Raw genomic sequence first — 57,671 nt, 5'->3', positions numbered from 1 at the left:
CTAATTTCTGATTAAACTGTCTATTAAACATAACTGTTATGAAAATGCATCTCAAAATCTGCATCTTACTCATTACGTTTTTTGCAGGTATGTCAGGATATGCGCAGGTATGGCAAGCAATCGAACCTGACAATTTACCTGACAAACGGCATGAAAATGCTATGGCGACAGTCAATGGCAAAATATATCTTCTGGGTGGAAGAGGTATTAAACCTGTTAACGAATATGATACCAAAAAAGATACCTGGACTGCGCTGAATGCCTCACCTATTGAAATGAGTCATTTTCAGGCGGTGACTTACAAAAACGAAATTTATGTCCTGGGAGCACTTACAGGAAGTTATCCTCATGAAGCCCCAATACCCGATATCTACATTTTCAATCCGGTTAAAAATGAATGGAGAAAAGGTGATCCTATTCCCAAAGAAAGATTGCGGGGAGCAGCCGGCGCATTTGTGCTGAACAACAAAATTTATCTCGTTTGCGGCATTCAGGATGGACATTGGGACGGGCAGGTAGCCTGGTTTGATGAGTATGATCCGGATACAGGAAAATGGAAAATATTGCCTGATGCCCCTCGTGCGAGAGATCATGTGCAAGTGGCCGTTGCCGACAATCATTTACTCATAGCAGGCGGACGCCTTTCCAGCGCCAAAACCAATCAGGTATTAAATACGACCATCAAAGAAACTGACTTGTACGATTTCACAACAGGCAAATGGACCACCCTTGATCCCGAAAATAACATTCCAACTATGCGGGCAGGACATACTGCAATAGCTCTTGGCAACAAAGTATTACTCATCGGTGGTGAAAGCGGAGCACAGGAAGCTGCTCATGCAGAAGTGGAGGCTTTCAATATGCAAACCAGGAAATGGGAACGTTTCCCATCGTTACATCAGGGCAGACACGGAACACAAGCTGTGATGCTGAATAAGAAAATCTATGTAGCTGCAGGCTCCGCCAATCGTGGTGGAGGTCCGGAGCTTAATGATATGGAAGTATTGGTGAAATAATACTTTTATAAATAGATATGAATCCAACTGAAATCAATTATACATGTTAAAAAAGTCTTTCGTTTTTTGTTTATCCCTCATCTCATTCGGTAGCCTGGCCCAGCGTTCGGAATTTACCCATGCTGATACACTACGAGGATCCATTACACCTGAAAGATCCTGGTGGGATCTTACTTACTATCATCTTGATGTAAAGCCCAATGCTGCTGACAGCACATTATCCGGCAATACGCAGATCAACTACAAAGTACTGAAACCGCACAATGTGCTGCAAGTCGACCTACAAGAGCCTCTGCAAATTGAAAAAGTGGAACAGGACGGTCAGTCACTGGACTTCAAAAGAGATGGCAATGCTTTTTTTATAACATTGAAAAAGGAACAAAAAACTGGTAGTAAGGAATCTGTACAAGTTTTTTATTCGGGAAAGCCCCGGCTTGCTAAACGGCCGCCCTGGGACGGTGGTGTACAATGGGTGCCAGATGGCAAAGGGAATACTATCATCTCAACTTCTTGTCAGGGATTGGGATCGAGTGTGTGGTGGCCATGTAAAGATCATATGTATGACGAACCTGACAGTATGCTGATCAGCGTAACGGTGCCTGCCAATCTGAAAAATATCTCCAACGGTGTACTCCGAAATGTGGTGGATAATGGAAATAATACCAAAACCTTCAACTGGTTTGTAGGCAACCCGATCAACAATTACGGTGTTAATATGAATGTTGCCAACTATGAAAGTTGGGATGAAATATTCAAAGGGGAAAAAGGTGATTTGAAGCTGAGCTACTATGTATTGCCTGAAAACCTGGAAAAGGCAAAAGTTCAGTTTAAGCAGGTACCCATGATGCTGAAAGCTTTTGAGCATTGGTTTGGCCCCTACCCATTTTATGAAGATGGTTATAAGCTGGTAGAAGTCCCATACCTGGGTATGGAACATCAGAGTTCTGTAACCTATGGCAATGGATATAAAAATGGCTACCTGGGGCGCGACTTGTCAGGAACGGGATGGGGATTAAAATGGGACTTTATTATCATTCACGAAAGCGGTCACGAGTGGTTCGCAAATAACATCACCTATAAGGATGTAGCAGATATGTGGGTGCATGAAAGCTTTACCAACTATTCGGAAAATCTTTTCACAGAATTTTACTTCGGTAAGGAAGCTGGTGCAGATTATGTAATTGGTACAAGAAAAGTGATTGCAAATGACAGCCCCATTGTTGGTCCTTATGGTGTGAATCAGGAAGGGTCTAAAGATATGTATTACAAAGGTGGAAATATGCTGCACACCATTCGCCAGGTTGTTAATAATGACGAGAAATGGCGGCAGATATTAAGAGGTTTAAACAAAACTTTTTATCACCAGACAGTGGATGGTTCACAGATCGAAGCATATGTAAGCAGTAATGCAGGTCGTGACATTTCAAAGATTTTTGATCAATACCTACGTGATACACGCATCCCCGTGTTAGAATATCAGATTAAAAACAATGCAGTACAATACCGCTGGAGCAATGTAGTAGAAGGGTTTGATATGCCGGTAAAAGTACAGGTCGGAAATGCAAAACCGCAATTCCTATATCCCTCCGGAGAATGGAAGAGTTTAAAAACAAAAGGAGAAACCAAACTGACAGTGGATCGCAACTTCTATATAGAATCCAAAGAAGTTAAATCATAAGTCCCAGCATTCCATAATTAACAAATCACCTTCCGAGGCAGAAATACGGACCATTCCGTCACTTTCTGCCTCATTGCTACTACCCGTACGGTAGCCCATAACAAGGGTTTCATCGTCTAGGTTATACTTGAGACCACTGGTTTTAATACCATTCACTTTTCCGACCGGAATCAGCGAAACGGGCGTACCAGCAACATACCATTTCTCGAATGTTCCCGTTAGAGGGAAAATTTTAGAGTAGTCATCCAGCATCACTAGTTTAATGTCATTCTTGTATTTGACCAGATTGGTAATATTTGTAATAGCATGATCAGCCCTGCGACCAGTTGCCCAAACAATATTAGCTGCCGGGAAGCCCCTTTCTATTAAAAAAATGATTGCCTTTTCCAAATCATGATGCTCCTGATCGGGTGTATTTACTATTTCCAAGGGCTCCTGAATAGCACGAATTGCATCAAAGTTGTGGTCAATATCAAAATCTCCCAGCCAGGCATCAATTTTAATACCCAGATCCAGAACTCTGTAAATGGCATGATCTAAAACTACAATATATGGACTCCACTCTAACAACTGCCCCAGTAATTCCGGGCTGCATGCTTCTCCGTTGGCAATAATTAACGCTGGCTCCTGTTTTTCTTTTACTATATGATGTGAAGACATTAAAGCTTATTTACTTTATTAAAAATTACTTCTCCAACTCCTTCGCTTTATTCCAGTAGGCATCCATCTCCTCCAAAGTCATATCAACCAGCACTTTACCATCCGCCTTTGACGCCTCTTCCATAAACTGAAATCTGCTGATGAACTTTTTATTCGTACGCTCTAATGCTGTCTCTGGATTGATATCAACAAATCTGCTGTAATTCACAAGTGAGAAAAGTAAATCGCCGAATTCTCCTTCCGCAGCATTCGCATCAATTGCGTCACCTGTTTCAATATCAAAATTTGCCTTAAACTCCTCCAGTTCTTCCTGTACTTTCTCCCACACCTGCTGTTTTTCATCCCAGTCAAAACCTGCTCCACGAGCCTTTTCCTGAATGCGCATCGATTTGATCAAAGCAGGAAGAGAGGCCGGAACTCCCGATAATACCGACTTATTGCCTTCTTTGAGTTTCAGTTTCTCCCAATTTTGCTTTACAGCTTCCTCAGTATCCGCCACGGCATCTCCATAAATATGTGGATGACGGGATATCAATTTATCGCAGATTCCGTGTAACACATCTTTTATATCAAACTGTATCTGCCCTTCTTTAGGTTCGGATGCTATTTTTGCATAAAAGACAATATGTAACAAAACATCACCAAGCTCCTTTTTAATCTCGGGCAGGTCATTGGATAGAATTGCATCCGACAGTTCGTATGTTTCCTCTATGGTGAGGTGTCTCAAACTTTCCAGCGTCTGTTTCCTATCCCATGGGCATTGCTCCCTGAGTTCATCCATTATGGTTAACAGCCTGTCAAATGCCATTAATTGTTGCTGTCTGCTTTCAGTCAGCTGCTCAAATTTCTTTTCCATAAGACAAATATAGCAATCACACAGCCGCCAATAGCTCTTTTAGACTTTGGGAAAACTTATCTTCCCTAGAAATAGACTCGAATAAATCAAGAAGGAATTTTGAAACTGGTCTGAATCAGGTTACTTGTACACTTCGCTACAACTTTATCTTCCCGATTAGTGATGACGCCTTCGACATGAATAATATTCTTGCCCGCCCGGACCACCTTACCGCCAGCAAGAAGTACATCGCCTAATCTGGCTGCATGCAGAAAATCGCAATTCAGATTGACTGATGTATATGCAAAATCGCGACCAAGAACATACACCATCATTCCCACTACGTCATCCATTATTGTAGCAGCAATCCCACCGTGCAATACTCCCATGGGATTAGTCATGTCCTGCCTTACAACGAATTCAACAAGTAGACTTCCTTCCTCCGCAGCAATAAGTTTCCCATTTAGCCAACGTCCGACAGGCGAGATACTTGTGTTAAGATGTTTTCCTGTCTCTCTTTTGAGAGCGTTTAATCGGGGATTTGGATCGGAAAAGTCTGAGTCCTGAGAATCAACCATAGTTAAGAAATATAATTAATCATTTACCTACAATAAGTAACACTAAAAAATAGTAATTATCATAGATATACCTATGTATTTGTGTCATTTATATGGATTTTATTACTACGTGTCAGGGGAATTGCTACCTTTGCGCGTGTTTTTGCCAGAGATAAACGTTTACGAAAATATGAATTTTACGCTGTCACAAGTTCCTTCCCGCACTGAGAAACCAAGAGAAAAGGGAGTAACCATGGTTATGGACAAGGGCTTAAGCATCAGGGAAACAGAAGACATGCTTTCCACTTCATCTTCATTTATTGATATTGTAAAGTTGGGTTGGGCTACCTCTTACGTTAGTCAGAACCTGGATGAGAAGCTTGCTGTATATAAGAATGCAAATATTCCGGTCTATTTCGGAGGAACTCTATTCGAAGCATTTGTAGTCAGAAATCAATTTGATGATTTCCGTCGCCTTCTGGACAAATACGACTTAAAATATGCTGAAGTATCAGATGGATCTATCGAAATGCCTCAGGATGTAAAATGTGAATATATACGCACATTGGCACAACAGGTTACTGTCCTGTCAGAAGTTGGTTCAAAAGATGAGAATAAGATCATCCCTCCGTATAAATGGATCCAACTGATTAAATCCGAACTACAAGCTGGCTCATGGAAAGTGATAGGTGAAGCCCGTGAATCAGGAAACGTAGGTCTTTTCAGAGCAAGCGGTGAGGTGAGGCAAGGTTTGGTGGAAGAAATTCTTACTGAAATTGCGTTCGAAGATATGCTTTGGGAAGCTCCGCAAAAATCGCAGCAGGTCTGGTTCGTAAAATTGCTGGGAGCGAATGTGAACCTTGGAAATATTGCGCCTGCAGAATTGATCCCACTGGAAACAATCCGACTTGGTTTGAGAGGAGATACTTTCAATAATTTCCTGAATACCAAAACCAAACAAAAGTGGAAAATTGACACCAAGTAAAATCACATGACACCAAACCGAAGCATGTAATTTTTTATCAAAATATCATCTAACCTTAGATCATGGAATTAATTAAGCAGTTTATTGACATTTTTCTTCATCTTGATAAACATCTTTTTGACATCGTTCAGGAGTATGGCACACTTACATATGTCATCCTTTTTCTGATTGTATTCACTGAGACGGGACTCGTGATTATGCCCCTTCTTCCGGGTGATTCGCTGCTATTTGCAGCAGGTGCCATTGCTGCCAACGAAACTGCAGGACTGAATGTTTGGTTAATCATCATCATTTTAATCATCGCCGCACTACTTGGAGATAACGTTAACTACTTTATGGGTAGTAAGTTCGGTGGCGAAATAAGGAAACGCGAACGGGTATTATTCTTAAAAAGGGAATATCTTGAAAAAACAGAAGCTTTTTACGAAAAACATGGTGGCAGTACTGTTATTATGGCTCGCTTCATCCCTATCGTTCGTACCGTAGCACCGTTCGTTGCCGGAGCAGGGAGTATGACTTATTCAAAATATATCACCTATTGCGTAATTGGTGCGTTACTTTGGGTTCCTTCATTAACCCTTTTGGGGTACTTCTTCGGAAATATGGAAATTGTTAAAAAGAACTTCGAACTTGTGATCTTCGGAATCATCGGTTTCTCAATCCTTCCAATGATTTTTGGATATCTGAAAAGCAAATTTGCTAAGCCAAGCGCGGCATAAGTTGAGGGCAATCACCTTTCGGCTCCTTCCGATATTGATAATCAATAATACAATGCCTCGTCTACAGAAATGGGACGAGGCATTGTATTTTTAACCTACCGACAGCAGATCGCCGAATACCAACTATTCTCCGTTATTTTGAACTATAGTTCGGCGCCTCTTTCTGTATCATCACATCGTGAGGATGACTTTCCCTCACACCGGCAGAAGTTATTTTAACGAAAGTCGCCTTTTGTAGTGTGGCTATATCACTTGCTCCGCAATAACCCATACCCGCTTTCAATCCCCCTACCATCTGATAAATTATTTCAGAAACCTTTCCCTTAAAAGGTACTCTTCCTACTATTCCTTCAGGAACCAATTTTCGTGCGTCATCTTCTGCATCCTGGAAATAACGATCTTTGGAACCTTCACCCATTGCTTCCACTGACCCCATTCCGCGGTAAGATTTGAATTTTCGTCCTTCATAAATAACAATTTCTCCGGGAGCTTCGTCGCTTCCAGCCAACATCGAACCAATCATAATGGTACTGGCTCCGGCTGCCAACGCTTTGGTCATATCTCCGGAATAACGTATTCCTCCATCTGCAATAACTGTTACACCTGTTCCCTCTAACGCTTTGGATGCCCACATCACAGCTGTAAGCTGAGGTACCCCTATTCCCGCTATGATCCGCGTGGTACAGATACTTCCCGGTCCTACCCCCACTTTCACGGCATCGGCACCTGCTTCTGCTAAAGCAAGTGCTGCTTCGCCGGTAGCGATATTTCCCGCTATCACATCTAGCTTAGGGAATTGCGCTTTCACCAATTTCACTGCATCAATTACACCTTTCGAATGCCCGTGGGCAGTATCCAGACTGATTATATCGACTCCCGCCTTCACCAACGCTTGCACTCTTTTCAAAAGATCCGCTGTAACACCTACGGCAGCACCCACCCGCAGACGACCATAAGCGTCTTTACATGCATTGGGATGCGATTTTCTTTTCAATATATCCTTGTAAGTAATTAGTCCGGTAAGCTGATATTCGCTGTTAACGATCGGTAATTTCTCAATTTTATATTCCTGAAGAATCACCTCAGCATCTTCCATGGAAAGACCGTCGGAAGCTGTAATGATATTCTCCTTTGTCATCAACTCAGTTACCGGCCTGGACAAATCACGCTCGAAACGCATATCACGGTTGGTAAGAATACCAATCAGTTTATGGTTGTCGTCAATAACAGGAATTCCACCGATCTTAAATTCACGCATAATCTGGAGTGCGTCACCCAGTTTGGCATTTTCAGGAAGTGTGATCGGGTCAAGAATCATCCCGCTTTCGGAACGCTTCACCTTGCGAACCTGCTCGGCCTGCGCTTCTATACTCATGTTTTTATGAATAATTCCTATACCTCCTTCCTGTGCCATAGCAATGGCAAGATCCGATTCGGTAACAGTATCCATCGCTGCCGATACAATGGGAATATTGAGCTCAATGTTACGGGTAAGTTTGGTTTTGACAGTAGTGTCCCGTGGAAGAGTTTCCGAATAACCGGGAAGCAGCAGAACGTCGTCGTAGGTGAGTGCCTCGATGAGGCCGGGGGATGGGGATGTACTCATAGCAAATAATTTTATAGTTATTTGCCGGGTAAAATTAACCAGAAGTTTTGAGCTGAAAAAATAAAATATACTTTTCAGCTCAAAACTGCATTAATTCGATAAGCGTAACATATTAAAAATCAAGACACTAAAACCCTTACTTTTTTGATCCGTTTTTTATCAGCAGACTGTACTTTAAAAGTAATTTCTCTGTGTGTTGCTATTTCTCCGGTACGGGGCAATCTTGAAAAAAGTTCTAAAAGCAGACCAGCCAGCGACTCACTTCCACCACGCACTTCATCGAAGTAATCTGTTTCGAGTCCTAACAGTCGGCATAAATCATTGATCAATACTCTTCCCTCAAAAACGTAAGTATTTTCGTCAACCTGGGTATAGTTAACCTCTTCATCTTCGTCGTATTCGTCATTAATATCTCCGAATATTTCCTCAATGATATCCTCCAATGTAATAAGTCCGCTTGTACCGCCGTACTCGTCGACGACAATAGCCATATGAACCCTTCTGGTCTGAAAATCCTGCATTAAATCATCCAGACGTTTGCTTTCCGGGATAAAATACACCGGTCTGATCAGCTTCTGCCAGTTGAAATGCTCATCCAGATGCAAGTGCGGAAGCAAATCTTTAACATTAAGAATACCTTCAATATGATCCAGATCCTCCCTAAAAACCGGCACTCTCGAATAACCTGATTTATTGATTTTGTCCATGAGCTCATGGAAATTCAGCTCAATATCAAATGCCGTAATATGCAACCTGGCTTGCATCGCCTTTTTTGCATTGGTCTGTCTGAAATTCGCCAGTCCACGGAGCAGATCCGATTCTTCCTCACTTTCTGCTTTGGCTTCAAGTCGCTCTGTCGATATTTCTGCTCCTTCGGGAGTAAGTATGCCCACTGCAAACCCGAGTTTCATCACTGGTTTTGTCAACGGGCTACAAACTTTGATCAAAAACTTTGTGATGCCTGTAATTTTAGGAATCAGATCCAATGCCTTCCTTGCACTGTTGAAACGAACCATTGCATCCAACCAGATCCATAAGCAAAGGAATCCAATCACCGACCATCTGACTATCTGCTCTTCAGTTCCCTGTAAATGAAGCCAGGCGAGGCGTGCTGCCAAAAGTACCGCACCAAGCGTAACTCCACGCTGCATTAGTGAGAGCGTCAGTTGCTGTATACGACTGGGAAGGAGGTTATCGGTATCTGATTTCCGTTCCCACGGATTTTCCATCAGCCCCGCAGCAGAATAGGCGGCTCTGATACCTGAGAAAAAAAGGGAAAGGACAAACAGGAATATTACAAATGAAAGGTCATAAACCAGATACTTATCTATCGGAATTTCAATACCGGCGATGAGGGGAATAGCTCTGTAAGAATAGGAGACTTTTTTGTAAATCTGAAGATTTGAGAATATATCTTCTGACACAAATTGTGATAATTCAGGGGGATTTAATAACCCCCACCGCTTTCGGGGAAGAGGATCTTCGTTATCGGTTTTATCTTTCACAGATTGCTGAAAAACGTTCGTAATAAGCTATGTTATCATAAATGTAACGATTCTGAGCAGAAGTGCCTTCATATCCGTATACAATATTTCAATCATTGTATATTGCCGGGGATTAGCTTTAGCGGACTTTTGTCTGCAGTTAGCGGCAGACAAAAGTCCGGCATATATCAGAATGGCAGATCGTCGTCGTCACTTCCGGCTGCCATCGAAGGCGGAACCGGGTCGCTAGCCCTCGGAACTTGCCGCGCGGGTGCCTGCTGTTGCGCATACCCATGATTGCTATTCTCATTTGAACCTCCACCTGCTGGTCCTCCCAGAAGTGTCATACTATTGGCGCGAATCGTCACACCCGATTTTTGCTGCCCATCTTTGTCAGTCCAGTTATCAGTTCGAATACGACCTTCAATATACACCTGATTACCTTTCTTCAGGTATTTTTCTGCCACCTTGGCAAGACCTTCCCAAAGTTCAATTCGGTGCCATTCCGTATTGTCGACCCTTTCACCACTTTTGTTGGTATAACTTTCGGTCGTAGCAATACTAAACTTAGCAACTGCAGAGCCACTTTCCAGATAACGTACTTCCGGATCGCTCCCCAAATTTCCAATCAGAATCACTTTATTAACACTCCCTGCCATAATTTTTTTGTTCTAAATATTTGCAATTATATAATTTAAAGATAGTTGATAATAACTTAAAACAGTACATCAAAGCTATAGCACTATCCTTCTCATAGATACCCTTCCTCTTTGAGAACCATATCAACCAATATTGGTTTTGGCAGATTGGCCACTTCATCTGTATCATAAAAATGATATCCATCCATAGATGGTAAATCAGCATCATTTGTAATATCAATCCACCAGAACCGGACAAACAACTTCTGATGTGTCAACAAATGCGTATAAGTTTTAGGAACATTCCTGATTCTTCCAGTGCGAAGAATGCTATCCACAGCCTGGTTTACCGGCAAATCATCCAACGTATCAATTTCATGAGAAGTTTCAGTCATTGGGAAATCATACAAACCTTTCCAGATATCCTTCCCCAAACGCTCCTTCATTGCTATTTTATGCTCACACTCAGTGATAAAATAGTTGAAATATCTGCTGCGTACCTTCACTTTTTTCAGCTTCACCGGCAATTCGGATTGCTTATTGTGCATGTTGGCATAACACATATCCCTGAAGGTACATACATCACATTTGGGAGATACAGGAACACACTGAAGCGCCCCAAATTCGATCATCGCCTGATTGTAAATAGCCGGATCTTCTCTGGATATAAGTTGCTGTGCAGTCTCTGTAAACTCCTTTTTCCCTTCATTGCTCAATATGTCCGTATAAATCCCAAACAACCTCGCCATAACTCTGTACACATTCCCGTCCACAGCGGGAATTACTTCATCAAAAGCAAATGAAGCTACGGCTGCAGCAGTGTAATGCCCCAAGCCTTTTAGTTTCGAAAGCCGGGCAGCTGTGGAAGGGAAACTCCCTCCGAACTCTGTCATAATCTGGCGGGCAGTGTAGTGCATATTGCGCGCTCTTGAATAATAGCCCAGTCCCTGCCACAGCCTGAGTACGTCCTTTTCTTCCGCCGACGCCAGATCAGACACTGTCGGATACGTCTCTGTAAACCTTTCATAGTAAGGCAATCCCTGAGCAACCCGTGTCTGCTGAAGAATAATTTCGGACAGCCATATTTTATATGGATCTCTTGTCTCCCGCCATGGTAAAGGCCTGTGATTTTGGATGTACCAGGTTTTAAGCCTTTTATTAAAATCAATGATCTGTAACTGATCGGATAGCATATCGTTTGTACTTATATACTCTGTTTTTTAACCGATTATAAAAAAAATGGAAAAGCCATCCTTTTAAATTCAGGTAAAAATAGCGTACCTTTGTGTTCCCAAAATTTGGAGGAGGAAGTAAATAAATGAAATAATATCCACTTAAAGTAAACAATCAAAGTGACTAAGGCAGACGTAATCGCACAAATTTCTGAGAAAACAGGCGTAGACAAGGGCGATGTTCAACAAACGCTAGAATCGTTTTTCACCGTGGTAAAGGACTCACTTTCTGATGGTGAGAATCTTTATGTTAGAGGCTTTGGTAGCTTCATAAACAAAAAGCGTGCACGTAAAGTAGCCCGTAATATCTCAAAGGGAACTTCAATGATTATTGACGAGCATTTTGTACCAAGTTTCAAACCTGCTAAAGTTTTCGTTGAACAGGTTAAAGAAAGTGACAAACTTAAAGCTTACGCTGAAAAGTAATTCACCTCACAAGGTTTGGTTATAAACAGTATGAAAAAATCCATTTTGCTTTCTTGTGTACTTGCAGTTGCCTTAGTAGGTACTCTATTCAGTCTGCCTAAGGTAGTTGTCAATAACAAAGGGAAAGAAGTGGACACTGAAAAAGCTCAGACAGCCGAGGCATCAAGCGCATCGACTCCATCTGAGACACCTGCCAATTCGCACGATGGAGCCACTTTATCACCTGAACAACAAAAAACCGTTGATCAGCTTAGAGGTGGCTTCATTCTTGCAAACGATAAAGAAAAAGTTACTGCCGGAATAAAACTTTCTGATAAATTTACAGAATTGCAGAAATTCGACAGCGCTGCCTTTTATGCTGAACAAGTGGCTATCCTAGATCCTTCTCTGGATAACATAGTCAGGACTGGTGATCGTTACTACGCAGCATACGGCTTTGCAGTGGATGAGCAAAAGTCGAAAAATCTTGGGATAAAAACCCGTGAGTATTATCAAAAGGCAATTGATAAGAATTCAGGTCTGCTGGCAGTAAAAGCCAATATGGCCATGACTTACGTAAACACAGAAAACCCTATGCAGGGTATAACCATGTTACGTGAGGTAATCGATACAGACCCTACCAATGAATTGGCTTTGTTCAATCTTGGTATTCTGTCGATGCGTTCAAATCAATATTCGAAGGCAGCTGACCGCTTCCGTCAGATACTGACGAACAACCCTGCCAACACCAAAGCTAAATTCTATCTCGGTTTAACTTTGGTAGAACTTGGTAAAAATGATGAAGCCAGAAAAGTCCTTTCTGAAGTTAAAAAAGAAGAAAAGGATCCTGTTATTCAGCAAGCTATCGGCGAACTGGAACAGCGGCTCAACAACTGATTGAATTAAGTATACAACACAATTATTTATATTAAACGAATAAGTTATGCCTTGCGGAAAGAAAAGAAAGAGACATAAGATCTCCACTCACAAGAGAAAGAAACGCCTTAGAAAAAACAGACATAAGAAGAAATAATTGGTAATTGACCGGATTGCTACAATCCGGTCATACCTTCTTCACGGTTGCGTAATGCCTCATTAATTCTATGAGGAGGTCGAGTATTAACATTAAGATAGCCATTCAGTTGGTGGAACATTGAGTAACGAATTACTAATCAATTCTACTCAAAAGGGAGAGCGTATAGCCCTTTTGCAGGATAAACGTCTTTTAGAGTATCACGTTGAAACACCGGATCAAAGCTTTACCGTAGGTGATATTTACCTCGGTACAGTCAGGAAACTGGTGGCAGGGCTTAATGCTGCCTTTGTAGATGTGGGATTTGAAAAGGATGCATTTCTGCATTATTTAGATCTGGGTCCGAATATTAACTCTCTTAACAAACTCACCAAGGATGTAATCTCCAAGCGTGCGAATTCAGGCAAATTGAATAACTTCAAGATGGAGCCTGAAATTGAGAAGCTTGGAAAAATTGATAAAGTACTCTCCAAAAATCAGCCTATTCTGGTTCAGATTGTAAAAGAACCAATCTCTACCAAAGGTCCCCGTTTATCCTGCGACATTTCGATTGCCGGTCGTTACATCGTTCTGGTTCCTTTTTCCAACTCAGTAAACCTTTCCAAGAAGATTACTGACAAGCAGGAAAGAAACCGTTTGCAAAGATTGATGTCATCCATCAAGCCTGCCAACTTCGGAGTAATTATCCGTACAGTAGCGACAGGAAAAGATGTTGACGAACTGAATAAAGATCTTCAGGATTGCCTTGATAAGTGGGAAAACGGAATTAAAGCACTTCGTGATGCCAAACCACGTGACCGCGTGATAGGTGAAATGAACCGTGCTTCTTCCATCATCCGCGATATGCTGAACGAATCTTTCGACAGTATCACCGTGGATTCTAAAGAGGTGTATGACGATATCAAAGCATACATCCACAACATTGCTCCTGAAAAAGAGAACATTCTCCGACTGCATAATGGTAAGAATAAACTGTTTGAACAGTTTGGTCTTGAAAAGCAAATTAAAGGATTGTTCGGACGCTCTGTAAGTCTTCCTAACGGAGGATACCTGATTATTGAGCACACAGAAGCACTTCACGTTATCGACGTAAACAGCGGTAACAAATCTAATTCTGAAGAAGATCAGGAAGCTACGGCACTGAGTGTGAACCTCGAAGCAGCCAAAGAAGTTGCCCGCCAGTTGCGTCTGCGCGATATGGGTGGCATTATCGTCGTCGATTTTATCGATATGAAGAAAGCGGAAAACAAACGCGTTCTTTTCGATACGATGCGGGACGAAATGAAAGGCGACCGCTCAAAATACACAGTTCTTCCTCTTTCAAAATTCGGGTTGCTGCAAATTACACGTCAGCGTGTAAGACCTGAAATGAATATCGTCACCCGCGAAACCTGCCCTACCTGCGGTGGTACAGGAAGTATTCAGGCAAGTATTCTCGTTTCAGATGTAATTGAGAACAATCTGGATTATATGCTCTCAAAACAAAATGAGCGTGGAATTACGATTTTACTGCATCCATTCCTGCATTCCTATTTTACAAAAGGTATTATTTCCCGACAAGTAAAATGGTTCTTCCAATACAAAACCTGGGTTAAACTCATCAAGGATTCATCATTGGGCGTTACAGACTTCAAATTCCATAACCAGTATGGGGAGGAGATTGAGATTGTTCCGGGCAACTGATGTCTAGCTGTTAGCTATCAGCTTTTAGCCGTTAGCTTAGGGCCCGGCTAAGGAAGATCACAATAGTCACTCAATAACCTTCCAGACAATGTTGGCTAGGTTATAGTAACTGCTTATTTACCTTTCCAGATGGGATTTCTTTTTTCTCGGAATGCTGCTGTACCTTCTTTCGCATCCTCTGAAAGTAGTAAAAAATCCAGTTGCTCTTTCAAAAAACGATGACGGTCACCTGCAGGTATCGAGGGTAATTTCTGAAATGCCTTCAAACCAGATTGAATGGCGTACGGCGCGTTCTCGCATATCAGATCTGCCAGTTTATCCGCTTCCCTTTGTATTTGTTCAGGAGATATAACCTGTGTGAGCAGACCCATTTCCAGGGCCTCAGCGGCTGAATAACTTTTTCCTGTTATAGCCATTTCCATAATTTTACGAGCCGGCACCAACCCTGTCAGCGATTCCATCACCTGCATCGGCCATATGCCTCTCTTCACCTCTGGCAGACTGAACGTAGCTTCAGATACGCTCAATACGAATGTGCAGCCGCATATCAGTAAAAAACCTCCGGCTAACACAGGTCCTTCTACAAGCGCTATACTTGGTTTTAACAGCTGAGAGAATGCATCACCTAGTCGGGCTTCTCCCTGAATCTCCGGAAGGCTTTCATTCTTTATATCGGCATCCGGATTATGGAAAGCATTCAGATCTGCTCCTGCACAAAAAACCGGCCCTTTGGCTTCAAGTATTACACACCTCACTTCCGGCGTATAATGTGCATACGCCAACGCGTAGGTAATTTCCTTCACCATCGTTGGCGTGAAAGCATTGCGTTTTTCAGGACGATTCAGCGTAATCCGGAATACATGACCTTTTAGTTCAGTTTTGACATATACAAATCGAACCTGATCAAACTTCTGAATATCCTTTTCCCGATAAAACTGCATCTTATTTAAAGAATTACCGCTTCAAGCATGGTAATATACTGCTTGATACCAGCGTCGATTTCATGTAAATAAATAAACTCATCAGCACTATGCGAGCGTCCCGAATGACCCGGACCCATTTTCAGTGAAGGGCAATCGAGCAATGCCTGATCAGATGTAGTTGGCGAGCCGTATGCATTTCTTCCCAAAGCCAGTCCGGCCTTGACAATCGGGTGATCCATCGGAATACTTGATGGTCTCAAACGAATGGATCTGGCACTCACTTCTGAACCAATATGCTCCTGAATTACGTCAATGATTTCCTCCAGTGTATATTGATCTGTTGCACGCACATCTATAGTAAAATTACATACATCTGGAACCACGTTGTGTTGTGTTCCGGCGTTGATGATGGTGACAGACATTTTTACGGGTCCCAAAGTAGGCGACACTTTCGGAAACTGATAGCTGTTGATCCACTGAATATCTTTCAAAGCTTTGTATATGGCGTTATCACCTTCTTCCCGTGCCGCATGTCCCGATTTCCCTTTCGCTGCACAATCCAGTACAAGTAACCCCTTTTCTGCCACAGCCAGATGCATTTCAGTAGGCTCACCCACAATTGCAAACGAAATTTCAGGCAACTCGGGCACCACTATTTCCAAACCTTCCTTACCTGATATTTCTTCTTCCGCAGTAGTCGCAATTGCTATATTATAATTCAGATTCTCATACTCATAGAAGTAACAGAACGTAGCCAACAAAGAAACCAGACAACCGCCTGCATCATTACTGCCCAAACCATACAATTTACCATCTTCGACCTTAGCAACAAAAGGATTGAGTGTCCAGGATTTGTTAGGTTTTACTGTGTCATGATGGGAATTCAGCAACAATGTAGGTTTAGTATGATCAAAGTGCTTATTGAACGCCCACAAGTTGTTCTTTTTACGGGAAAAAGGAATTCCCTTTTTATTGAAATAATTCTCTATCAAAAATGCTGTCCCTTCCTCTTCCCTGCTGAACGACTCTGTTTCTATCAATTCCTTCAGTAATGCAACAGCTTCCTCACTCAATATTTTTATATGCTCAATCGCTTCTACTTTCTCCATGACGGGTTGGGTTATTCTCCGATGATTTTGGGCAAAGGTATAAAAAAAGGGAGTTGCACCTTACAGTACTACTCCCTTAGAATTCCATTAGAGATATTTACCACCTCACCTGTCCGTCGCCTCTCACAACCCATTTTTCTGTTACGAGTTTTTCCAGAGCAAACGGTCCACGTGCATGTAGCTTCTGCGTAGAAATGCCTATTTCAGCACCCAAAGCAAAAACTCCTCCATCGGTGAAGCGCGTAGACGCATTGGCATATACCGCAGCAGCATCCACTTCTTTCAGAAAATTATCAATTGCATCGCTATCCTTCGAAATAATTGCCTCCGAGTGACGGGACGAATGTTCACGGATATGACCAAGCGCCTCATCCAGCCCATCTACAACTTTTACCGAGCATTTATAGTCAAGAAACTCACGCCCGAAATCCTCAGGCTCCGCTCTCTGTAAGAAAGGATATTGAACTCCCTCGAATATACCATAGGCCGTTTTATCTGCAAATACTTCCACATTCCATTTTACAAACTCCTCTTTCAGCTTTGGCAGAAAATCCGCGGCAACCTCTTTATCTACCAGGATAGTATCCAGAGAATTACAAACAGATGGTCGTGAAACTTTTGCATTCACAACAATAGAAGCGGCTTTGTCCAAATCACCCGTTTTCTCCACATAGGTGTGGCAAACACCGGCTCCGGTTTCAATAGTAGGAACCAGAGAATTCTGACGAACGAATTTTATTAATCCTTCAGAACCTCTTGGAATGATAATATCCACATATTTTGTAGCCGTCAGTAATTCCATCACAAACTCCCGGCCCGTTGGCAACAAGTTCACCGCAGCAGCAGGTACACCTATCTCTTCCAGACTTTCGTGAATCAAACTTACCAGATACGTATTGGAATAATGTGCTTCTTTACCACCTTTCAATACACAGGCATTCCCGGAACGCAGGCAAAGTGCCGCCACATCCAGCGTCACGTTAGGGCGGGATTCGTATATCACACCCACTACACCCAGCGGTACGGCCAGTTTCTGCAAAGAAAGTCCTTGTTCAATCGTTCTTTCCAAAAGCACTTTACCCGTGGGATCAGCCAGGGCAGCCACATCCCGAAGACTTTGGGCCAGAGCTTCAATTCTTTTTTTATTGAGTAGAAGACGATCTTTTTTGGGATCCGTGTCATCCATTGCGTCGAGGTCTTTTTTATTTTCCTCAACAATCTGTTCTTCATTCGCTATGACCTTGTTTGCCAGAGATAGCAAAAGATCAGCTCTGTCCTTATCACTCAGCTTACGTACCGCAACGGATGCGTCCTGAGTAGCTTTTAGTAAAGGTAAAATGGAGTCCATTATAATAGTACGATATCATTGGCATGCGCCACTTCAAAATTCACTGTCTTTAAATTTTCTTTGATCGCGCCCGAAGTTTCTCTTGCACGCGCCACAGCGATCATTTCATGATCCGGCGAATATATCTCTATAATCTCACCAGCTTCAAACTCACCGGTTACATCAGTAACGCCCACTGCAAGCAAACTCTTTCTTTTCAACAGTGCCTTGGAAGCCCCTTCGTCGATATGCAGCGTTCCGGAAACCAATCCTCCGCTACCCAGCCAGCGATTCCGTGCCGACAAGGTACTTTTTCCCGCTCCTATCACAGTCCCTGCTTTGCCTTCCAGAGCCAGCAGAAGTTCATCTGTCTGATTCATACCGAATATGACCACCTGAATAGCCATACGTGCAGCAAGTTTGGCAAATGTGAGCTTGGAAGCCATACCTCCCAAACCAAGGAAAGACTTATCCGTACGTACAAATCTGAAAACCTCATTCACATTATTTACGTTCCGGATAATACCACCGTTCTCATCGAGCAAGCCGCCTACCGAAGTACAGAACATGAGTTTTTCAGCACCAAAGCCCACAGCCAGTAACGTAGCCAGTTCGTCATTGTCCGAAAACTTTAACTCACGGTCGCTTACAACGTCATTTTCATTGACAATAGGAATAATATCGTTTTCCCAAAGTTCTTCAAATGTACCTTTCAGTTGAAGAAACTTATTGCGGTTAGCGAAATGCTGTCTTTCGCAAAGACTTTGCGCTATATAGATTTGATTCGGAGCAAAATAACTTGCATACAACCCAACCAGCAAAGGATTACCCACTGATGCAGCTGCCTTGCGTTGCGTCATGGTTCCTTTATAATCCTGAATATAGGCTTTTCCTGCACCTACCGCACCGGATGAAACAATGATGATTCTGTATTGAGAGTGAATAGAAGAAACCTGCCTTGCTATTTCTGAGATGATTCTCACATCAGGCTCTCCGGATGCCAGCGTAATGGAAGCCGTTCCGAATTTTATAACTAGAATTGGTTTTGACACTGTGAACTTCTGTAAATCCGGCCGCACGAAGTGGCTGAGAACTATAAAACAATTTTATCCCAAATTTAACTTTTCTTAATCAGAAAAGAAGATATAATGGCTGGAAGATCAAGAAAGTTATACCGCACTCATCATTGAAAGGTAATTTTGTTAAACTTCCTGTCCAGTATCAGCGCCTCCTGCAATCTCCTCATATATTCATCTTTGGGAATTTCAATGGCTCCGTAACGAAGCACATTATCGTTCATAAACTGCGTATCCAGCAATTTAAAATCATTGATTTTTAAAATCTGTATCAGATAATGGAAAGCTACTTTAGACGAATTGCTTTCTCTGGAGAACATAGACTCTCCGAAAAAAACACCATTAACAGATACACCATACAGCCCACCAACAAGCTGTCCGTTATTCCAGGCCTCCACGCTGTGTGCAAACCCAAGTTTGTACAGTCCAACATAGGATGCAATAATGTCTTCGGATATCCAGCTACCTTCTTCCTCCTGGTTTTTACTAAGTACCCGCAAACCTGCACATCCTCTCATTACGCCTTCAAAATCCGTATTAATCCTGATATCGAATTGTTTCCTGTTCAAAACAGGTCTCAGAGACTTGCCGGGCTTATAAGTTTCAATGGGAATTACAGCCCGGGGATCAGGCGCATACCAATATATGGTTCCATCCGGCTCTGCCATTGGAAAAATGCCGTTTATATAGCCATACAAAAGATCATCGGTACTAATAACCGCCATTAGAAATATTAAGTTTGTGGTATAAAATCATACATAGTTAGCACTAATCCTCTGAGGTCGCAATCAAATTTTTCTTGATTACAGTGAACCACAAAAATATATTTCATGTTGTTTTGTCATAATAATTTTTTGTGCGAAATTTGCATCCTCTTAGACGACTAACCAAAGTACATGAATAGCAACGGAATACATACTGTTCTTCATACTACGCCATTCAGGTTTAGGTCCCCCCGGACCGTCTAATCTCATTTTGCCTACGCAGCAAAACTTTCTCCGCCTTTTTCTTTAAATTTTTGAAACGTCCCATCGTTATTTCTGGGAATTAAATTCTTTGTTTCGAACATTTTTTGTCTTTATAGCCATCAATGAAAAATACCGAAGTAGTGGGCAGCAAGTTCGTTATACAAACTGCCAATGAAAATCATCTCCATTATGCCGAAACTATTTGCGCGGAAATGGAAGAGAGTGCCAAAAAACGTGGTACTGGTATAGCTAAACGTTCTCCTGTATATATCATGGAGAAAATGGTTGAGGGAAAGGCGATTATCGCAACTACCAATACCGGAGAGTGGGTAGGATTCTGTTACATTGAGACATGGGAACATGGCAAATTCGTAGCAAACTCCGGCCTTATTGTAAATCCTGATTTCAGAAATAGTGGAATGGCTAAAGCGATCAAACAGAAAGCTTTTGAACTTTCACGCAAAAAATATCCCGATGCCAAAATTATTGGTATCACTACAAGCTTGCCGGTAATGAAGATCAACTCTGACCTGGGTTATGAACCCGTAACGTTCAGTGAACTTCCTGCCGACGACGCTTTCTGGAAAGGATGCGCAAGTTGTGTAAATTATGATGTTCTGATGCGTACCGGCAGAAAGCACTGCCTTTGCACCGGCATGATGTATAATCCTGACGATCATAAGAAAACAGAAACGCAGGCCGAAAAGGATACCTGGGATTTCCTTAAAGAATCAAGCCTCTACGAGCGTTGGATGCGTATCAAACAACGTATTTTATTGCGAAGGGAAGAACGTGCGAAAAAGAAAAACGCCGAGGCTATGCTCGTACACTAAATGTACCTGCATTCATTTACAGATTATTAATATCGTATAAATACCTCGCCCGGCCGCTTTTCAAGCCCGACGCGAGGTATTTTTTTGTTACTTTGTATTTCAGTTTTAAAGTTTAATAAGAACCTATTTTCCCGTAATGTCACAGCCAAAAGTAGTATTAGCGTTCAGCGGAGGATTAGATACCTCCTTTTGTGTAAAATATTTAGCCGAAGACAGAGGCTATGAAGTACATTCTGTGCTTGTAGATACCGGCGGTTTTTCAGACGAAGAACTTAAAACTATTGAGGCTAACGCTTATGCCCTGGGTGTTAAAAATCATGCTACTATCTCTAAAACGGCAGATTATTACAACGACTGCATCAAGTATCTGATATTTGGTAATGTCTTGAAAAACAATACTTATCCACTGTCGGTAAGTGCGGAACGTGTATTCCAGGCGGTTGCAGTTGCTGAGTACGCAAAGGAAATCGGAGCAAATGCAATAGCACACGGAAGCACCGGAGCTGGTAATGACCAGGTTCGTTTCGACATGGCCTTCCGCATCATCATTCCTGATGCCGAAATCATTACTCCTATTCGTGATTTGAAACTTTCACGCGAAGCGGAAATTGAATATCTGACCAATAAGGGTGTTGGACGTGAGTGGGCAAAAGCCGCTTACAGTATCAATAAAGGATTGTGGGGAACATCTGTTGGAGGAAAAGAAACACTTACTTCTGAGCAGTACTTGCCTGAATCAGCATGGCCAACCCAGGTTTCTAAGACTGAGCCGGAAACCATCACTCTGGAATTCGTGAAAGGTGAGTTGAAAGGTGTTGCGGGTGAATCTTTCGAAAACCCGGTAGCAGCCATTCAGAAACTGGCAGCTATTGCACAACCTTTCGGAATTGGTCGTGATATCCACGTCGGAGATACGATTATCGGAATTAAGGGGCGCGTTGGATTTGAGGCTGCTGCTCCTTTGGTGATTATCAAAGCGCATCATACACTTGAAAAACATGTATTGAGCGAACAACAACTATACTGGAAAGAGCAATTGGCTAACTGGTACGGAAGTTTACTTCACAAAGGCCAGTTTGTAGAACCGGTAATGCGTAATATAGAAACTTTCCTTGCGGATACTCAGGCTCACGTAACAGGAAGAGTGCATGTACATCTTGCTCCATATCGCTTCCATGTTGAGGGAATCGAATCACCCTATGATCTGATGTCATCGAAATTTGGCAGCTACGGAGAAATGAACAATGCATGGACCGGAGACGATGTCCGCGGATTCTCCAAAGTGGCATCTAACCAGGTAATGATTTATCAGAAAGTAAGCGAGAGCAACAACTAATCGTTTAGGGGCAATTGTTGATAGCTGGTTGAGATTCGTAAGTCTTATTAAAGATTTTAGTTATGACAATCACAGAACTTCAGAATCAAATTCAAAAGAAAGCGTTGGAATTACCTCCTGATTTACTTCAGGAAGTATTTGACTATATGGAATTTGTAGTTGAAAAAAAACGAAAGAGATTATTTTCCTCCGATCAGGAGCTTCAGAAATGGTGGAAAAATCTTGATGACTTTTCAAACGACTATATGAAGGACCAGACGCAACCTCCATTGGACAAAATTGAAAATTTGTTTGAATGAAGTACTTACTTGATACCAATATCATTGCCTACATTATTAACAACAGGCCACCAGAAGTTTTCTCAAAATTTCAATCACTATCTAGAGGTGACTTGTTAGTTTCCTCAATTGTGGTAGCAGAGCTCTGGTTTGGCGTAGCTAAAAGTCAGAAAAAAGAACAAAACAAGGTAGCTCTTGAAATTTTTTTAGAGCCTTTAACAATTGTTGATTTTGATCTTACTGCAGCAAAATTTTATGCGATTATCCGGGCAGATTTACAGAGCAGTGGTTCAGTTATTGGCTCAAATGATCTCTTAATTGCAGCGCATGCTCTTAGCCTGGGGCTCACACTGGTGACCAACAACACTAAAGAATTTGGAAGAGTAAGTGGTTTGACATTAGAAAATTGGGTAGAATAATGCAAAATATCAATATCGGAATAATCGGTGCGGCAGGATATACAGGAGGTGAATTGCTGAGAATTGTGATTAACCATCCTTACCTGAACGTTGCCTTTGCACATAGTAAAAGTCAGGCGGGCAAACCAGTCTACGCGACACATACTGACCTGTTGGGCGACACAGACCTGATTTTTTCAGGAGAAGAAATCCAGGAACTACTGAATGAGAAAGACCTGGGAGCTATTTTCCTATGTTCAGGACATGGAGAATCTAAAAAGTTTCTTGACCAATACAATGTTCCTGAAACTGTAAAGATCATTGATCTTAGTACAGATTTTCGTAACGAATCCAACGGATTTACCTACGGACTTCCTGAGCTGCAGAAAGATAAGATCAAAACGTCTTCGAAAATTGCTAATCCCGGCTGCTTTGCAACGAGTATAGAGCTGGCTATTTTGCCTCTGGCAAAAGCGGGATTAATCAAAGAGGATATACATGTCAGTGCCGTTACCGGAAGCACCGGTGCCGGACAAGCGCTCAGCGCGACTACTCATTTTTCATGGAGGAACAATAACCTGTCCATCTATAAGGCTTTTACACATCAGCATTTGACGGAGATCAAAATGAGCCTTACCAAGCTACAGGCTGATTTTAGCAAAGCGGTTCACTTTGTACCCTACCGCGGAGATTTTACCCGTGGTATTATGGCCAATGTCTATACGCCATTTGACGGTACGTTGGAAGAGGCAAAAGAATTGTATAAATCCTATTATGCCGGTCATCCTTTCACGCATGTAAGTGATTCGCCGATTGACCTGAAGCAGGTGGTTAATACTAATAAATGTCTGATCCACCTCGAAGTGCATGACGGACAACTGTTGATTTCCAGCATCATTGATAACCTTACAAAAGGTGCATCAGGACAAGCAGTTCAGAATCTTAACCTGGCATTCGGATTACCTGAGGATGCCGGTTTGAGGTTGAAGGCTCCGTCATTTTAATTTGTTTAACGCAGAGTTATGGAGGTGAAGCGCTGAGGACGCTGAACTACTCTTTCTGTGTAATCACTCATTTTCCTCTGCGTTTAAACTACATTCAAGATTATGTCACATTTATTTGATGTATACCCACTCTACGATATAGAACCTGTAAAGGCCGAAGGAAGCTACTTATGGGATTCGAATGGCACTAAATACTTGGATCTATATGGCGGTCACGCTGTAATTTCTGTGGGTCATTGCCATCCAAAATATGTTGATAAATTAAGCAAACAGCTTCATGCGATCAATTTTTACTCCAATTCTGTAAAAATATCCATGCAGGAAGAATTGGCAGAAAAGCTGGGAGAGCTCTCGGGCTACCCTGACTATAAATTATTCCTGATCAATTCAGGTGCTGAAGCTAATGAAAATGCACTTAAACTGGCTTCTTTCCATACAGGTCGTAAGAAAGTAGTTGCATTTACAAAGGCATTCCACGGACGTACTGCAGGTGCTGTAGCTGCTACTGACAATCCGTCTATAGTTGCTCCTATTAACTACAACGAGCACGTAAGTTTCCTTCCTTTCAATGATGTAAGTGCCCTGGAAGAAGGCATTACGGATGAAGTTTGCGCAGTGATTGTAGAAGGTATACAAGGAGTAGGCGGTATTCAGGTTGCTTCTGATGAATTCCTGCAGGCATTACGTAAGAAATGTGATGAAACCGGCGCAGTGCTGATTCTGGATAGTGTGCAGTGCGGATATGGACGTACGGGTAAGTTTTTTTCTCACCAGTTCAGCGGCATTCACCCGGATCTGATGACCATGGCAAAAGGTATGGGCAATGGTTTTCCGATTGGCGGGGTATTAATCTCTCCTAAATTTAAAGCCAGCTATGGTTTGCTGGGAACAACTTTTGGAGGAAATCACATGGCTTGTGCAGCAGGGATTGCAGTTCTGGATATTATGAAAGAAGAAAACCTACTGGCCAACGCAACTGAAATCGGAAATTATCTTTTGGAGGGTATCAAAGCAATTGGAGGATATAAGGAACTGAGAGGACGTGGACTGATGATCGGAATCGAGTACGATTTCCCTGTAAAGGATCTGAGGAACAAGTTACTCTTCGAACACAAGATGTTTACCGGCGTAGCAGGAGCTAATACGATCCGCTTGCTTCCGTCATTGGCATTGGGTAAAGAAGAGGCAGATGCCTTCCTGGATGCTCTTCGCGCCTGCTTAAACGCAGAGTGAAGAAAAGAGTCTAGCGCTGTGTTCCGCTGAGTTTATTAACCATATATTTGATATTCAACGTAGAAAGCTTCACCCAAAATTTACTAAAATATGGGGAAGAAATGAATAGAAATATAAACAGTTCTTTGGAGGAGAACGATATAACTCAGATAATACTACAATACAGTTTTAAAATTCACAGTGCGTTGGGACCAGGATTACTGGAATCCGTATACGCGGAATGCTTATTCTATGAATTAAAAAAGCACGGTTTGCATGTAGAAAAACAAAAAAGTCTGCCAGTATTGTACGATGAAATTATTCTGGAAGCTGGATTTCGGATTGACCTGTTTGTTGAAAATAAGGTAATTGTTGAGTTAAAGGCAGTTGAAGCTTTGAATGAAGTCCATTTCGCTCAAACTTTAACATACCTTCGACTATCTGAATGTAAAGTTGGCTTACTTATTAACTTTAATGTAGTTTCGTTAAAAAATGGCATTAAACGAATCGTAAATAAATATTAACTCCACGACCTCTGCGTGTACCTCATTAAACTCTGCGATTAAATAGAGCACAAAAAATGAAACATTTCCTATCCATAAACGACGTAACAGACCTTAACCAACTTATTACCAGCGGAATTATCTCAAAGAGAAATCCTTTTGGTGATAATGAACTGGGGAAGAATAAGACAATCGGCCTTTTGTTTTTCAATTCCAGTCTGCGTACGCGGTTGAGTACTCAGAAAGCAGCACAAAATCTTGGTCTGAATGTGATCATGATGAACGTGGGACAAGATGGATGGGGCCTGGAAATGGAGGAAGGTGTGATTATGAACGGTGATAAAGCGGAACATGTGAAGGAAGCTGCCGCCGTGATCGGTCGCTATTGCGATATCATCGGAATCCGTTCTTTTGCCGGTCTGCAGGACCGTGAGAAAGATTATCAGGAAATCGTTTTTGAGCAATTCAAAAAATATGCTGAGGTACCGATCGTCAACCTGGAGTCAGCGACACGCCACCCGTTACAATCCCTGGCCGACTGTATCACAATTGAAGAATTCCGTGTGAAGGAACGCCCGAAAGTAGTTCTGACCTGGCTTCCACACTTTAAGGCACTGCCTCAGGCGGTTGCCAATTCCTTCTGCGAATGGATGAACCCGATGAATGTAGAATTGGTCATTACACATCCGGAAGGATATGATCTTGCTCCTGAATTCGTCGGGAAGGGACAGGTTATCTACGACCAGAATAAGGCGTTGGAAGGTGCTGATTTTGTATATGGCAAAAACTGGTCATCGTTCAATCATTATGGACAGGTACTCAGCAGCGACCCATCCTGGATGATCACAGAAGAAAAAATGAGTCTTACTGACAACGGTAAATTTATGCATTGTCTTCCATTGAGAAGAAACATGAAAGTGGCTGATGAAGTGCTTGACGGACCGCGCTCTCTGGTAATCGAACAGGCTGCTAACAGAGAATGGTCTGCGCAGGCTGTTTTGCGGGAAATTCTTATCGGAATGTAACAACCTGCAAGGCAGTCGAACTTTTAAGGGTTGGGCTGCCGTTATATTTCCGGGCTTCATCCTTCACCATGAAATAAATACTACTGGTAATGCATACCGAAACATTGACATATACATCGACCTCAACTGAAAAACAAATTAAGAAAACTGGCGTTCTGATCGTAAATCTGGGAACACCCGACAGCCCGTCCGTTCCCGATGTACGCAAGTATCTCAGGGAATTCCTGATGGATGAGCGAGTTATTGATATCCCTTATCTGAACCGCTGGTTTCTTATAAACTTTATCATCGCCCCTTTCCGTGCTCCGAAATCAGCCAAAGTGTACAGAGAGCTATGGACGCCGGAAGGTTCGCCGTTAAAAATATATGGACATTCCGTTGAAGAAAAGTTGCAAAAGGTACTAGGAGATAACTACGTGGTGAAGCTGGCCATGCGCTATCAGAATCCAAGCATCGAAAAAGGACTTACCGAACTTCGTAAAGAATGTCTTACCGATATCATCGTAGTACCTTTTTTCCCTCAATACGCTTCTGCCTCTACCGGTTCGGTATATAAGAAGGTGATGGAGGTAATTAAAGACTGGGAGGTATTGCCGGAGATTAAATTCATCAACCGATTCCTGGATCATCCTAAGTTTGTTGAAGGTTTTGTCAATCTGGGCAAAAAATACATGGCTCAGAGAGATTATGATCATTTCGTTTTCAGTTACCACGGAATTCCTGAAAGGCAGATTACAAAGGGTGATGTTGCTAACCACTGTAGTTTTGGAAGTTGCTGCGATACGCTGACCACCCAAAACCAGCATTGTTACAGAGCGCAATGTTTTGAAACAACCCGTCTTTTTGTGAAAGGAATGGGGATTCCGGAAGGAAAATATACCATTGCATTCCAGTCGAGACTTGGAAAAACGCCCTGGATCAAACCTTATACGGACGAAATCATTCCGGAACTTGCTAAAAAGGGTGTCAAGTCGGTATTGGCATTCTCTCCCGCATTTGTAGCCGACTGCCTGGAAACAACAATTGAAGTGGGTGAAGAGTATAAAGAGCTCTTTGAAAAAGAAGGAGGACAACACTGGCAGCTTGTAGAAAGCTTGAATGACAGTGATATCTGGATTGAAGCTTTGGAGGATATGGTTCGAAAAGCCTGAGTGAACCATTACGATATATATGAAAAGAGCCGGATCATTTTGCGACCCGGCTCTTTTCCTTTTAAAGAACTGCTGGCTCCTTACTATAAAAACCTGCCAGTGTTTTTACAGCATAATCCACTTCTTCTTCTGTATTATATTTTCCGAAAGAGAAACGTACATTGGCCCTTTGTGGATCTAACCCAAGCTCATTGAGCACATGAGAGCCAATATCTGTACCGCTTGAACAAGCACTTCCTCCTGATACAGATATACCTGCAATATCCAGGTTGAACAGCATCATATCACTCATATCCGACGGAGGCAAACTTACATTCAGGACGGTATAAAGACTACTATCCAATTGGCCTGACTTTCCGTTAAACTCCACACCATCAATTTGCTCTTTCAAAGCACCGATCATTCTTGCTTTTAGACCTTCGATATGGGCACGATGCTCATCCATATCTCTGTATGCAATTTCCAGCGCTTTAGCCAGCCCTACAATTCCGTATACATTCTCTGTTCCACCACGCATATTACGCTCCTGCGCACCGCCATGTATGAAAGGATGTATTTTAACTCCCGGCCTCACATACAGAAACCCAATCCCTTTAGGACCATGAAATTTATGCGCTGCACCAACTATAAAATTGGCTTTCAGTTTCTGCAGGTCATGACGATAATGCGCCATTGTCTGTACTGTATCGGTATGAAATATTGCATTATATTTCTCACACAAATCTCCTGTTGTTTCAAGATCCAGCAAATTGCCGATCTCATTATTTCCATGCATTAACGAAACCAAAGACCTCGGATTTGACTGAAGCAGCACTTCAAGATGCTCCATATCTACCGCTCCCTGCTCGTCCAGATTCACATAGCTCAACTCTATACGGCCTGCTTTTTGCAAATGTTCAAGCGTATGCAGAACAGCGTGGTGCTCTATCTTTGAAGTAATTGCATGAGTCAGCCCAAGTGTTTCAATACTCGAACGTATCGCAGTATTGTCTGCTTCAGTGCCTCCAGAGGTGAAAAATATCTCAGCAGGGGCCGCATTCAGAATACCTGCTATACTTTTTCTCGCTCTTTCTATCAAAGAACGTGCTGCACGGCCATTGGCATGAATTGAGGAAGGATTCCCATACTGCTCAGCCATTACAGGCACCATTGCCTCCAGCACCTCCGTGTCTAAACGTGTGGTAGCTGCATTATCTAAATATACCTTCATAACTATACCTTCGGCTCTGAAATAATTTCCTTAATGTCCGATATAATTTTGTTGGCAAGATTAATCGCGGTTGTCTGCGTTTCCGACTCCGAATAAATTCGGATAATCGGTTCGGTATTAGACTTACGCAGGTGAACCCATTCCCTGTCAAACTCTATTCTCACACCATCAATTGTGCTCAATGGTTGTTTGGAATATCTTGATTGAATGCGGCTCAATATATTATCAACGTCGATTTCCGGCGTCAATTCAATTTTATTTTTTGAGATATAATAACCCGGATATGACTTTCTCAGTACGGAAGCCGTTTTTCCAAACTTAGCCAAATGCGTTAGAAATAATGCAATTCCTACCAAGGCATCCCGTCCGTAATGGCTTTCCGGATAGATCACCCCGCCATTGCCTTCTCCCCCGATAATGGCATCATTCGCCTTCATCATGGTCACAACATTCACCTCACCTACTGCGGAGGCAAAATACTTCCCGCCCGCTTTCAGCGTAACATCTCTCAATGCAGCTGTGGACGAAAGATTGGAAACAGTATTACCAGGCGTGTTTTTTAATACATAATCAGCAACTGCTACCAATGTGTATTCTTCACCAAAAGGAGAACCATCTTCGCACATCAGAGCAAGACGATCTACGTCCGGGTCAACTACAATACCCAGATTGAATGCTCCGTCATTGAGTTCTTTACTGATCTCACGCAAGTGCTCCGGCAGAGGTTCCGGATTGTGAGCGAAGTTACCTGTAGGGTCACAATTCAGTTTTTTGATATTTTTGGTTTCTACACCAAGCGCTTCCAGAAGCGCAGGCACAAATATTCCACCGGTAGAGTTTACTGCGTCAACTGCTATTTTGAAATTAGCAGCTTTGATCGCTTCAACATCAACCAGCTTAAGGGATAAAATGTGGTCAATATGCTTTTGCAGGTACGTATCGTCTGTGCTGTAAGATCCCAATTTTTTTACATCAACAAAGATGAAATCTTCCTGGTCTGCAATACGTAACACTTCCTCTCCATCCGCTTCCGAGATAAATTCTCCGTTGCCATTGAGCAACTTTAGTGCATTCCACTGGATAGGATTGTGGCTTGCAGTAAGAATTACCCCACCTGCGGCATTCTCCATGGTTACCGCCAGCTCTACCGTTGGTGTTGTAGACAATCCCAAATCTACCACATGCAGACCTACTCCCTGCAAAGTAGCAGCTACCAACCGGCTCACCATTTCACCGGAAAGGCGTGCATCTCTACCGATTACAACCTTCTGATTCTGTGGATTAGCCCTTCTCAGCCATGTACCATAGGCAGCAGCAAATTTTACAACATCAATAGGAGTCAGCGCTTCGCCGGATTTCCCCCCCACTATTCCTCTGATCCCAGATATAGATTTAATTAACGTCACGATCTTGAATTCCTCTGTTTGTTTGGGCACAAAAATACTAAATTTCCGTACCTGAAATTGGTTTTTTACGAAACAAAAGTTTGTATTGATTAAATGGCTTACAACCTGTAATCAATAGTTGTCGCACGTATATAGCGATTTCCAGAAATTCTTGAATATACGTAGGGGATGTGGACGCCAACGAGTCCTGCATGTCACAGCGTCCGGTAGTAAACTAATCCATACTAAAAGTGGCAATCCCATGCGGACTGCCACTTTAATATTCAATTGCTTCCCTTTTTACAACAAGTAAAAGATCTCAACCATCAATTCATCCACTGACTTGCCACACGCGTAGCCGATTGCCCCATTGACTGTACCTTTTCTGTTTCAAGACCAAAATACATGTCGAAAATAGCATTGTCAATTTCATTATTGGCCATCTGGAATTTATCCAGGTATTCATGCAAGCCTAACTTAAATACGTCTTCAACTTCCGTAAATTCCAATTCACTACGCATTTTACTTAATGCTCTTTCGGCAGGAGCAGTATGGCCTCTTTCCGGAATGGCACCCCTTATTGCATAAAGTGAAAGCTCTGCCTGACGAACGCTATAGGCAATAGAGCGCGGAAAAAGCTTATCCAGAATCAGGAAAGCCACTATATTCATTGGTGTTAAAGCGCGATGCGTTTGTCTGTACATATTGTACGCACTCACAGACTTCAATACTGCAGTCCACATCATCAAATCAAGGGTAGAGCCTGATGCACTTGTGTCCTGAGCCATGGTAAAATACTTCACATCCAGAAAGCGGGAGCATTTATCAGCCCTTTCTATATGTCTTCCCAAGCGACCAAAGTGCCAGGCTTCATTGCGGGTAATGGACGAATCGACCACACCATGGAACTGCTGACAACTTTTACGTATATCGGTGAAGTAGGACTGCATATGATCCATATTTCTGAAATCGTCTGCGGCAGTGCCCTTGATTGTCAGGTAAAATGTATTGATGCTTTCCCACATTTCCTTTGAAATCGTCTCACGGATAGTACGTGCATTTTCTCTGGCTTCATACAAACAGCTGATAATTGAGTTAGGATTTCTCTTATCAAATGTCATGAAGTGAATAACATCCTCTTTGGTTGGCTTCTCGTAATATTTATAAAAAGTGTAGTGATCAGCCGTAGCAATCAGCAGAGGCTCCCACTGTTCATCCACATCTGGTGGTAAATCAAGCGCAAGATTAAAATTGACTCCAACGAAACGGGCGTAATTTTCGACCCGTTCCATGTATCTGTTCATCCAGTAAATCGAATTGGCAACTCTACTCAGCATATGCGGCAAATATTGTGGTTTTGTAAAATGAAGTCAGAACAATTACATAGTGAATTTACTAAAATACCTAATAATATTTTGCAAATACAAACTACTACGAAAAATAATATATCTTCTTTGAAGAGTATTATTACATCATTATTATAATTTGAATCATAAAGAATCTCTGCCAAAAGGATAAATTTGGTAAATTAAGCCGTCATTAACAATAACCGTAAAACGCCCGTGTCTAAAAGAGATTCGTTCATTGCAGCCATACAAAAATCCTACCAAACCACACAGCCAGCTATCCATCTCGGATCGGCAATTCTGGATGGAGAAATAATAACAGAAGCAAAGGTAAACCTTCCACTTCGCATGATGAACCGCCACGGGCTTGTGGCAGGAGCAACCGGTTCAGGAAAAACAAGAACTTTACAAGTACTGGCTGAACAACTTTCAGCTGCCGGTGTGCCGGTTTTTATGTCAGATATCAAAGGTGATTTATCGGGCATCGCTCAGACTGGAAAATCAAATACAGCCATCGAAGAACGTTCTCAGATATTGGGAACCACTTTTGAAGCAAAAGGTTATCCGGTAGAATTGTATTCTCTGAGCGGCCAGAAAGGATCCCAGATGCGCGCCACAATTCTGGAGTTTGGTCCAATTCTGCTTTCTAAAATATTCGAACTCAACGATACACAATCAGGTGTATTAGCGATTCTTTTCAAATATGCAGACGACAAAGATCTGCCGATGGTGGATTTGAATGACTTGAAAAAAGTACTGAGTTATTTATCAGAAGGTCCGGGAGCTGCAGAAATCAAGTCAGACTACGGGTCCATCTCCTCCTCTACTGCCGGCACCATTCTCCGAAAAATAGTAGCATTAGAGCAGCAGGGAGTGGGTAGCATTTTCGGTGAAAAGTCATTCGATATTGAGGACCTAATCAGTCGGGTAGATGGCCAAGGCGTAATCAGTCTGCTGAATGTTTCAGATGTTCAGGATAAACCCGCTTTGTTCTCTACTTTTATGCTTAGCCTTCTGGCTGAGTTATATCAGAAGTTACCTGAAGCAGGAGATCTTGACAAGCCTAAACTTGTGTTCTTCCTTGATGAAGCCCACCTACTTTTCAAAGATGCTCCAAAGGCATTTTTAGACCAGATTGAACAGGTTATCCGCTTGATCAGGTCCAAAGGTGTAGGTATTTTCTTCTGTACACAGATGGCTCAGGATATACCGGTTTCTGTACTCGGACAACTTGGAAACCGTGTACAACACGTATTGCGCGCATTCACTCCTAAGGATGCCGACGCCCTTAAACAGACTGTAAAAACATACCCCAAATCTGACTACTACGAAATCGATCAGATTCTGACAACGCTCGGTATTGGACAAGCACTTATTACGGTACTCAACGAAAAAGGAATTCCAACCGAAGTAGCCGCTACGCATTTGCTTCCTCCAACGTCCGTAATGGGACCAATGACCCAGGCCGACTACGAAAACCATGTGCGGCAATCCGACTTATACCTGAAATATAAAGATCCTATTGATCCTGAAAGCGCTTACGAAATCCTGACCCGTCGTATGGAGGAGCAGGCGCGTGTGGAAGCAAAGGCGAAAGAAGAAGTAGTTCAGGCAAAAAATCAAAAAGAAGAAAAAGGAATGATTTCTGATGTTCTTTCTTCTCCCCTGGCCAAACAGATAGGCCGGGAAGTTGTTCGTGGCGTATTTGGAATGCTATTCGGAAAGAAAACCACCTCCACCCGCAAAAAAAGTGGTGGTCTCTTTGGTTTTTAAATTATCAGGAGCGAATCCGGTACTTCCCCGGGTTCGCTCCTAATTTGTAAGTCTTACTGCAATTTTCTGAGCAGCTTCACTTGTCACTTCAAAAGTGCAATCTTCAAATGACGGAGCTGAAAATTTGGGACGGAAGTCTTTACTGAATCCGTACGGCTCTTTTGGAATACCTACGAAGTTTTTATCCAGTTCGCCGTTATTGTTCAAATCATGATATACCGCCAAAGCATATTTCCCCGGCTCCAATTCAAAAAAAGCCTTTTGGCTACCTGCTGATTTCACTTCTATTATTTCAGAAAATCCCGGCTTACCTTCCCCAAACTTGTCATCCGGCTTGTATATCCCGATCATCAGTTTACCTTTCGCTGTTTTCACATTCGTGATTTCTACCTGCAACTTTACCGGCGAGGTATTTCCCATCGGGCTTATTAATAACAGTAAATTTAGAAGGATACTATTCATTTCGGTAGCTCTTTCGTTTCCCACCCGATCACACAGCGTTGGGCGGATAGTTTTTCTATATTATTACTTATGTGCATCACACTTTTTGCACTATCAAATGCATCACGGTAAGCTTCCTTCAATTCCTTCCGTTTCATGGCTTCCAGAAAACGTCTTGCATCTCCTTCATTTTCAAGCAACAAAGGCGGAACAAGTGCAGGTTTATCATCATCTCCCTTGGCTACCATCGTTACATAAGACGTATTCGTGTGGCGGCGAACACCATCTCTGACATTCTCTGCAATTACCTTAATTCCAATCACGAGTGAAGTTCTCCCCACATAATTGACAGAAGCCATCAACGACACAAGGTCTCCTACTTCCACCGGCTGTAAGAAATCAACAGCATCGACCGATACCGTTACACAATAGGTAGAAGCGTGCCGCGATGCACACGCGTACGCTACCTTATCAATTAATGAAAGTAAAATTCCTCCATGAATTTTCCCGCCAAAATTGGCATAGGAAGGGATCATCAATTCTGTCAGGGTTGTTTCCGAAAATCTTACCGAGCGGGCAGCTAATTCCATTTAAATAGTTATTTATCAAACTAATACAAGTCAATATTATTTCAAAACCACTGTCTTGCCTGTTTGCGCCGATCTTTTGGCAGCTTCGAGGATTTCTACTACAGTTACATTTACAGGCAATCCATACATATCATTTTCATCCAGCTTCAGTTTACCGCTTACAACATCTGCCAGTACCGAAAACGGATCGGTAAATGGTGCAGGTCTCGGATCAATTTTGATAGTTTCTTCAGGAGTTTTCTCCTGTAACCGCTGTCGTATAGTAGTTGGATTGACTGCCACTGCGTAGCCTTTTGTACCAAATACCTCCATATCTTTTCGTGCAAATGTCCAGTTCCACGACGCCTGAATCACACATTGTGCCTTGGGATATTGCAGGATAATAGTAGCTTCATCGTCCACTTTCTGGTAAATATCCGGCTTATTCTGATGGGTAACCGCTGTAACAGATACAGGTTTTTGCCCTTTCAGCAACCACGTCATCAGGTTTGCGCCGTAGCAGCCAAAGTCATTCAACGCACCGGCGCCGTTTTTCACAGGATCAGTCAGAAAATCAAAAAACTCCTTTCCTACTCCAATTTCTTTGGGCCCCTGGTGTCCGTCATTGACCATCACCTTCCGTATTTCTCCAATTTTACCAGCTTCTACAAGCTCATTCACATATTGGTTACTGGCATACCAGGAAGTTTCAAAATTGGTCAGCACCTGAACTCCGTTTTGCTTAGCCAGCTTTTCAATTTCCTTCGCATCAGCAAAAGTGGTAGCTAATGGCTTCTCCACCATCACATGGATCTTCCTCGGTGCACAGGCTCTCACGACGCTGATATGTTCATTGATTGGCCCAAATGCCGATACTGCATCAGGTTTTGCCTGATCAAGCATTTTATTCAGATCATTAAAAAACAGCTTTTTATCCAGTTTATATTTCTCAGCAAAACGCTTTACCAACTCCTGGTCTGTCTCGTATATCCCCACGAGCTCTGTATCTGTTTTATCATTTCGGTTAAAAGCCCAGCCGACGTGACCATGACTCAGACCGGCAATAGCAAGCCGTACACGTTTTTGAGCAAAGGTCGTCTGTACGGAAATAAGTGTAACAAATAACAGAACCAAGGTTTTCATATCGGTTTAGGTTTTAATAAATCATAAGAGAAATCTCATGCTATGACAATTTATTAATAATATCCCGGATCACCTCCTGAAAATAAGCTCCATTATACGGTCCGTACCAACTCATTACTTTTGTTTCATACAGATCTCTGTCAAAATATTTATCATGTGTGATATAGCCAATGTATCCTCCATTGAAACTGGTCACGATCAGGTCAAGACCTTTGGTTTTAGCATAAGCATCCAAACCGCCAACCAATTCACCCGAAAAATCACAGGGCATACCTACCATCAGGATATTACCGATTCGCAAAGCTTTTACAAACAATGGATATTCCCCGAATGCTTTCTTAAACACCCATGGTCGCAACACGATGTCCATCGTCAAACGAGGTGAAGGCTCTCGCAAGGGAAGCGGGAGCGTAATCATTTGCATCGATGGCTTGGGACTTTGTAAAATTGTATCTGAAGAAAGAACGGCTTGCTGCACACCAAAAGCCTGGTTTTTCATCTCGTCAAAATCATCAGATCCCCGCTCTATTGGCCCCATACTTCCTACCGCTCCGGCCATATACATTGCAAAATCATTCCTGCCGCTTTCCAGAGAATCTACAAGTACGCCAGGATAATCGCGCGACAACACCATATTTCGCGACTGAATAATAGTCGAATGTGCTCCATAAGAACTGAGTATTGCTTTTTTCCCTGTCTCCGTAACAAATCCTACTGAACGCACCTCCGAATCCACTCCGCCTTCTTCACCAACCAGCCTGTTACGAATATCAAGCGTATCTTTCGACTCCAGATACGCCAACCGGGCAGGCTCCATATCCGATTTGGCTTTAACAATAGCCTGAAAAATTGCGTCAGCAATTCGCTCTACACTCTTTGGATCATATTTCCCTGAAAAGAATAATCCTGAAACGCCTGTACCCCAGCCTCCTATACTATGGTGCGTGTGGGTAGATCCAAAGAAAACCTGATCAAACGGAATTTCCTTAGCGGTCAGTTTGGCCTTTAATACTTTTGAAACGGTAGGAGGAATAATAAGTAAATCAGCAGAGACGATGGCGGCCTGTGTATGACCATTATCAATCACAATGGCTCTCACGTATACCGAATCATGTACAGTTTCATAAGCTCTGCCGCGGCGATTTCCATAACCAGCCATAGGTACCGGTGACGAAGGAGTAATATTCACCTTTGCCCATCCTACTTTAAAGTCCGTAGCAGTTACGGTATCTTTTTCTACTTTACCCACAAGGCTTTTCCATTCCTTGTAATAGGCCATTTGTTTATAGGGGGTATGGTCCATCGTGGTAATCATCGTTGCGATGACCAACAGTAGAACGAGCAAAAAACCACCGATTATTTTGAGAAGAATTCTAAGAAATTTCATTGGGGCGCATAAATCTGGATAAGGCCGTAAAGATAGAGAATACCAAAACAAGAGGGACATTTACACCCAAGTTTCCTAGCCATCGGTAACGATATGCCTACAACGCACCCCGATCTTTCAGTTCCAGGTACTTGTTAATGGTGTTGACCGACAACTGCTGAGGCGATGTAAGCACAGCATGAATTCCGTATCGGGTCAGTTCTGCTACGATTTTATTTTTTTCGTAATGAAACTTCTGAGCAATCGTTTTAAGATATACCTGTTCCAGATCCCTTGCCGACTGGTGGGTCAGTTGTTTTGTTTCCGTATTTTCAAATATGATCACAACCAGCAAATGATCTTTGGCCAATCTGCGCAGATATGGCATCTGGCGCTGCAACGACTCCAGTGTTTCAAAATTTGTAAACAGAAGCAGAAGACTTCGTTGCCTGATATGCTGGCGGGCAACAAGGCACAACCTTTCAAAATCTGTTTCCAAAAACCTGGTTTTCTGCCTGTAGAGCACTTCCATGATTTTTTGGATATGTCCTGGCTTCCTGTCCGCGGCAACAACCTGGCCTGCTGTGTCGGAGAAAGTAATTAATCCGGCTCTGTCCTCTTTGAGCAAAGCAATATTGCTAAGTACCAACGTGGCGTTTATAGCATAATCCAGCAAGGTTAACCCTTCAAAAGGTGACTGCATCGCACGCCCTTTATCAATCAGGCAATAGACGGTCTGTTGCTTTTCGTCCTGATACGCATTCACCATCACATCCCCCCGACGGGCACTTGCTTTCCAGTTCACAGCACGGTGGTCATCTCCGGGTACATAATTGCGTACCTGATCAAATTCCATCGAATGCCCCACTTTCCTGATCCTTTTAACACCCACCTCGCTCAACCGATTGGCTACAGCCAGCAGGGTGTACTGCCGCATTTGCAGAAATGAGGGGTACACAGCTGTTTGTTTGCCCTCATCAAACCTGAATCTCCTTTTGATCAGTCCCAAAGGAGAAGTAACAAATACATTGACCTGACCAAAATGATACTCTCCTCTTTTTACAGGACGTAAATGATAATGAATCTGCTTCTCCGAGAAAGCCGCAAGCTGTACCTGAAACAGAATATCCCGCCGCTGAAACTGATGAGGTATTTCGTCTACTATCTCGGCGTTAATCTGAAATGAATATCTGCTTTCAAGATAAATTGTAATTGGATTCTCGTCTCCGTTAGAAAGCCGATCGGCTACATGACGCCTCGCAAAAACACCATGTTTATTCTTGTATAAAGTGAGTCCGTCTGCCACAGCCAATAAAAGAGCCACGATGGCCAGAATTGTAATCAGCGTAAACAACCATGGAAAAACATAGGCCAATACGAAACCCAGGATCAGGAAAATCCAGATCTTCCAGAACATTCGGGTAAAGTACAACGATCCTAAAAAGCGACCAAGCATGACTGGTAATGTGTTTATCTGGGGACTTCTGTTTTTTCCAGAATTAGTTTTATCACCTCATCAGCAGTTGCACCTTCCATTTCCCGCTCCGGTGTAAGCATAATCCGATGTCTCAGAACAGGATATGCAAGCTCCTGTACATCATCAGGAGTGATAAAATCTCTGCCTCTCAGTGCTGCAAGGGCTTTACAACTATTCAGTAAGGCGACAGAAGCACGTGGAGAGGCACCCAGAAAAAGGGACGGATGTGATCTGGTCGTAGCCACTATTTTGACAATGTAATCAAACAGGTTATCTCCGACATGCACCTGCGTTACGATATTCCGGATCGCAGCGAGACGTTCAGCATCCACAACAGCCCGGATTGCATTGATCGCCTCAACCTGCCGATTTCTCACGTGATGCCCTTTTAGTATCTCAATCTCTTCTATATCTGAAGGATATCCAATATTTAATTTGAACAAAAAGCGGTCGAGCTGCGCTTCTGGAAGCCTATACGTACCTTCGTGTTCAACAGGATTCTGGGTAGCAAGGATGAGAAATGGTTCTGACATCGGATAGGTAGTTCCATCCACCGTTACCTGTCGCTCTTCCATTACTTCAAATAATGCAGATTGCGTTTTCGCAGGTGCCCGGTTGATCTCATCCACCAGCACAATATTGGCAAATACAGGTCCCTGTTTAAATTCAAACTCGGTATTTTTTGAATTGTACAATGAAGTTCCCAGCACATCGGCAGGCATCAGATCAGGAGTGAATTGAATCCTCCCAAAGCTCACGTCAATGGTTTTGGCCAGTACTTTTGCCATCAGCGTTTTGGCAACACCAGGCACACCTTCCAGCAGGATATGGCCATCCGCGAGTAAGGCAGTAAGTATATATTCCACAGTGGCTTGCTGACCGACAACAACCTTACCGATTTCTTCTTTGATACTGGTGACAGCAGTTTGCAGCTCTGTCAGTTCTATTCTGTTTGTGAATTCCATATTCTTCTGAATCTTCTGACTCATCGGGCGCTACCCGATGTAAATATATGAATGCCTTTCAGGCAGATTGCTACGCGTTAAACATATGCTTCCCTTACCCTTTACCCCCTCACCCCATGCCCCTCCCCCTCTACCTCGTTCGCTCGTAAAAATCTTCCAGCTTCGTATTCAGCTCAATCAATCTTTGACCCGACCATGTCTCGGTTTCATCGTATAACTCTGTAAGTAAGTCTGCCGTTTCCTGGCGTGACAGCCCGCTGCTTTTAGAAATCATTTCTTCCAGCTCTCCTACCTGAAACCTTTGCTGCGTTATTCCGAACCGCTCACGCACGTACATCCAGAACTGCTGCGCCAGCTTTGCTGCCAGATTCGCGTGATCTTTTTTGCGGTAATACATATTGCTTATCGTCTTCACGAATTCCAGTGAGACATTAGCAGGCGGATTAATGATCGGTATCACCCTTTGTTTTCTTTTACCTCCAAAAACTGCGTAAGTAATCAGCGCTATCAAGGTAAGAATAAATGCGGCCTTCAAAGCCCTATTGCTGACAATATACCGAAAAAGAGAATGTTGATTTTCACCAAACCGCCCCTGTTTCTGATACTCATCCCAATAGACCGGCTGCCTGGGCAGATACGACAGTGCATGAAACGCATGTCTGTTCGTGAGCGAATCCAAAACGTAGTAGTTGGTAAAAGCCAAAGGAAGGTTATGAATAAAAAACTGTCCTTTCCCATGACTAACTTTTATAAAAACAGGCTGTTGCTTTTCATTCACAGCCAATATGGTCACAGGTTTTTTACTTTTATTCCTGAGATAATTAGTCCCATCATCCTTATCAAAAAGACTTCCTTGATCCTTTAGCAACGGATTGACAAAATAAACTCTGCTGGCCGAATCTTTGAGTGAAGGTTTGTTTTGCGGCGCCTCTATGTTCAGCGAATCCAGGAAATCTTTATCAAAACTATATGCAGAGATAAAGACCACATTCCCCGACCTGACATAACCGAACAACCTGTCCCGGTCGTTTTTATCTATTTGAAACTGCGAATTGATAAAAATATAACTACTTTTTTCTGCAGCATAATTTGAATCAAGCTGATTGTAAGGAGGTATTCTGACACTTTCCACACGCTGATTGCCTACCATTTCCGGTAATATTTCAAAAATCACTTTACCTCCAAATGGTATATGATCCTTATTCGAATAGGATTCCTTCCAGTCGATTGGTTTCGGACGGTAATATTCGAACAGCCCATAACCAAGCAGCATCACCAACAAAAAGTACCAGTATCTGTTTAGGTTAAAAAGCATAGTGATCCCAAAACCTGATTAATGTCCGATGTTTTTAACGAATGAGTCTGAAAACGCTTTCATCTCCTTAAATCCTGATTCACTGATTTCGAAATCGCCATACCAGGCAAACTCGAAGTATCTTGTAATTTCCGCAAAATCGTTGTGATAGCGCGTATTTTCCAATTCCTGTATGTAGGTATGATTGGTAAGATTGGGTTTCCAGTGAATCAGATTTCTGCCTGTAAGTAATTTAAGAATCTGCAGATATTGCAAACGAATTGCCAGTCTGAAATCCTGTTTCGTCAAAGCGTTCTGAATGGCATCATCAAAATTAATCTCATGAATATTCTCCTGACCCACAATGTACTCTGCCGACTGAGCTGCGGGATTAGAAGGTAATATAAAATCAAATATTTTGGCTTTATATAACAGATAGATCACAATACCCGCTGTCACGAGCATAATCACATACTCCCAGAAATTATCATAAGATTTGGAGTTAAAAAAGGAATTTATCCAACGTATAAACCAGTTAATCCATCTTTCCAGCGGATTTTTGGGAGGAGCAGGATCATTTGTATAATTATACTTCCTGTCATTTTTGAATTTTTCCAGACTCGTGCTGGCAGGATATCTTGCTACAATTGCACCGTTATCTTTGATTGCATTGCTTGGAAGTGAATCATTTTTCTGAGCAAACACCGGTCGGATGAGGCACAGCAGAACAACCAGACCTACAAAAGCAAATCTGGGATGGATGAATTTCCGAGGCAGTTCTGAGATACGGGTCAACATTTGATAAGTTAAAATTCCTCTGCCGGGCGTATCACATCTCCGCTTCCCAACGAATCGATTTCGGCTCTCAACCCTGATCCATCGTGACGTTCAACCAGATTGTAATACTGAAAGCCGGCTGCAATCCATATTAAGCCGTTTATTAAATTAGATCCTACGATTGAGATTGTGCTTGCAACTACTAATATGACAGGTGAACTGGCAATACCGTCGCCTAAACCTAGTGTAGTAAAAATAGTTGCCAGCAACATGGGGAATTGAAAAACGATGGATATGATCCCAGCAATAATGGACATGATGATCATCAACCCAAATGTAGACCACCATTTACCGGTGACCAGATTACGACTCCTGGCCAGCGATTCTGTCGCCGATAATTTTTCTCTGATAACAACCATCAGATAAAGCTGAAAACATACCGCCAGATAAACACCTGGTATAAAGAAAAATACAAAGCCTATCAAAATGGCAACCATAGCAAGCAGCGTAGAAACCACAGTTGCAGAGAGCGTTTGTAAAATTTTCTGCCACACATCGGAGGGGGTGATTTGAATTCCCGAACCTCTCTCTTCGTACAAAACCATGTAGGCACATACCACTGCATACGAAAGTGTGTAAGCGATCATACTGAACAGCATGACGAAGAAATAATCCACCGTAAGATATTGGTAAAGCGAATCTATTGAATTCTTCCCGACTCCCGATGTGAGCAACCGCGACTGAAACATTCCCTGAGCAATCCCTGACAACAGAGCAGGCGGACCGGCAATAAGCATGATGGCTTTAACCAGAGGCCCCAGATTCCTGATCGCAAAATCAAAGGATGCGTTAATTTTTTGACCAAAATCTCTTTGCTGAAGTAGTACAATCGGTTCTTTAGTTGCCATTGGGATGGGTAGAGTTAGTTATATGTGTGAGTTTAAAATGAATGAATTCCTCTAGTCTGTTTGTTGGCCGTATAATCTTCGGGGATAAATCACAAAATACCAGATGATAAAAATGGCAGATACCATTATAATGCTTACGCTCCCCCAAACCGGTAGTGTGAGTCGGGTAACAAAGCTTTCCAGAAAACCAGCCGTAATAAAAACAGGAACCAGCCCGATAGCCAGCTTCAAGCCCTTTTTGGCACCGGCTTTGAATGATTCAAGCCTTGAAAATGTTCCGGGAAACAGAAGACTATTGCCCATGACCAGCCCCGCAGCGCTTGCAATTACAATGGCTGAGATTTCCAGCGTACCGTGAATCCAGATTTTGAGGATAGATTGAAGTAATAAATCACGCTCAAAAAAGAAGTATTGGAAAGCACCCAGCATAATGCCGTTTTGCACCAGTACAAAGACAGTTCCTGCCGAAAATAATATCCCGGCAACAAAAGCCATAAATGACACGCGGATATTATTCACAGTAATAGCCAGAAACATATCTGCTGAAGAGCTTGATTTGTAAATCGCGAGAGGATCTCCGTTTTTAATATTTTCAAGTGTTTGGTTCACATATCCATCGCCCAGAATCAATCTTACAAAAGTATCGTCATTAGCAGCCGACACACAACCGATCAGTATCGTTACAAAGAAAATCAGAAATGCATATAGCAATTGATTTCGCGCCTGAAAGCTGATATATGGAAGTTCATATTTCCAGAAAGTGATAATTCTGCCCCGATCTTCTTTCCTGTTGCTGTATAGTTTTCTGTGTAATTCTGCAGTGATCCCATTGAGGTATTTCAGCACAGATGAACCCGGATAGAATGTACGCGCATAGGAAAGGTCATCTGTAAGGGCGACAAAGCGCGATGTAAGTACATCCGGATTGTCCGTACTGCTTTCTTCATAAGACCGCCATCGTTCAGCATTACGTTTTACAAAGACAGCTTCTTTCATACGGATGCAAATAGCAGAATTGGAAAGCTTAAAGGATTGAAGTATTTTTCTTGCAAGATATTGTTTTTTTTATGCCAACAAACTTTTAACTGATATAATGAGCTTACAGATTGACACAGCCCAGAATGTAGGCGTTGATTATGAAATTGCCAGCATTGGAGACCGGATTTTAGCCCAGCTGATTGATTACGCCATTTACTTTGGGTGGATCTTAACGGTCACCGGATTAAAGGCATCCATTTTCGCCGACTCTTTTTCTCAAACCTGGATGCTTACCGGGCTTATTATGCTTCCCATTATGCTTTATCCTCTGGTTTGTGAATATTTTCTTGATGGACAAACTGTTGGGAAAATGGCATTAAAGATAAAGGTCATCAGGCTGGACGGAAACAAAGCAACGCTAAGTGCTTATTTGTTGCGATGGTTACTCGCTATCATTGACGTAACCATTTTCTCGGGTGTGGTTGGTATACTTACTATAGCTATCACCGGTAAAGGACAAAGATTGGGAGACTTAGCGGCGGGCACGGCTGTGATCAAAACACAAGCGAGTATCAGTCTGGAGCACATCATTACGCCTGCACTTGCTGATAACTACAAACCCCGCTATCCTGAAGTAGTACAATTGTCCGATAATGATATCCGCACACTGAAAAAAGTACTGGCCTCCAACAATGAACAATTGATGGAAACCAGTATGCATAAAATTGAATCTTTATTAGGTATTCATAGCCTGGACACGGGAGATAATTTCCTAAGACAAATCATTTCCGATTTCGATTACTATGCCCATATCCAGTCTGCTTAGCACCTGTTAATCTTCGTTTGTCGGGACAGGCTCTACCTTGGGAGGTAATAATTTGTACAACACAGGTGTTACAATCCGGGACAGCAAAGTTGAGCTGATCAACCCTCCTATGAGCACCCAGGCCAGTGGCGAGTATAGCGGATTACCCTCAATGGCCAAAGGAATGAGTCCGCCGATTGCGGTGAGCGAAGTAAGCACAATTGGAACAAACCTGATTTCTCCTGCCTGTTGTATTGCGTCTATTAAAGACAATCCTTCCGCACGCAATTGGTTGGTAAAATCAACCAGGAGTATTGAGTTTTTCACTTCTATACCAATCAACGCGATCAGACCGATTACGGCTACAAACGATAGCGGATAACCCACTACAAACAAGGCTGACAATGCGCCGATAATCCCAAGCGGAATCACTGAAAGTACAATTAATGAGCTTTTGAAAGTACCAAATTCCAGTACAAGTACGCCAAGAAATCCAAATGCAGTAATCAGAATAATTGTTCCTAACCCGCTGAACGACTTTTCTCTGGCCTCAAGTTCTCCCGCTGCTTTATAACTGAACCCTTCCGGGAACTGGTATTTATCCAGTTTGGCAATAATCTGATTATATACGGCGTCAACCAAAAATCCTTTTTTTACATAGGCAGATACAGTCACGTACCGATCCTGATCATAATGCCGGATCTGACTCACCGCACTTTCGAATTGCAAGTCAGCGATTTGACGTAATGGCACTGATGTACCCGTCAGCGTATTGATATACAAATTATTCAAAACACTCTGATCCGCTACCTTGCCTTTAGGCATCGTGAGATTAATAGCATAATCATCCCCATTTTCATCTTTATACATTCCAATGTTAAGACCCGCTACCGCAAGACGTATAGTTCTGTTCACTTCTGCCACAGAAATCCCCATCATACTTGCTTTCTCTTTGTTAATTTTGACTCTGATATCAGTTTTCTGATTGGCAATCGGGTTGTTGATGTAGATTGTTCCCGGCGTGCCTTTCAACACTTTTTCAACTCCTGCAGCGGCTGAACGTAATTTATCCAGATCTTCACCAAAAACCCGGATCGCTATCGGTGCTTCAGTATTGGGTCCTTGCTCAAAATCTTTCACCTCCACCTTTGCATTGGCTACATGGCTGAAACCATTTCTGAGTTTTTCAATAATCACCTCCTTATCTGCCGGTTTCATATCTTTCAATTGGACAAACAATTCGGCAAAATTGGTGGCATCCGAGCGCTGGATTACGTTATAATAGATACGCGGATTTCCCTTTCCGACATTCGTTGTCACATAGCGGAGTTCCGGAATTTTCTTTACTTCCTGTTCCACGAAGCGGGCTATACGATCCGTTTCAGACAATGCTGTACCATCAGGCGTTTCGACTGTGATCAGGAACATTGGTTTTTCCGATTTAGGAAAGAGCGAAAAACCAATTACTTTGGTTAATCCCAGAGACCCTGCGAACAACACCAACGCTACGCCCAATGTTGGCAACGGGTGCCGCAAAGCCCAGTGTAAAAGCTTACTGTAAGATCCACTGATCACTTTCCGTAATGAGCGCATGAAAATATTTCCTTCAGGATTATGGCTTTCTTTCAGCAATCGGCTACTCAGAAACGGAACGATCGTCAGCGACACAACCATAGAAGCAATAATCGTCATGCTTACCGCCATCGGCAAACTTCTGATAAAATCTCCGGATGCCTCCGGAAGGAAATTAAGTGGCAGGAACGCCAGCACCAGCGTAACCGTACATCCAATTACGGCAAGCGTAATCTGCTTGGTTGCTTTTACGGCGGCCTCGCGTTTCGTATAGCCATCCCTCATCCAGCGTTCTATGTTTTCGACCACCACAATGGAATCGTCCACGAGGATTCCAAGGGAAACGATCAGTCCGACAATACTCAGCTGATTGATACTGAAACCAAGATAATCGATAGCAGCCAGCCCCATCGCCAGCGACAAAGGAATAGATATCATCACTACCAGCGCAGCTCTGAACCCTAAAGGAAGCAAAGTAAGCGAAACCAAAAAAATCGCGATTGCAAAATCCTTGGCGAAACGCCCCAGCCTTTTACTCACACTTTCCGACTGGTCAAAACTCTTGATCAGTTTAATATGAGAAGGAAGTGTCTTTTCGAACTTTGTAATGACAGGGTTCAACACCTTCCCCACCTGCTCGATATTCTGGCCTTCCTTTTGTGCGGCTGTCACCAACACACAGCGATGTCCATTAAGTCGTGTGATATGTGATTCTTCTGCTTCGTCGTATTCAACTGTGGCTACGTCTGACAGATATATCACTTTTTGCGATGGCGTACCAAAACCTGTATTCGCTACAATGGTATTTCTGATTTCGTCCAGAGAAGTATAGTCGCCGGATGTTTTGATATTGAACTTACGCGTATTCGCCTGGATACTTCCCCCGGGAATATTGTAGTTCTCTGCTTGTAAAGTCTGAATCACCTGATTGACGGGAACCCCTTCCAGTGCCATCTTTTCCAGATTAAGAGAAATGCGTACCGTTCTGGCCGGAAAACCCCAGTTTTCGACACTTTTCAGGCTCTTTATTTTGGAAAGTTCATCTTTCAAATCATCCGAAATGTCGCCCATTTCTTTATTGGATGCTGTTTCTGACACAAGTGCAACTTGCACAATATTCACATCCGTAGGTGAAAATCTCCTGATTTCAGTTCTGAATATATCACTTGGGAGTTCTGCAGAAAGCGCACCTACTTCACGTACCAACTCCTGGTATTTCTCGTCGGGATCTTCACTGTAATCGTATTCTATAACCACTACAGCCAAGCCATCATCCACATTGGTTTTGATGTTATTGACATTTTCCAGCGCCATCAGTTTCTTTTCAACCTTGTCCACAACAAGCTCTTCCATATCCAGCGCATCTGTTCCCGGATATACATAAACGATGGCAAATGAAGGTGCAAAAAACTCCGGATCTTCTCCTCTTGGCATATTGAAAAGAGAGTTCAATCCCAATGCCACCACTCCAATAAACATCACCAGCATGAACTGCCAGTTCTTTACGGAAAATTCAGATAAATTCATTCTCTTTTAGTATTTTTGTTTAAATCCCAATTGACATGGAAACTCTGTTAGTAACTGTTCGCGAGAACGTTGATATCGAAACAATAGAAAAAGCACTTCATGAAATAGAGGGAATTTCTATTGTAAAAAGACTTCATAAGGTGGATGAAACAACGATGTTATCGGAACCTTCCCTTGCTGAAGAATGGGAAAGTGAAGAAGATCTTCGTTGGGATAAATTGATCTGACAGTATGGCTCTCTATCAACAAGGTGACATAGTTGCCGTTCTGTTTCCTTTTACAGATATTTCTCAAAGTAAAAAGCGTCCAGCTATAGTGATTTCCAATGATCTCGTCAATCAGACGGGAGATTATCTTTTGATTCAGATAACAAGCCAGGTGAAAACCGATCACTTGTCTATTGCGATTGACCAATCGGACTTTATTGGTAGTCCTCTCCCTCTCAGAAGCTTTGTTCGCATTCATAAAATTTTCTTATTGAATGAATCTTTAATCTCGAACCGGGTCACCTCCTTAAAACCTGTGTTTCTAACATCATTAACCACTCAGCTTCAAAAGCTGATTAGCTGAAGGTTTTTAACTCCTAATTCTTAACCCTTAACTCCACAGAATCCGTCAGAAATGCCGATCCTGAAGTAACTACCTGCTTCACATTTTCCAGCCCTTCGCTGATCAGAACCGAGTTACCATCCAGATATCCGATTTTTACCGGAATCTTCTTTGCCTTATTGTTCTCATTTACAAAAACATAACCCGTATTCCCATTCCCCTCTATAATCGACTCTACCGGAACAACCGCATATGTCCGGCTTTGAGATGAGCTGATCTCCACCTTGCCAAACAGACCAGTTGCGAATCTTTTGCCAGCCGGGTCAATCCTGATTTCTGCCTGATAAAGCTTGCTCACAGGATCTGCCGACTGAGCTAAACTGCTGATTGTCCCTTTAAATATTTCTTCAGGATAGGCATCCAGATGAACTTGTGCCAAATCTCCTATTTTCAATCTTGCCCAATCTTTATCAGAGACATTTACCCTCATCACCCAATCATTTCTACGGCTGGAGGTAACCACTATCCCCGGGCTACCCGGACCCACAAATTCGCCTTCACTGATTTGCTTTCGTGTAACAGTACCGTCTATCGGTGATACAATTCTGGCAAAAGACTGATTGAACCTGGCAATGTCAAGATTTTGCCTGTTTACATCCAAACCTGTACGGGCGTTCTGTAATTGTTCCAAAGTTGCAGCAGTGTCATTCAGCATATTCTGCACACGTTGAAAATCCCTTTCCGATTTCTCAGCGGCAAATGCAGCCTGTTTTACCTGGGCATCAATTTCAGTCATATCCAACACTGCAAGTAGTTGCCCTTTCCTCACAGCCTGCCCTTCTTTTACCAATACTTTTGACACGATCCCGCCTATTTTAAAGGACAACCGCGCCTCCTCGGAAGAGGCCACAGCACCCGCCACCCGAATAGGTTCGGAACGGGAAGCAGTTTTCACAGAATCAAGCCTGACGGTGATGACAGTCTCATCCGCCAGTTGCTGCTCTTTTGGTTTTTCCTCGCCGCAGCCCCACAGTACCAACATCGCAACAAAAGGGGTAATGTACTTTATCTTATTTTGAAATATATAATGCATCATGATACATGTTGTTGAATAGCTAAAAATAAATAGCAACCATAAACGAATTAAAAGCCAGCAGCATACACAAAGGAGAATAATACCGGCTATCAAGACGAGCGAATAATGACGATTTGTCCTTTTTGAAAAACCCTACATAACGAAATTCACCCATTGCCCGAATTAAAAACACGACCCCTAAAATCCACGCTCCAAATTCATCGACCCATGAAGGCAGCCAGTTGAGACTATCTGCAGAAAAAATCTGTACTTTGAACAGGAAATAAAACGCAGAAACCGCCATTAGCAAGGCAACCAACATAGTTCCCGGTATACCAGGTTCGAAAAGAGCATTTCCTTTAAGCTCCGGAATTGCAGCTTTTACACCCGCTTTCCCTCCTAATGCCCAATAAATATGAATTCCGCTGATAAGCATTAAAGCCGTGAAATTGAACAGAGCAAATACCATAAACTTATCATTTAAGTTGACGACCCGCTTTTTCTAATTTTTGCAACCATTTTTCTCTGTAGGCATCAGTTGATTTCCTGATCGGACCGATTGCTGTCATCCGTACGGGTTTAAAACCTGTGAACTCAAGAACCATCTTTTTCATGGCATTATATCCTGGCCTTCCGTTAACAAGCCAGTAATACCACACAGGTTGATCTAACGTATTGATTACATGTGCACTTCGTCCGGCCAGAAGGCGATCCCACCATACTGAATTCTCGCGGTACTTAAATGCAAAACCTGGCAGAAAAACCCTGTCTATAAAACCCTTCAGCAAAGCAGGCCAGCCTCCCCACCAAATCGGATATACCCACACAATGTGCTCAGCCCAGGTAATTTTCTCCCTTGCATCAATCAAATCCGGTTCCAGTTCTACACGCTGCCGGTATCCGTAACGGAGATTTGGGTCAAATTCCAGATCTGCCAAAACGATCTCCTTTACTTCTGCGCCGGATGCTAACGCTCCCTTCTTATACGCATCCGCAAGTGCTGTATTAAAGCTGATTTTATCAGGATGCGCATTAATAATTAAAACCTTCTTCATTACTCAGCGATCGTTTTGTCCAGAACTGATTTTTTTACCAATACATCATATTTAGCAATTACCTGCTGCAGGCGTGCGGTCTGTACATCATTCTGTGCTTTGATGTACTCAATCATCAACACGTTCCCATTTTTATAGCGACTGTCAATCACTCTGAAATATTGGGAGGCATTTGTCAGCGCATCCGATGAAACACGTTGTGCTTCCCTGGCCGTTGCAAAATCGTAGTAAGCCTGCGTGGTCTGTAATTCGATCTGCTTCTCCACTTCGGATTTCTTTGTCTGCAACAGCTCGGTTTGAATTTTCGCCTGCTGTATCTTAGACTTTCTTTCATAACCTTTAAAAATATCCCATTGCAACCCCACTTGTCCTATCATATACGCCTGGTTCCGAAATGAATATCCAAACCCCTGAAAACCAGCATTACCGCCAAAGTAAAAAGAGGGAATAGCAGCAGCCTTTTGTTGCATGGTAACCGCATACCTGGCGGCATCCATCGACAAGTTCAATTGTTTCAGCTCACTCCGATTACCTATCGCAGTTTGTTTCAAACTCCCCAGTACCTCACTCCCTTCGGTCACCACTGCATCACGGTCTAGCGTCACAGAGTCTACTTCAATAGCTCCACTCAAATCTCTGTTGATTAAAAAATTAAAGTACGCCGCAGCTACACGTGTATTATTTTCGGCTTCCACTCTTTGCTGCTGCAACTTGCTGAGTTCATATTCGGCAGAGAAAACTACATCTTTAGTAGCCGTATTATTCGAAACCAATTTCTTATTCAACTTTACCAACTCATTCAGCACAGCTCCGCTGTTATCCAATATCTTCACGACTTCAAGTGTCTGCAGATACTGATAATAGGCTGTTTCAATTCCGTACCTGAGTTCGTTCTCAACTACAGCTCTTTTGGCTTCCTGAGCAGACAGCAAGCTTTTCTGAATAAGGTAGTTATACTTTACTTCAGGATTGTAAATAGAATACTGCAGACTGATTTTGGTATCATGAAAATTGGCAGGTGCCAGTAATTCATTCACATTCTCAATGTTGGTGGGGAACTGCGAAGTTCCTGTCAACTCATTCAGCGTGCGATAGGCCGGATTCAACAAGTCCCCAACCGGAAAGTTGAGTCTCCTACCTCCTGCTGCGTACGAATAAGTGGGATTAAAAGTAAGGTGTGGATAAAAAAGTGCCTTAGCTTGCCGTATGGCCTCCAGAGATTTCTTTAATTCAAGCGACTCCTGCTTCAGGGCAAGATTATTTTTCAGCCCTTCCTCTACATATCTGTCCAGCGCACCCGAAGACTGAGCCCTGGCAATAACCGGCAGTATTATGAACAGAAGCAATATTTTATTAATCATGGCTAATATAATGAACAGTGTTTAGTATAAGAGCAAATTTTTTTAGTTACTCAGAAATACATCAAATTTTTACTTGAATGAAGCCTTCAACATTTCAATAAAAATTCGGAATGATTCCTCCATCCGTTGCATCTGCTGACCATCTTCGAACATATCCATACGCTTTTTAAGATAAATCGTGACCAGGCCATGCATGTAGCTCCAAACTGTGAGACAAGTCGAATCCAATTCTAGGTCATTACGAAAAATTCCTTTGTCCATACATTCTGTCAGGATCAGTCGCAGAAAATCAAACGACTTCATCCCATCTTCCCAAACCTCGTCTCTGCACGCGAGCGCTTCCATCGGCGCCTGCATCAGAAACATCAGATCGTATAGCTCCGGATTTTCTATAGCAAATTTGATGTACTGCCTGCCAAGAGCCACCAATCTTTCAAAAGGGTCTGCAATGGTCGCTACCACTGCAAATTCAACCATCATTTTTTCAAAAGCCAGAATATGCAGCGCCAGAAACAACTCGTTCTTATCTTTAAAATACAGATAAATCGTAGCGGGACTATATTCTATCGCATCAGCTATGCTCCTGATACTCGTTTTCTCAAATCCGTTTTCTAAAAACAACTTTTGCGCTGCCTGCAAAATCAGGTGACGCATCTCCTCACGCTCACGCTCTTTTCTTTCAGTAATTCCCATAGTGAAATATTTACATGACAAATATACTAAACAGTGTTTAGTAAAAACAATGCGTTTAGTAAAAAAATACTTTGAGACATTACCGGACAGCATGATTTTTATCTCACAATGAGAATATTACATAATTGACGCTGTGTAATGAACCAATAATTCTGTAAGAATCTGATGTAAAAATGAGAAGAATGAGATGCGCGGCGTACTTGCAGAAGCAATCTGGTGGCAGTCGACCAGATAGAATAAAAATGGACAATGCTTATGTAAACATTGTCCATGAGAAGAAAAAAATTAGCCTTGCTTCACCAGCTGAATGTTGGCGATGAGCCTTACATCTTCACCAATCAGCATGCCGCCGGAATCGGTCAGCTGCATGTAATTCAACCCGAATTCCTGACGACTCAGCCGACCTTCTACCTCAAAACCCACGCGGATATTACCATCTGCATCACGTTCGCTACCCCCATATTCTGCATCAAGCTCAATGGGTTTGGTAACTCCTTTGAGCGTAAGGAGCCCGGCAAGTTTATAGTTATCGCCTTTTACCTTATGAAAATAATTGGATTGAAAAGTTATATGCGGAAACTGCTCGGCGTCGAAAAAGTCGGCCGATTTGAGGTGTGTATCCCTCATTTCCACATTTGTATCAATACTGCTTACATCCAGTGAAAAGTGGATTTCTGCATTTTCAAAGTTAGTTTGATCGGATGTAGCACCACCCTCAAAATTTTTAAAAGATCCTGTAATCGTCGAAATCACAAGGTGTTTTATCTTAAACTGAACATCGGAATGAGCAGGATCAACGGTCCATTTTGTAATTGCCATAATCAATCAATCTTTTGAATAAACTATAATGTCTAAAATGTAGGTAAAAAATCCATTCCGTACAAATCGGTTTTACCAGCTCAATTTGTGCAGCAAACACCCCATACAACATTTTTATTGACGTTTTGGTTGGGACGAAACTCATAATCCATTGACTGTAATTAAGAAAAACTAATGGATCGCTGCATATCTGTTGATTACCAGATTATTAAATTATTGGCATGTAATTTTAAGACAGCCACAGTAGTATATTTACTAAACTTTACTAAATCAACGACCAGATGAAAATGCAGGGAAGAAGCGTATTCACATACGATGTATATGCTCCCACTACCGTAACTACCATGTTACGCCCGCGCCGCCAGGAAGGCCAGTCTATTATCCAGGAAGGATTCAACATTGAACCATCTGTACCATTTTCAGAGTACACCGATATATATGGTAACCCTTGTCAGCGAACAATTTTACCTGTAGGTCGTGTAACCATTACCACAGAGGTACAAGCGAATGTAAATAAGACAAAAGAAATCCCGAACCCTGCACCTGCTTATATGCTCGTGGGTGACCTCCCCGACGAGATTATGCATTACATTCTGCCTAGTCGTTACTGTGAGTCTGATTTGCATGAAATTAACATGCTTGCCATGGAAATTGCCGGCAATGTGGAACCCGGATATGCACAGGTTGAGGCGATTCGCACATGGATTCATCAGCATGTGAAGTATCAGTATGGCACAACTAACTCGGCAACGACAGCTCTTGACGTTGCCCGTAACAGAATAGGTGTCTGCCGTGATTTTACACATCTGGCAATTGCCCTTTGCCGGAATCTGTGTATTCCTACACGTATGACTGTGGGGTATCTTGATAAGTTAAAAGACATGGATTTGCATGCGTGGTTCGATGCGTACCTGGGAGGAGAATGGTATACATTCGATGCCGTTCAGGAAAAAACGGAAGGGTATAGGATCGAAATCGCACATGGACGTGACGCAGCAGATGTGGCCATGGTAACGCAGTACGGAAACGCGACCTTACAGTCGTTACATGTGGAAGTTCAGTTGCTGGAGCCGGAAGCGTAAGTGAGCAATAATGTTTTGAATGGTTCGTTCAACCCCGTTCCGGGGTTGTGCTAATTTTATAGATACAATACATTTATCCCCCGGGTTGCACCAGGCGTTATTCAATGTCAACCCCTTTCGGGGTTGGATAAATCTGCTTATTCATTTTAAAGCCCTCCGCAATTTCCGGTCGTTAAAAGTCCGTAGGACTTTAACATGCATAGCGCCGGGTGAAACCCGGGGGCACACGACAAATCCCCATTCAAATCAACCATGTAAGGGTTGAACAATACCAGCAAAAGAAAAGCCGGATGCAAAATCACGCATCCGGCTTCAAGCTTGCCAATGCGATAATCCGACTCCCGAAAAGTCCGGAGGACTTTAACATGCATAGTGACGGGTGAAACCCGAGGGCATAAGACAAATCCCCCCATTTAAACCAACCATGTAAGTGTTAAATAATCCAGCAAAAGAAAAGCCGGACGCAAATCACGCATCCGGCTTCAGGTTAAGAAAGGAATAGAAGCTCTTTATAATGGTTAATTGTCAGTGGTCAATGGTTAATTACTACTTCCGTAACTCCATCTAACTTTTAACTCTTAATTGTTAATTCTTAATTACTAATTCCTAATTGATCACCCCAAGCTCCCGGCCTACTTTCGTAAATGCGGTCACCGCTTTTTCAAGATGGTGCTGATCATGTCCGGCTGAAATTTGTACACGAATACGCGCCTTGCCTTGTGGAACCACAGGATAGAAGAAACCAATTACATAAATGCCTTCGTCCAGCAGTTTGGCAGCAAATTCCTGCGCCAGCTTCGCGTCATAAAGCATGATAGGCACAATCGGGTGCTCACCCGGCAGAATGTCAAAGCCAGCAGCTGTCATTTCTTTACGGAAATAGGCAGTATTACCCTCCAGTTTGTCGCGAAGTGCGGTGGAAGAAGAAAGAATATCAAGCACCTTAATGGAAGCACCAACAATTGACGGGGCCAGTGTATTAGAGAAAAGATACGGGCGTGAACGCTGACGCAGAATCTCGACAATCTCTTTTTTCGCTGCCGTGAAGCCGCCCGAGGCACCTCCTAATGCTTTTCCATAAGTTCCCGTAATGATATCAATACGGCCCATTACGTTTCTGAACTCATGAGTCCCGCGACCGGTATTCCCGATAAAGCCGGATGCGTGACACTCATCAATCATTACCATGGAACCGTATTGTTCTGCAAGGTCACAGATCTTATCCAATTGCGCTATGGTTCCGTCCATAGAAAAAACCCCGTCTGTTACAACCAGAATCCGACGGCTACCCTGCGCAGCTTTCAGTTGTGTTTCCAGATCAGCAAGGTCATTATGCTTGTAGCGGAAACGTTTTGCCTTACAAAGACGTATTCCGTCAATGAGTGAGGCGTGGTTCAATTCATCAGAGATTATCGCATCATTTTCACCTAAAAGAGGCTCAAAAACACCACCATTCGCATCAAATGCAGCTGCGTAAAGAATGCAATCTTCGGTACCCAGAAACTCTGCCGTCTTGCGCTCCAACTCTTTGTGAATATCCTGTGTACCACAAATAAAACGTACCGAAGACATCCCGAATCCATGCGTTTCAATGGCTTCAATTCCCGCCTTAATTACATCAGGATGGGAGGAAAGACCCAGGTAATTATTTGCACAAAAGTTCAGAACCTCCTTGCCATTGTCTGTCGCGATTTGCGCGGACTGAGGCGTGGTGATGATGCGCTCCTTCTTGTAAAGCCCTGCTTCTTTAATTGCATCAAGCTCCTTTTGAAGTTCCTGCTGAATATCTCCGTACATAATTTTTGAAGTTTAGTTAGTTTGTGATTCGTATCAGACTTTAGCTGTCTTATATTTTTTCTGCAATTCAGATATCATTTCCGCCGTCATTTTGTCCAGATTGTAGGCAGGTCTCCAGCCCCAGTCTTTACGGGCTACAGAATCGTCAATATGTTGTGGCCAGGATTCGGCAATTTGCTGGCGAAAATCGGGTTTATAGCTGATCTCAAAACCCGGAATAATTTTACTGATACTGTCTGCAATTTCTTTTGGAGAAAAACTCATTCCTGCCAGATTATATCCGGTACGAACCTTGATCTGATCGGCAGACGCTTCCATCAATCTCACCGTTGCATCCATCGCATCACTCATATAGATCATCGGCAAGGTTGTATCTTCTTTTAGAAAACACTCAAAATGTTCCCCCTTTACAGCCTTGTGATAAATATCAACTGCATAATCGGTTGTACCACCACCAGGCATCGACTGATAACTGATTATCCCAGGATAACGCAAAGAGCGGATATCCAATCCATAACGTTTGAAATAGTAATTGGACCAGTTTTCACCTGCTGCTTTGCTGATACCGTATACAGTCGCCGGATCCAGGTAAGAGAATTGCTCTGCGGTAACATCCACATTCTCTCCAAAAACAGCAATTGAGCTGGGATAAAATATTTTCTTTACTCCGTGTTCCCTGGCTGCTTCCAACACATTGAAATACGTTTGCATATTGATCTGCCAGGTATTGAGCGGATCCAATTCCCCTTTTGCCGATAAGATTGCCGCCAGGTGATATATCTGTGTAATACCATGTTTTTTTACAATACCTGCCAAAGCGAATGCATCTGATGCATCCAGTTTTTCGAAATAATCCTGCTTAAGTTCCGGTTCGCGCAAATCCGAAGCAATCACCCCGTTCTCCCCATAAATTCCACGCAAATATTCCACCAGTACAGATCCGATCTGTCCGTTAGAACCAATTACCAAAATACGTTCTGATTTTGTCATACCGAGTATTTGTTAAAAGCATAAATCACTTGCAATTTTGCCTTTTCAAATATTATTTTCAATATTCACCTACTTTTGAAGTAAATTTTACTGCACTATGATAATTTTACAGGAATTAATGATTTTCAGACCGCCAATCTCACTTTAATTGCAGTAAATATTATTCCACATGGAGCAGCTGGACAAAATCGACACCAAAATTTTACGGATTCTGCAAAAAGATGCCAAGAAAACAACGAAGGAAATAGCCACAATGCTCAATCTGACTGTGTCACCGGTTTACGAGCGCGTGCGGAGGTTGGAAAGTATGGGATATATCAAGCAGTATGTAGCAATCCTTGACAAAAAGCTCATCAATCGCTCCGTAACAACGATTTGCCAGGTATCCATGCGCTATCACAACGAAGCATTTATTGAAAAGTTTGAACAGGAAATACAGAATCTGGAAGAAGTGCAGGAATGTTACCACATGGCCGGGCAGGTTGACTTTCTTCTAAAAATCAACGTAGGCAGTTTGGACGAATACCACGATTTTGTAAAGTACAAGTTATCGAAGATTGATAACATAGGTGTGCTCAACAGCACTTTTGTACTAAAGGAAATCAAGCACACTTCTGAGTTTTATATCTGAGACGCTAACCCCGATTTGCAACCGGGGTTGCATTGCTTAGCGTTTGCAACGCATATCCGGAATGGTATTACAAAACGTGGAAACCAGCGCGTTAAAAACGCTAAACCAGCTGCGCCCCGATTACAAATCGGGGCGAACCTTCCCACTGTTTACAAAGTTCTTTTTCCAATACTGAAAGAAGCTGTGCTACTCCCTGCGACGCCATTGTCTGTAATTCCCTGTACGACTATCTGGTAGTTCCCCGTCTGATCAGAGGTAAAGAATTGTATCTGCGCCTTACCGTTTTCGTCAGTAGTTATATTGGGCGCCCAGTATAACAGGTTTCGGAAGTCGGGCATTCTGCTGGCGGAAGATGTCTGACTGTCATACTTCGGAGCGTAAAACTCCCTTTCAGCCTGCACACCGTCGT

General features: G+C 42.6%; 57 protein-coding genes (1 of these 57 cut by a window edge). 22 read left to right on the top strand and 35 right to left on the bottom strand.

Annotation, left to right across the window (positions count from 1 at the left end; translation table 11 throughout):
* Window positions 1-44 precede the first annotated feature (44 nt).
* Both DSL64_RS09180 and DSL64_RS09175 read left to right on the top strand, forming a co-directional pair.
* Entirely contained in the window at window positions 45-1,016 is a 972-nt protein-coding gene (locus DSL64_RS09180; protein ID WP_445438701.1) for a Kelch repeat-containing protein, read from the top strand.
* Between the two features lie 43 nt (window positions 1,017-1,059).
* Window positions 1,060-2,694, top strand: a complete 1,635-nt coding sequence (locus DSL64_RS09175; RefSeq protein WP_115830452.1) for a M1 family metallopeptidase — start codon at window positions 1,060-1,062, stop codon at window positions 2,692-2,694.
* On the opposite strand, the gene DSL64_RS09170 is transcribed toward DSL64_RS09175, so the two are convergent.
* The 3 genes from DSL64_RS09170 to DSL64_RS09160 form a co-directional block, all read right to left on the bottom strand.
* A complete protein-coding gene (locus tag DSL64_RS09170; protein ID WP_115830451.1) occupies window positions 2,689-3,354 on the bottom strand; it encodes a thiamine diphosphokinase in 666 nt (221 codons plus the stop codon). The genes DSL64_RS09175 and DSL64_RS09170 overlap by 6 nt on opposite strands.
* Window positions 3,355-3,379: 25 nt before the next feature.
* Window positions 3,380-4,210 carry a nucleoside triphosphate pyrophosphohydrolase gene (gene mazG / locus DSL64_RS09165; RefSeq protein ID WP_115830450.1) on the bottom strand — a complete coding sequence of 277 codons (831 nt, stop codon included), beginning with the start codon at window positions 4,208-4,210 and terminating at the stop codon, window positions 3,380-3,382.
* An 86-nt stretch (window positions 4,211-4,296) separates the two neighbouring features.
* Window positions 4,297-4,767, bottom strand: a complete 471-nt coding sequence (locus DSL64_RS09160; RefSeq protein ID WP_115830449.1) for a PaaI family thioesterase — start codon at window positions 4,765-4,767, stop codon at window positions 4,297-4,299.
* 169 nt (window positions 4,768-4,936) lie between these two features.
* Here DSL64_RS09160 and DSL64_RS09155 point away from each other — a divergent pair, with 169 nt between their 5' ends.
* Both DSL64_RS09155 and DSL64_RS09150 read left to right on the top strand, forming a co-directional pair.
* On the top strand, window positions 4,937-5,731 hold the full coding sequence (locus tag DSL64_RS09155) for a phosphosulfolactate synthase (protein ID WP_115830448.1): 795 nt from the start codon (window positions 4,937-4,939) through the stop codon (window positions 5,729-5,731).
* 62 nt (window positions 5,732-5,793) lie between these two features.
* Window positions 5,794-6,450, top strand: a complete 657-nt coding sequence (locus DSL64_RS09150; RefSeq protein ID WP_115830447.1) for a DedA family protein — start codon at window positions 5,794-5,796, stop codon at window positions 6,448-6,450.
* 133 nt (window positions 6,451-6,583) lie between these two features.
* Here the strand turns inward: DSL64_RS09150 and guaB are convergent, their stop codons facing one another.
* The 4 genes from guaB to mutY all read right to left on the bottom strand — a co-directional run bounded on the left by guaB (window position 6,584) and on the right by mutY (window position 11,371).
* Complete coding sequence (gene guaB / locus DSL64_RS09145) at window positions 6,584-8,056, bottom strand: IMP dehydrogenase (protein WP_115830446.1); 1,473 nt, start codon at window positions 8,054-8,056, stop codon at window positions 6,584-6,586.
* A 119-nt stretch (window positions 8,057-8,175) separates the two neighbouring features.
* A complete protein-coding gene (locus tag DSL64_RS09140) occupies window positions 8,176-9,480 on the bottom strand; it encodes a transporter associated domain-containing protein (RefSeq protein ID WP_229217011.1) in 1,305 nt (434 codons plus the stop codon).
* 248 nt (window positions 9,481-9,728) lie between these two features.
* Window positions 9,729-10,199 (bottom strand): single-stranded DNA-binding protein, encoded by a 471-nt coding sequence (locus DSL64_RS09135; protein WP_115830444.1) that lies wholly within the window; start codon window positions 10,197-10,199, stop codon window positions 9,729-9,731.
* Between the two features lie 92 nt (window positions 10,200-10,291).
* Complete coding sequence (gene mutY, locus DSL64_RS09130) at window positions 10,292-11,371, bottom strand: A/G-specific adenine glycosylase (RefSeq protein WP_115830443.1); 1,080 nt, start codon at window positions 11,369-11,371, stop codon at window positions 10,292-10,294.
* Window positions 11,372-11,530: 159 nt separating this feature from the next.
* On the opposite strand from mutY, the gene DSL64_RS09125 reads away from it, so the two are divergent.
* The 3 genes from DSL64_RS09125 to DSL64_RS09115 all read left to right on the top strand — a co-directional run bounded on the left by DSL64_RS09125 (window position 11,531) and on the right by DSL64_RS09115 (window position 14,531).
* A complete protein-coding gene (locus DSL64_RS09125) occupies window positions 11,531-11,836 on the top strand; it encodes an HU family DNA-binding protein (RefSeq protein ID WP_115830442.1) in 306 nt (101 codons plus the stop codon).
* Between the two features lie 30 nt (window positions 11,837-11,866).
* Window positions 11,867-12,712: a tetratricopeptide repeat protein gene (locus DSL64_RS09120; RefSeq protein WP_115830441.1), complete on the top strand. Its 846-nt coding sequence runs from the start codon at window positions 11,867-11,869 to the stop codon at window positions 12,710-12,712.
* A gap of 256 nt (window positions 12,713-12,968) precedes the next feature.
* Entirely contained in the window at window positions 12,969-14,531 is a 1,563-nt protein-coding gene (locus DSL64_RS09115; RefSeq protein WP_199539363.1) for an Rne/Rng family ribonuclease, read from the top strand.
* A 113-nt stretch (window positions 14,532-14,644) separates the two neighbouring features.
* Here DSL64_RS09115 and DSL64_RS09110 read toward each other — a convergent pair whose 3' ends face one another.
* From DSL64_RS09110 to aat, 5 genes are all read right to left on the bottom strand, one after another.
* Entirely contained in the window at window positions 14,645-15,472 is an 828-nt protein-coding gene (locus DSL64_RS09110) for an enoyl-CoA hydratase/isomerase family protein (protein WP_115830439.1), read from the bottom strand.
* Window positions 15,473-15,477: 5 nt separating this feature from the next.
* The gene (locus DSL64_RS09105; protein ID WP_115830438.1) at window positions 15,478-16,563 is read right to left on the bottom strand and encodes a M20 family metallo-hydrolase; all 1,086 of its coding nucleotides are present in this window, start codon (window positions 16,561-16,563) and stop codon (window positions 15,478-15,480) included.
* Between the two features lie 97 nt (window positions 16,564-16,660).
* Window positions 16,661-17,911, bottom strand: a complete 1,251-nt coding sequence (locus tag DSL64_RS09100) for a glutamate-5-semialdehyde dehydrogenase (RefSeq protein ID WP_115830437.1) — start codon at window positions 17,909-17,911, stop codon at window positions 16,661-16,663.
* Window positions 17,911-18,942: a glutamate 5-kinase gene (proB, locus tag DSL64_RS09095; RefSeq protein WP_115830586.1), complete on the bottom strand. Its 1,032-nt coding sequence runs from the start codon at window positions 18,940-18,942 to the stop codon at window positions 17,911-17,913. Before proB ends, DSL64_RS09100 begins: the two co-directional genes overlap by 1 nt.
* A 131-nt stretch (window positions 18,943-19,073) precedes the next feature.
* The gene (gene aat / locus DSL64_RS09090; RefSeq protein ID WP_115830436.1) at window positions 19,074-19,691 is read right to left on the bottom strand and encodes a leucyl/phenylalanyl-tRNA--protein transferase; all 618 of its coding nucleotides are present in this window, start codon (window positions 19,689-19,691) and stop codon (window positions 19,074-19,076) included.
* Window positions 19,692-20,056: 365 nt separating this feature from the next.
* Here aat and DSL64_RS09085 point away from each other — a divergent pair, with 365 nt between their 5' ends.
* From DSL64_RS09085 to hemH, 9 genes are all read left to right on the top strand, one after another.
* Complete coding sequence (locus DSL64_RS09085; protein ID WP_115830435.1) at window positions 20,057-20,767, top strand: GNAT family N-acetyltransferase; 711 nt, start codon at window positions 20,057-20,059, stop codon at window positions 20,765-20,767.
* 136 nt (window positions 20,768-20,903) lie between these two features.
* The gene (gene argG, locus DSL64_RS09080) at window positions 20,904-22,103 is read left to right on the top strand and encodes an argininosuccinate synthase (protein ID WP_115830434.1); all 1,200 of its coding nucleotides are present in this window, start codon (window positions 20,904-20,906) and stop codon (window positions 22,101-22,103) included.
* A 62-nt stretch (window positions 22,104-22,165) separates the two neighbouring features.
* Window positions 22,166-22,402 carry a hypothetical protein gene (locus DSL64_RS09075; protein WP_115830432.1) on the top strand — a complete coding sequence of 79 codons (237 nt, stop codon included), beginning with the start codon at window positions 22,166-22,168 and terminating at the stop codon, window positions 22,400-22,402.
* On the top strand, window positions 22,399-22,800 hold the full coding sequence (vapC, locus tag DSL64_RS09070) for a type II toxin-antitoxin system tRNA(fMet)-specific endonuclease VapC (protein WP_115830430.1): 402 nt from the start codon (window positions 22,399-22,401) through the stop codon (window positions 22,798-22,800). The genes DSL64_RS09075 and vapC overlap by 4 nt, the downstream gene beginning before the upstream one ends.
* The gene (gene argC, locus DSL64_RS09065) at window positions 22,800-23,783 is read left to right on the top strand and encodes an N-acetyl-gamma-glutamyl-phosphate reductase (RefSeq protein WP_115830429.1); all 984 of its coding nucleotides are present in this window, start codon (window positions 22,800-22,802) and stop codon (window positions 23,781-23,783) included. The genes vapC and argC overlap by 1 nt, the downstream gene beginning before the upstream one ends.
* Window positions 23,784-23,885: 102 nt before the next feature.
* Window positions 23,886-25,016: an aspartate aminotransferase family protein gene (locus DSL64_RS09060; RefSeq protein ID WP_115830427.1), complete on the top strand. Its 1,131-nt coding sequence runs from the start codon at window positions 23,886-23,888 to the stop codon at window positions 25,014-25,016.
* Between the two features lie 101 nt (window positions 25,017-25,117).
* Window positions 25,118-25,519, top strand: a complete 402-nt coding sequence (locus DSL64_RS09055) for a GxxExxY protein (protein ID WP_262512411.1) — start codon at window positions 25,118-25,120, stop codon at window positions 25,517-25,519.
* Window positions 25,520-25,575: 56 nt separating this feature from the next.
* Entirely contained in the window at window positions 25,576-26,523 is a 948-nt protein-coding gene (locus tag DSL64_RS09050; RefSeq protein ID WP_115830426.1) for an N-acetylornithine carbamoyltransferase, read from the top strand.
* An 89-nt stretch (window positions 26,524-26,612) separates the two neighbouring features.
* On the top strand, window positions 26,613-27,674 hold the full coding sequence (hemH, locus tag DSL64_RS09045; RefSeq protein WP_115830424.1) for a ferrochelatase: 1,062 nt from the start codon (window positions 26,613-26,615) through the stop codon (window positions 27,672-27,674).
* 61 nt (window positions 27,675-27,735) lie between these two features.
* Here the strand turns inward: hemH and DSL64_RS09040 are convergent, their stop codons facing one another.
* The 3 genes from DSL64_RS09040 to DSL64_RS09030 form a co-directional block, all read right to left on the bottom strand.
* Window positions 27,736-28,884, bottom strand: a complete 1,149-nt coding sequence (locus DSL64_RS09040; protein ID WP_115830423.1) for a cysteine desulfurase family protein — start codon at window positions 28,882-28,884, stop codon at window positions 27,736-27,738.
* Between the two features lie 2 nt (window positions 28,885-28,886).
* Window positions 28,887-30,290 (bottom strand): phosphoglucosamine mutase, encoded by a 1,404-nt coding sequence (glmM, locus tag DSL64_RS09035; RefSeq protein ID WP_115830584.1) that lies wholly within the window; start codon window positions 30,288-30,290, stop codon window positions 28,887-28,889.
* Window positions 30,291-30,595: 305 nt separating this feature from the next.
* Window positions 30,596-31,606 (bottom strand): alpha-E domain-containing protein, encoded by a 1,011-nt coding sequence (locus DSL64_RS09030; protein WP_115830421.1) that lies wholly within the window; start codon window positions 31,604-31,606, stop codon window positions 30,596-30,598.
* A 225-nt stretch (window positions 31,607-31,831) separates the two neighbouring features.
* Here DSL64_RS09030 and DSL64_RS09025 point away from each other — a divergent pair, with 225 nt between their 5' ends.
* Complete coding sequence (locus DSL64_RS09025) at window positions 31,832-33,388, top strand: helicase HerA-like domain-containing protein (protein ID WP_115830420.1); 1,557 nt, start codon at window positions 31,832-31,834, stop codon at window positions 33,386-33,388.
* Window positions 33,389-33,427: 39 nt separating this feature from the next.
* Here DSL64_RS09025 and DSL64_RS09020 read toward each other — a convergent pair whose 3' ends face one another.
* The 10 genes from DSL64_RS09020 to DSL64_RS08975 all read right to left on the bottom strand — a co-directional run bounded on the left by DSL64_RS09020 (window position 33,428) and on the right by DSL64_RS08975 (window position 43,324).
* A complete protein-coding gene (locus DSL64_RS09020) occupies window positions 33,428-33,850 on the bottom strand; it encodes a DUF2141 domain-containing protein (protein ID WP_115830418.1) in 423 nt (140 codons plus the stop codon).
* Window positions 33,847-34,419: an acyl-CoA thioesterase gene (locus tag DSL64_RS09015; RefSeq protein ID WP_115830417.1), complete on the bottom strand. Its 573-nt coding sequence runs from the start codon at window positions 34,417-34,419 to the stop codon at window positions 33,847-33,849. The genes DSL64_RS09020 and DSL64_RS09015 overlap by 4 nt, the downstream gene beginning before the upstream one ends.
* A 36-nt stretch (window positions 34,420-34,455) precedes the next feature.
* Window positions 34,456-35,541, bottom strand: coding sequence for a Gfo/Idh/MocA family protein (locus DSL64_RS09010; protein WP_115830415.1), 1,086 nt, complete (start codon window positions 35,539-35,541; stop codon window positions 34,456-34,458).
* Window positions 35,542-35,581: 40 nt separating this feature from the next.
* Window positions 35,582-36,928: a neutral/alkaline non-lysosomal ceramidase N-terminal domain-containing protein gene (locus tag DSL64_RS09005; protein WP_115830414.1), complete on the bottom strand. Its 1,347-nt coding sequence runs from the start codon at window positions 36,926-36,928 to the stop codon at window positions 35,582-35,584.
* 97 nt (window positions 36,929-37,025) lie between these two features.
* Window positions 37,026-38,363 (bottom strand): DUF58 domain-containing protein, encoded by a 1,338-nt coding sequence (locus DSL64_RS09000; protein ID WP_199539362.1) that lies wholly within the window; start codon window positions 38,361-38,363, stop codon window positions 37,026-37,028.
* A gap of 14 nt (window positions 38,364-38,377) precedes the next feature.
* The gene (locus DSL64_RS08995) at window positions 38,378-39,373 is read right to left on the bottom strand and encodes an AAA family ATPase (RefSeq protein WP_374755827.1); all 996 of its coding nucleotides are present in this window, start codon (window positions 39,371-39,373) and stop codon (window positions 38,378-38,380) included.
* Between the two features lie 106 nt (window positions 39,374-39,479).
* Entirely contained in the window at window positions 39,480-40,664 is a 1,185-nt protein-coding gene (locus DSL64_RS08990) for a DUF4350 domain-containing protein (protein ID WP_115830411.1), read from the bottom strand.
* A gap of 18 nt (window positions 40,665-40,682) precedes the next feature.
* Complete coding sequence (locus DSL64_RS08985; RefSeq protein WP_115830409.1) at window positions 40,683-41,441, bottom strand: DUF4129 domain-containing protein; 759 nt, start codon at window positions 41,439-41,441, stop codon at window positions 40,683-40,685.
* 8 nt (window positions 41,442-41,449) lie between these two features.
* Window positions 41,450-42,328, bottom strand: coding sequence for a DUF7847 domain-containing protein (locus DSL64_RS08980; RefSeq protein WP_115830408.1), 879 nt, complete (start codon window positions 42,326-42,328; stop codon window positions 41,450-41,452).
* Window positions 42,329-42,379: 51 nt separating this feature from the next.
* On the bottom strand, window positions 42,380-43,324 hold the full coding sequence (locus tag DSL64_RS08975) for a stage II sporulation protein M (protein WP_115830407.1): 945 nt from the start codon (window positions 43,322-43,324) through the stop codon (window positions 42,380-42,382).
* A gap of 97 nt (window positions 43,325-43,421) precedes the next feature.
* Here DSL64_RS08975 and DSL64_RS08970 point away from each other — a divergent pair, with 97 nt between their 5' ends.
* Window positions 43,422-44,132 carry an RDD family protein gene (locus DSL64_RS08970; protein ID WP_115830405.1) on the top strand — a complete coding sequence of 237 codons (711 nt, stop codon included), beginning with the start codon at window positions 43,422-43,424 and terminating at the stop codon, window positions 44,130-44,132.
* Window positions 44,133-44,138: 6 nt separating this feature from the next.
* On the opposite strand, the gene DSL64_RS08965 is transcribed toward DSL64_RS08970, so the two are convergent.
* Window positions 44,139-47,210 (bottom strand): efflux RND transporter permease subunit, encoded by a 3,072-nt coding sequence (locus DSL64_RS08965; RefSeq protein ID WP_115830404.1) that lies wholly within the window; start codon window positions 47,208-47,210, stop codon window positions 44,139-44,141.
* Between the two features lie 35 nt (window positions 47,211-47,245).
* On the opposite strand from DSL64_RS08965, the gene DSL64_RS08960 reads away from it, so the two are divergent.
* The gene (locus DSL64_RS08960; protein ID WP_115830403.1) at window positions 47,246-47,437 is read left to right on the top strand and encodes a hypothetical protein; all 192 of its coding nucleotides are present in this window, start codon (window positions 47,246-47,248) and stop codon (window positions 47,435-47,437) included.
* Between the two features lie 4 nt (window positions 47,438-47,441).
* Window positions 47,442-47,780 (top strand): type II toxin-antitoxin system PemK/MazF family toxin, encoded by a 339-nt coding sequence (locus tag DSL64_RS08955; protein ID WP_115830401.1) that lies wholly within the window; start codon window positions 47,442-47,444, stop codon window positions 47,778-47,780.
* Between the two features lie 13 nt (window positions 47,781-47,793).
* On the opposite strand, the gene DSL64_RS08950 is transcribed toward DSL64_RS08955, so the two are convergent.
* From DSL64_RS08950 to DSL64_RS08925, 6 genes are all read right to left on the bottom strand, one after another.
* Window positions 47,794-48,855 carry an efflux RND transporter periplasmic adaptor subunit gene (locus DSL64_RS08950; protein ID WP_229217010.1) on the bottom strand — a complete coding sequence of 354 codons (1,062 nt, stop codon included), beginning with the start codon at window positions 48,853-48,855 and terminating at the stop codon, window positions 47,794-47,796.
* A gap of 19 nt (window positions 48,856-48,874) precedes the next feature.
* Window positions 48,875-49,303 (bottom strand): DUF3995 domain-containing protein, encoded by a 429-nt coding sequence (locus DSL64_RS08945; protein WP_115830400.1) that lies wholly within the window; start codon window positions 49,301-49,303, stop codon window positions 48,875-48,877.
* Between the two features lie 7 nt (window positions 49,304-49,310).
* Window positions 49,311-49,889 (bottom strand): NAD(P)H-dependent oxidoreductase, encoded by a 579-nt coding sequence (locus DSL64_RS08940; RefSeq protein WP_115830399.1) that lies wholly within the window; start codon window positions 49,887-49,889, stop codon window positions 49,311-49,313.
* A complete protein-coding gene (locus DSL64_RS08935) occupies window positions 49,889-51,250 on the bottom strand; it encodes a TolC family protein (protein WP_115830397.1) in 1,362 nt (453 codons plus the stop codon). Before DSL64_RS08935 ends, DSL64_RS08940 begins: the two co-directional genes overlap by 1 nt.
* A gap of 69 nt (window positions 51,251-51,319) precedes the next feature.
* The gene (locus DSL64_RS08930; protein ID WP_115830396.1) at window positions 51,320-51,943 is read right to left on the bottom strand and encodes a TetR/AcrR family transcriptional regulator; all 624 of its coding nucleotides are present in this window, start codon (window positions 51,941-51,943) and stop codon (window positions 51,320-51,322) included.
* A gap of 285 nt (window positions 51,944-52,228) precedes the next feature.
* Entirely contained in the window at window positions 52,229-52,762 is a 534-nt protein-coding gene (locus tag DSL64_RS08925; RefSeq protein ID WP_115830394.1) for a YceI family protein, read from the bottom strand.
* A gap of 281 nt (window positions 52,763-53,043) precedes the next feature.
* On the opposite strand from DSL64_RS08925, the gene DSL64_RS08920 reads away from it, so the two are divergent.
* Window positions 53,044-53,844: a transglutaminase-like domain-containing protein gene (locus DSL64_RS08920; protein WP_115830393.1), complete on the top strand. Its 801-nt coding sequence runs from the start codon at window positions 53,044-53,046 to the stop codon at window positions 53,842-53,844.
* A 606-nt stretch (window positions 53,845-54,450) separates the two neighbouring features.
* Here the strand turns inward: DSL64_RS08920 and kbl are convergent.
* Together kbl and DSL64_RS08910 are read right to left on the bottom strand one after the other, a co-directional pair.
* Window positions 54,451-55,641: a glycine C-acetyltransferase gene (gene kbl, locus DSL64_RS08915; RefSeq protein WP_115830392.1), complete on the bottom strand. Its 1,191-nt coding sequence runs from the start codon at window positions 55,639-55,641 to the stop codon at window positions 54,451-54,453.
* Window positions 55,642-55,674: 33 nt separating this feature from the next.
* Window positions 55,675-56,631, bottom strand: coding sequence for an NAD-dependent epimerase/dehydratase family protein (locus tag DSL64_RS08910; protein ID WP_115830391.1), 957 nt, complete (start codon window positions 56,629-56,631; stop codon window positions 55,675-55,677).
* A gap of 169 nt (window positions 56,632-56,800) precedes the next feature.
* Between DSL64_RS08910 and DSL64_RS08905 the strand changes: the two genes are divergently transcribed.
* The gene (locus DSL64_RS08905; protein ID WP_115830389.1) at window positions 56,801-57,262 is read left to right on the top strand and encodes an Lrp/AsnC family transcriptional regulator; all 462 of its coding nucleotides are present in this window, start codon (window positions 56,801-56,803) and stop codon (window positions 57,260-57,262) included.
* 149 nt (window positions 57,263-57,411) lie between these two features.
* Here DSL64_RS08905 and DSL64_RS08900 read toward each other — a convergent pair whose 3' ends face one another.
* Window positions 57,412-57,671, bottom strand: partial view of a hypothetical protein gene (locus tag DSL64_RS08900; RefSeq protein WP_229217009.1) — the 3' end only. 2,128 nt of this gene lie beyond the right edge of the window; only the last 260 of its 2,388 coding nucleotides appear in the window; the start codon falls outside the window, past its right edge — the gene reads right to left on this strand; the stop codon is at window positions 57,412-57,414.

The organism is Dyadobacter luteus (assembly GCF_003383615.1).
Classification (GTDB): Bacteria; Bacteroidota; Bacteroidia; order Cytophagales; family Spirosomataceae; genus Dyadobacter; species Dyadobacter luteus.
Note: the sequence above shows the minus strand (reverse complement) of the source record. Positions and strands in the feature narration are given on the sequence as shown.

Excerpts from the sequence above, each read along its gene's own strand:
- DSL64_RS09180 (WP_445438701.1), top strand. The coding sequence starts at position 45 with ATGCATCTCAAAATCTGCATCTTACTCATTACGTTTTTTGCAGGTATG.
- DSL64_RS09175 (WP_115830452.1), top strand. The coding sequence starts at position 1,060 with ATGTTAAAAAAGTCTTTCGTTTTTTGTTTATCCCTCATCTCATTCGGT.
- DSL64_RS09170 (WP_115830451.1), bottom strand. The coding sequence starts at position 3,354 with ATGTCTTCACATCATATAGTAAAAGAAAAACAGGAGCCAGCGTTAATT.
- mazG (WP_115830450.1), bottom strand. The coding sequence starts at position 4,210 with ATGGAAAAGAAATTTGAGCAGCTGACTGAAAGCAGACAGCAACAATTA.
- DSL64_RS09160 (WP_115830449.1), bottom strand. The coding sequence starts at position 4,767 with ATGGTTGATTCTCAGGACTCAGACTTTTCCGATCCAAATCCCCGATTA.
- DSL64_RS09155 (WP_115830448.1), top strand. The coding sequence starts at position 4,937 with ATGAATTTTACGCTGTCACAAGTTCCTTCCCGCACTGAGAAACCAAGA.
- DSL64_RS09150 (WP_115830447.1), top strand. The coding sequence starts at position 5,794 with ATGGAATTAATTAAGCAGTTTATTGACATTTTTCTTCATCTTGATAAA.
- guaB (WP_115830446.1), bottom strand. The coding sequence starts at position 8,056 with ATGAGTACATCCCCATCCCCCGGCCTCATCGAGGCACTCACCTACGAC.
- DSL64_RS09135 (WP_115830444.1), bottom strand. The coding sequence starts at position 10,199 with ATGGCAGGGAGTGTTAATAAAGTGATTCTGATTGGAAATTTGGGGAGC.
- mutY (WP_115830443.1), bottom strand. The coding sequence starts at position 11,371 with ATGCTATCCGATCAGTTACAGATCATTGATTTTAATAAAAGGCTTAAA.
- DSL64_RS09120 (WP_115830441.1), top strand. The coding sequence starts at position 11,867 with ATGAAAAAATCCATTTTGCTTTCTTGTGTACTTGCAGTTGCCTTAGTA.
- DSL64_RS09110 (WP_115830439.1), bottom strand. The coding sequence starts at position 15,472 with ATGCAGTTTTATCGGGAAAAGGATATTCAGAAGTTTGATCAGGTTCGA.
- DSL64_RS09105 (WP_115830438.1), bottom strand. The coding sequence starts at position 16,563 with ATGGAGAAAGTAGAAGCGATTGAGCATATAAAAATATTGAGTGAGGAA.
- DSL64_RS09100 (WP_115830437.1), bottom strand. The coding sequence starts at position 17,911 with ATGGACTCCATTTTACCTTTACTAAAAGCTACTCAGGACGCATCCGTT.
- aat (WP_115830436.1), bottom strand. The coding sequence starts at position 19,691 with ATGGCGGTTATTAGTACCGATGATCTTTTGTATGGCTATATAAACGGC.
- DSL64_RS09085 (WP_115830435.1), top strand. The coding sequence starts at position 20,057 with ATGAAAAATACCGAAGTAGTGGGCAGCAAGTTCGTTATACAAACTGCC.
- argG (WP_115830434.1), top strand. The coding sequence starts at position 20,904 with ATGTCACAGCCAAAAGTAGTATTAGCGTTCAGCGGAGGATTAGATACC.
- DSL64_RS09075 (WP_115830432.1), top strand. The coding sequence starts at position 22,166 with ATGACAATCACAGAACTTCAGAATCAAATTCAAAAGAAAGCGTTGGAA.
- vapC (WP_115830430.1), top strand. The coding sequence starts at position 22,399 with ATGAAGTACTTACTTGATACCAATATCATTGCCTACATTATTAACAAC.
- argC (WP_115830429.1), top strand. The coding sequence starts at position 22,800 with ATGCAAAATATCAATATCGGAATAATCGGTGCGGCAGGATATACAGGA.
- DSL64_RS09060 (WP_115830427.1), top strand. The coding sequence starts at position 23,886 with ATGTCACATTTATTTGATGTATACCCACTCTACGATATAGAACCTGTA.
- DSL64_RS09055 (WP_262512411.1), top strand. The coding sequence starts at position 25,118 with ATGAATAGAAATATAAACAGTTCTTTGGAGGAGAACGATATAACTCAG.
- DSL64_RS09050 (WP_115830426.1), top strand. The coding sequence starts at position 25,576 with ATGAAACATTTCCTATCCATAAACGACGTAACAGACCTTAACCAACTT.
- hemH (WP_115830424.1), top strand. The coding sequence starts at position 26,613 with ATGCATACCGAAACATTGACATATACATCGACCTCAACTGAAAAACAA.
- DSL64_RS09040 (WP_115830423.1), bottom strand. The coding sequence starts at position 28,884 with ATGAAGGTATATTTAGATAATGCAGCTACCACACGTTTAGACACGGAG.
- DSL64_RS09030 (WP_115830421.1), bottom strand. The coding sequence starts at position 31,606 with ATGCTGAGTAGAGTTGCCAATTCGATTTACTGGATGAACAGATACATG.
- DSL64_RS09020 (WP_115830418.1), bottom strand. The coding sequence starts at position 33,850 with ATGAATAGTATCCTTCTAAATTTACTGTTATTAATAAGCCCGATGGGA.
- DSL64_RS09015 (WP_115830417.1), bottom strand. The coding sequence starts at position 34,419 with ATGGAATTAGCTGCCCGCTCGGTAAGATTTTCGGAAACAACCCTGACA.
- DSL64_RS09010 (WP_115830415.1), bottom strand. The coding sequence starts at position 35,541 with ATGAAAACCTTGGTTCTGTTATTTGTTACACTTATTTCCGTACAGACG.
- DSL64_RS09005 (WP_115830414.1), bottom strand. The coding sequence starts at position 36,928 with ATGAAATTTCTTAGAATTCTTCTCAAAATAATCGGTGGTTTTTTGCTC.
- DSL64_RS09000 (WP_199539362.1), bottom strand. The coding sequence starts at position 38,363 with ATGCTTGGTCGCTTTTTAGGATCGTTGTACTTTACCCGAATGTTCTGG.
- DSL64_RS08995 (WP_374755827.1), bottom strand. The coding sequence starts at position 39,373 with ATGAGTCAGAAGATTCAGAAGAATATGGAATTCACAAACAGAATAGAA.
- DSL64_RS08990 (WP_115830411.1), bottom strand. The coding sequence starts at position 40,664 with ATGCTTTTTAACCTAAACAGATACTGGTACTTTTTGTTGGTGATGCTG.
- DSL64_RS08985 (WP_115830409.1), bottom strand. The coding sequence starts at position 41,441 with ATGTTGACCCGTATCTCAGAACTGCCTCGGAAATTCATCCATCCCAGA.
- DSL64_RS08980 (WP_115830408.1), bottom strand. The coding sequence starts at position 42,328 with ATGGCAACTAAAGAACCGATTGTACTACTTCAGCAAAGAGATTTTGGT.
- DSL64_RS08975 (WP_115830407.1), bottom strand. The coding sequence starts at position 43,324 with ATGAAAGAAGCTGTCTTTGTAAAACGTAATGCTGAACGATGGCGGTCT.
- DSL64_RS08970 (WP_115830405.1), top strand. The coding sequence starts at position 43,422 with ATGAGCTTACAGATTGACACAGCCCAGAATGTAGGCGTTGATTATGAA.
- DSL64_RS08965 (WP_115830404.1), bottom strand. The coding sequence starts at position 47,210 with ATGAATTTATCTGAATTTTCCGTAAAGAACTGGCAGTTCATGCTGGTG.
- DSL64_RS08960 (WP_115830403.1), top strand. The coding sequence starts at position 47,246 with ATGGAAACTCTGTTAGTAACTGTTCGCGAGAACGTTGATATCGAAACA.
- DSL64_RS08955 (WP_115830401.1), top strand. The coding sequence starts at position 47,442 with ATGGCTCTCTATCAACAAGGTGACATAGTTGCCGTTCTGTTTCCTTTT.
- DSL64_RS08950 (WP_229217010.1), bottom strand. The coding sequence starts at position 48,855 with ATGATGCATTATATATTTCAAAATAAGATAAAGTACATTACCCCTTTT.
- DSL64_RS08945 (WP_115830400.1), bottom strand. The coding sequence starts at position 49,303 with ATGGTATTTGCTCTGTTCAATTTCACGGCTTTAATGCTTATCAGCGGA.
- DSL64_RS08940 (WP_115830399.1), bottom strand. The coding sequence starts at position 49,889 with ATGAAGAAGGTTTTAATTATTAATGCGCATCCTGATAAAATCAGCTTT.
- DSL64_RS08935 (WP_115830397.1), bottom strand. The coding sequence starts at position 51,250 with ATGATTAATAAAATATTGCTTCTGTTCATAATACTGCCGGTTATTGCC.
- DSL64_RS08930 (WP_115830396.1), bottom strand. The coding sequence starts at position 51,943 with ATGGGAATTACTGAAAGAAAAGAGCGTGAGCGTGAGGAGATGCGTCAC.
- DSL64_RS08925 (WP_115830394.1), bottom strand. The coding sequence starts at position 52,762 with ATGGCAATTACAAAATGGACCGTTGATCCTGCTCATTCCGATGTTCAG.
- DSL64_RS08920 (WP_115830393.1), top strand. The coding sequence starts at position 53,044 with ATGAAAATGCAGGGAAGAAGCGTATTCACATACGATGTATATGCTCCC.
- kbl (WP_115830392.1), bottom strand. The coding sequence starts at position 55,641 with ATGTACGGAGATATTCAGCAGGAACTTCAAAAGGAGCTTGATGCAATT.
- DSL64_RS08910 (WP_115830391.1), bottom strand. The coding sequence starts at position 56,631 with ATGACAAAATCAGAACGTATTTTGGTAATTGGTTCTAACGGACAGATC.
- DSL64_RS08905 (WP_115830389.1), top strand. The coding sequence starts at position 56,801 with ATGGAGCAGCTGGACAAAATCGACACCAAAATTTTACGGATTCTGCAA.